Here is a 57,671-nt window from a genome sequence, read left to right as displayed (position 1 = left end):
TCCCACACCCTTCGCAAGCCGAACCCTGTCGGCGGAGGCGTGTATCCGTGAGACAGGGGCGGAGGACCCACCAAGCGGCAGGTTGTTCGCTGCCTTGGGGTGAAGCCGCAGCGGGCAAAGCCTCGGTGAATCGTTCCACCGGCGCTCTGTGCGGTGTGGCCGAGTTTTCTCTTGACTCGAATCCGACAGCTAACTTCGCAGGCGCTTTGGGAGAGGTAACAGAATTTTGGCAGGACACAAAGCCTCGGGACGGCGCCGTTCAACCGCCCCGGCCGAACACTCACGCCCTCGTGCCGCAACGCCCGGCCGACGCCGCGCCCAGCCGGCGCCGTCTCCGGTAGCAGCAGCCGCGCGCGACGTCGGGCATAAGACAGCGATCGTTGCAGCCGCCTCCGGGATGGCACTGACCGTGATGCTGCCGACGACGGCCGGCGCCACCGCCGACGCCCCGCAGGATGCCCCGGCCGCCAGCAGCATCTCCGCCGCCACCGAAGCCCGGCTGACGTTCGAGCGTGCCGGCCTGACCAGCAAATTCGACCCGGACACGAAGCTGAAGCAGGTCATGGTCGCCTCGGGCAGCAATGCCAAGGTCGTCAGCAGCGAAGGCTCCCTCTCGCAGCCGATGGACGAGCTGACCATGACGTCGCCGTTCGGCTACCGCGTCAGCCCCATCACCGGCTACGCCGGGGAGCTGCACACCGGCCAGGACTATGGAGCAGCCTGCGGCACCCCGGTCCACGCAGCGGCCGGCGGAACCGTCATCGAGGCGGGCTTCCAGGTCGGCGGCGGCGGTAACCGGATCGTGGTGGACCACGGCAACGGCCTGAAGACCACCTACAACCACCTGAGCACCATTGACACGTCCGTCGGTGCCACCGTGCAGCGCGGGGAGACGGTGGGCCAGAGCGGCACCACCGGCGCCTCAACCGGCTGCCACCTCCACTTCGAAGTGATGGTCAACGACAAGCTGGTGGACCCCACCGGCTGGCTGTGATGAACACGCCGTAATCGGAACGTGACACATCCCGCAAACTGTTATAAGGTTTCACCCGTGCCAGTCGTCAACAGGCTGGCACCTTCGGGCGGAATGCCGAACTCTGCCGTCGCCCGAAGTTCGTTCGCACCGAATCGCATGGCAGAGGCGGGGGAACCACTTCCCGGACATCGCACGGTGTCCTTGGGGTAAAGCCGATCAGGCCTGGGCCACCAGCCCGCAGCCGACCGGCCGGATGAACTCCCATCCGAACCCGACAGCTCACTTCGCAGGCATTTGGGAGAGGTACAGACCGTGTCCAAGAGCATTACTGCGGGCCGCCATCGTGCGACCCCCGTCCGCACGAGCCCGCTTGAGACGATTTCCAAGGCTGTGTCCGCGAATGCGGGAACCATGGGACGTCAGGGTGCGGTGATCGCCGCCGCTACCGGCTTGGTTCTGACCGGTACCATCCCGGCCCAGGCTGTCAGCGCTGACCGAGGGGTCGAGGCCCCGGCCCGCGTGCAGGTGGAGGCCGTGCAGGCCTCCGCAGCCGTGAAGCTGACCTTCGAACGCGCGGGGATCACCTCAACCCCCGCACCGGAGCCGGTTGTCCAGGCCGTCTCCAACGAGATCAACCCCACGACCGGCAACGACGCCGGGTCGAACGAAACCAAGACCGTCAAGAAGGCCGGCGAGGCTGCCGCCAGCGGAGCCGCCGGCGCCATCGTCGCGGCCGCCTACGGACAGATCGGGGTCGCCCAGGACTGCACGGCCCTGGTCGAGAACGCCCTGCGCGCGGCAGGCTTCGCGGTGGGCGACCTCGCCCCGGCGCAGTTCTTTGCCTACGGCACACAGGTGGCCACCCCGCAGCCCGGCGACATCATCTACTACGCCAACGGCGGTGCCGGCGTGGCCCACGTGGCCATCTACGTCGGCAACGGCCAGGCGGTCCACGGCGGGTGGGCGGGCTACAGCACTGTCTTGGGCAGCGCCTACATCGGCTCCGGCCCGGTCTTCATCCGTCCGGCGGGCTAAGCACTTCCTGTCACGGCCTTCTCGCGGCGCGTCCTTCGGGGCGCGCTGCGGGCGTTAAAAACGGCGTGCGGAGGACCTGGGTGGAAACGGGGCGCGGGTGCGGCGCGCGAAGACGGCACGGAACCGGCGCGCGAAGACGGGTCCGGAGCGGCGCGCGGACACAGCGCGCGGCAGACCTGCCCAGGAGTGGCGCGAAGAAGGGGTCCGGTCGGCGCGCGGAAGACCCGTGCGCGAAGTCGGGTCCGGAGCCGCGCGGAACCTCTGCTCGGAAACGGGCGCGGATGACCCGTTCGGAAGACCCGCGCGACAACGGCGCTTGGAACGTGTGCGCAGCCCCGAAACGCACGGTGCACCCTTCGTACCAGCCCCGTCCCGGAACCGTCAGGAAGCAGGGCTCCGAGGGCTGTCGTAATCAAAACATCACCACGCCGTGATCAGAATGTGACAATGCGTGATTGATCGTATACGCTCTAACGCGTGCCAGTTGCCAAACGGCTGGGACCTCCGGGTGGATTGCCGAGCTCTGCCACCGTCCGGAGTCCGTTCGCAAAAAACTTCGCGGGCAGAGGCGGGGGAACCAAATTCGGGTTCCGTACAGGAACCCTTGGGGTTAAGTCGCCAGCACTCTCAGGCATTGCCGGGGAGGGCTGCGGCCGGATGCACTCCCATCCGAATCCGACAGCTCACCTCGCAGGCATTGGGAGAGGCCTTTAACGTGTTCAATGACACCGCTACGGGGCGCCACCGCGCCGTTTCCGTCCGCACCAACCCGCTGGAGACGATTTCCAAAGCCGTCTCGTCCAATGCCGGATCCATGGGTCGCTCGGCAGCCGTGATCGCTGCCGCGTCCGGACTGGCCCTGACCGCCGCGGTTCCCGCGCAGTCAACCTCCATCGAACGCACCGCATCCACCGTGTCCGTACCCAGCCGCGTGCAGGTGGACACCGTCCAGGCTTCGAGTGCCGTGGAGCTGACTTTCTCGCGTCCCGCCATCAAGTCCACTCCGGCCCCGGAGCCCGAGCCTGTCGTCGAAGCCGTGGCCGAGGAAGTGGCCCCGGTCGTCGAGGAGGCCGCAGACACCGCACAGGGCGCCGTCCAGGCCGCCGCTCCCGCGGTCGAGGTCAAGGCAGCCGCCGCCGTTCCCGCAGCCAAGGCAGCCCCGGCGAAGGCCGAAGCTTCCGCCAGCGGCGTGGCCTCCACGCTGGTGTCCTCCGCGTACGGCCAGATCGGCATCTCGCAGGACTGCACCGCCATGGTGGAGAAGGCCCTGCGCGCCGCCGGTTTCTCGGTGGGGGACCTCGCACCCGCACAGTTCTTCAGCTACGGCACCCAGGTTTCCACCCCGCAGCCGGGCGATCTGCTCTACTACTCCGACGGCGGAGCAGGTGTTGCGCACATCGCCATCTACGTGGGCAACGGCCAGGCCATCCACGGCGGCTGGACCGGTTACACCACGGCACTGGCCAGCGCGGACGTCGGATCCGGCTACGTAGCCATCCGCGTCAACTAGGCAACAGCCTTCCCGGTCCACAGCGACCGTCCCGCCGGCCCCGGTGCACGCCCAGCGCGCGCACCGGGGCCGGCGGCGTTGTCAGGAGGTTAGGCGCCTGCGCGGACCGGTCTCGCCACGGCCCAAGGTGGGCCCCGCGGGTGTCCGTCGCCGCGCCACCGGACCGCCCGCGGCATCATTCCTATGGCCCACGGGCGGTGAAAAAGTTAGCGCGGAACGCACTCGCCGTCATACTCTTTGACTGTCAGTGCAGAAAATCCAGTCCCGGACCGGGATCTGAAGCACCGGTCGGGTTGGCCAGACCTAGAGGAATGTGCATGCGCACACTCGTTCTGAATGCTGGTTACGAACCCCTGGCGGTTGTCACCTTCCGCCGGGCGCTGCTTCTTGTGCTCACCGGCAAAGCCAGCGTGATCGCCGAAGACGGGGACCCCGTCGTCGGCCCCAACGACATACTGGGCCGCCCCTCGGTCATCCTGCTCAACCGCTACATTAAGATGCCGTACAACAAGGACACCGCGGTGACCCGCCGCGGCGTCCTGCGCCGCGACAACCACCTCTGCGCCTACTGCGGGAAGACAGCCACCACGGTGGACCACGTCAAGCCCCGGTCCCGCGGGGGAGAAGACAGTTGGGAGAATCTGGTGGCTTGCTGCCTGCGCTGCAACAACGCCAAGGGCGACCGCACGCTGGCCCAGATGGGCTGGAGCCTGCGCTTCACGCCCCGGCCGCCCAGCGGCGCCCGCTGGCGGATTCGCGACCTGGACCGTCCCGCCCCGGCCTGGAGCCAGTTCCTCGACACCCATACCGCCGCGTGACGGCTCCGGTTTTCGACGCCGTCGTGCTGGCCGGCGGCCGATCCTCACGCCTGGGCGGCAGCCCCAAGGCATTGTTGCGGCTCGAGGGGGCCACCCTGTTGCGCCGCACGCTGGAGGCCGTTTGCGGGGCCCGGCGGATCTCCGTCGTCGGCCCGGATGACCTGTCCGAGGAAGTGGAAGCTTTCCGCCGCACGCTGGTCCCGCAGCCGCTGCGGCTGACGCTCACCCGGGAGGACCCGCCGTTCTCCGGCCCGGCAGCGGGCATCGCGGCGGGGATCGAGGCGCTGTTACGGGACGACGACGGCGGTGCCTCCCGACGGGCGCGGGACGACGACGGCGGGGGCTCCGCGCGGGCGCGGGACGACGACGGCGGTGCTTCCGTGCGGGCCCCGTTCACGCTGCTCTTCGCCTGCGACATGCCGATGCTGGCCGGGCTGCCGGAATTGCTGCTGCGCCACGCCGTCAGCCGGCCGGAGGCCAGGCTCTGGATCCCGGTGGACGCCGACGGCAAGCAGCAGCCGCTGGCTTGCTGCGCGGACAGCGCGGCGCTGGAGGCCGCGGTGCGGAACGCCGGGGGTGCGGCCGGGTTGGCCGGCCAGCCGGTCCGGCGGCTGCTCGGCGGGCTGCCCGCCGCCGAGATCACGCTCGAGGGCCCGTCAGGGGGCCACACCTCCGACGTCGATACGTGGCAGGACGCGGGCCGCTTTGGCATTGTTCGGCCCGCGCCGTAGCCTGAAACAAACGTTGTACTTGCCCGCACCGGGCGGATCGGAGGCCATTGTGTCCGGAGCGGCCGAAAAGCTCTCCCCCTTCGTCAGCGAACTGCTCCAGGCGCTGGAAATCGAAGACACGCCCGTTGACATCGACGCCGTGCTGGGGCTCGCCGGCGTCGCGGCGCACAGCGTGATCCGCCCGGCGGCGCCGCTGACCACCTTCGTGGTGGGCTACGCGGCCGGCCTGGCGGCCGCCACCGGACAGGCAACACCCGAGGTGGCCATGCGCGCCGCCTCCCGCGTGGCCGACGAAGTGGCGCGCCGGCACGGCGCAGTGCAGGAGTGAGCGCCGCGGGCCTGCGCTGGGACGACGCCCGCAGAGCCGCCTATGCCGCGGGCCGGGAGGCGGGACGGCCCGATCCCGCGAACGTGGAGCTGGCCGCCTGTGCCGGCCGCACGCTGGCCCGCGACGTAACGGCGCTGGTGCCGGTCCCGCACTATGCTTCCTCCGCCATGGACGGCTGGGCCGTCGCCGGCCCGGGGCCGTGGCAGTTGGTGCCGGCCGGCAGCGACCTGCGGCCGGGGCTGGCCGCCCCGGTCGTCACCGGCGGCCTGATCCCCGACGGCACGGACAGCGTGCTGCGCAGCGAATGCGGCACCCCGGCGACTGGCCGGCTTCAGCTGTGCCCGGGGACCGCGGAGCGGGAACTGGCCCCCGGGCGGCACATCCGCCCGGCCGGCGAGGAGACCGCCGCCGGCGCCGTCGTGGTCTCCGCCGGCACCGTGCTGACCCCGGCGCACCTGGCCGTCGCCGCGGTGTGCGGCCACGACGCGCTCCCCGTCGCCCCCGTGCCGCAGGTGGCCCTGCTGCTCACCGGCGACGAAGTGGTCACCTCCGGCATTCCCGCTCCCGGGCGGGTCCGGGACACGTTCGGGCCCACGCTGCCGGCCATCATCGCCCGGCTCGGCGGCCAGGTGATGGACAGCCGGCGGCTGCCCGACGACTTCGCGGCCACCGCGGAAGCCATCGCCGGCTGCGGCGGCGACGTCGTGGTCACCACCGGCGGAACGGGCCACTCCTCGGCCGATCATCTGCGCCGGGTGCTGGACGCGGACGCGGCCACGATCCTGATTCCGTCCGTCCGGATGCGTCCGGGGCATCCGGCGCTGCTGGCCCGGCTGGCCGACGGGCGGCTGCTGGTGGGCCTGCCGGGCAATCCGCTGGCCGCCATGATGGCGCTGCTGACCCTGGCGGCTCCGCTGCTGGCCGGGATGACCGGCCGGCCGCTGGCCCCGCTGCGCACCGTGCCCGCCGGAACAGCCATGCCACCGCTGCACGACCAGGACCGGCTGGTGCCCTACGGTCGGTCGCCGGATGGCGGTGCCGTCCCCGCGGACCGCATCGGCTCGGCGATGATGAGGGGACTGGCGGCCGCCGACGGGGTGATGGTGGTGCCGGCCGCCGGCGCCGAACCCGGCGAGCAGTTGCCGGCCCTCGAGCTGCCCTGGTAAACGGCGCTCCCAGCCCGCAGCCGGCCCCGCCGCTGCGCCCGCCGCGCGCAGCCGCGTGGCTGCCTTACCCTTGTTACAGGCAGTAGAGGAGAACTTCATGGGCCGCTTAACGCAGCGCCGCAAGGTGCTCAAACTCAGTCTCGATGCGCCGCCGCGCCGCCGCGAGGACGTGATGGCGGTGGAAGAGCCGCTGGAGATCCGGCTGGCCGGCCGCGCGTTCTCCATCACCATGCGCACCCCGGGCGACGACTTCGACCTGGTGGCCGGCTTCCTGGTCTCCGAGGGCGTCATCTGGTCGCCCGAACATCTCGTCTCGATGCGCTTCTGTGCCGGCGAGGACGAGGACGGGCGGCAGACCTTCAACGTGGTGGAGGCCCAGTTGGCGCCGGGGGTGGCGCTGCCGGATCCGCGGCTTGACCGGCAGGTGGTCACCAGCAGCGCGTGCGGCATCTGCGGCACCGCCTCGATCGACGCCGTGACGAAGCGCTCCCGCTTCCCGCTGCACCATGACGACGGCGGAGCCTCCCCGGGCGCGGACGGCACCGGTGCCGGCGGCGACGTGCCGCTGGAGATCCTGCTGCAGTTGCCGGACCGGCTGCGCGAACGGCAGCAGGTGTTCGAGCGCACCGGCGGCGTCCACGCCGCCGGGCTGTTCAGCGTCGCGGGCGAACTGCTCTGCCTGCGCGAAGACGTGGGCCGGCACAACGCGGTGGACAAGGTGGTGGGTTGGGCGCTGCGCGAGGGGCGGCTGCCGCTGCGCCACACGGTGCTGCAGGTCTCCGGGCGCGCCTCGTTCGAATTGGTCCAGAAGGCCTATCTCGCGGGGATCCCCGTCCTGTCGGCCGTGAGCGCGCCGTCCTCGCTCGCCGTCGAGCTGGCGGAAAAGGTGGGACTGACACTGGCCGGCTTCAGCCGCGGCCGCAGCATTAACGTGTACGCCCACCCGGGGCGGGTGGGCGCCGCCGTCGGGAATTTCGTGTGAGACGCGCCGGGTGAGTCGGGGAACCGGTGTGAGCCGGGATACATTAGGGGCATGACTCGTCCGGCACCCGTGAATGACATTGATGAAAGCACCCTGAAGGTCAAGGAACCGAAGAAGGTCGCCGCCGGTATTCCGGCGGTGAAGGTTGCGTTGGAGCGCGGCATCGAACAGGCCGGCGTCTCCCGCACCGCCCGGTCGCTGCTGCGGATCAACCAGCGCGGCGGTTTCGACTGCCCGGGGTGCGCCTGGCCCGAATCCATCACCGGTCCGCGCAAGCCGGCCGAGTTCTGCGAAAACGGCGCCAAGGCCGTGGCGGAGGAGAACACGAAGCGCACCGTCACGCCCGAGTTCTGGGCGCGCCACTCCATCGAAGAGCTCTCCACGAAGACCGAATACTGGCTGGGCCAGCAAGGCCGGATCACCGAGCCGGTCATCATCCGCGAGGGGGAGACGCACTATTCGCCGATCTCGTGGGCGGACGCGTTCAGCCTGATTGGCGAACGCATCAGGGCCACGACGCCGGACCGCTGCGTGTTCTACACCTCGGGCCGGACCGCCAACGAGACCGCGTTCATGTACCAGCTGTTCGCACGCTCGCTGGGCACCAACAACCTGCCGGACTGCTCCAACATGTGCCACGAGTCCTCCGGCAGCGCCCTGAACCCGACCATCGGCATCGGCAAGGGCACCGTGTCGCTGGAGGACATCCACCACTCCGAGCTGATCTTCGTGGTGGGCCAGAACCCCGGGACCAACCACCCGCGCATGCTCTCCGCGCTCAAGGAGTGCAAGGACAACGGCGGCACCATCGTGGCGGTGAACCCGCTGCCCGAAACCGGGCTGATGGCGTTCAAGGACCCGCAGTCGGTGGACGGGCTGCTGCGCGGCGGCACCGCGCTGGCCGACGAATTCCTGCAGATCAAGGTGGGCGGGGACCTCGCCCTCTTCCAGGCGCTGGGACACCTGCTGCTCGAAGAGGAAGGCCGCGCCCCGGGCACCGTCGTGGACAAGGCGTTCATCGACGCGAACACCGAAGGCTTCGAGGAGTACGTCGAAGCCCGCCGGCACGTCGACTGGACCGAAACCGAGAAGGCCACCGGGCTGTCGCGGCTGGAGATCGCCAAGGTCGCCGGGCTGCTGGCCAAGTCCAAGGCCACCATCATCTGCTGGGCGCTGGGTTTGACCCAGCAGCCGCACTCGGTCGATACCCTGCGCGAAATCGTGAACCTGCTGCTGCTCCAGGGCAACTTCGGCAAGCCCGGCGCCGGTGCCTGCCCGGTCCGCGGCCACTCCAACGTCCAGGGCGACCGCACCATGGGCATCTGGGAGAAGCCCAAGGAGTGGCTGCTGGCGGCGCTGGACAAGGAGTTCGGCATCACCTCGCCGCGCGAGCACGGCGTCGATTCCACCGAGGCGATCGACCGCTTCCACGAGGACAAGGTCGACGTCTTCGTCTCCATGGGCGGCAACTTCGCGCTGGCGAACTCGGAGACCGAGCTGCTCGAGAGCGGGATGAAGAAGGCCGGCCTGACCGTACATGTCTCCACCAAACCCAACCGCTCCCACGTGGTGCACGGGAAGACGTCGCTGATCCTGCCGACGCTGGGCCGTACCGACCGGGACGACAAGCACCCGAAGGGCGCGCAGTTCCTCTCGGTGGAAGACTCCATGTCCGTCGTCCGGTCCACGCAGGGCCGGCTGGAGCCGGTCAGCGAGCACCTGCTGGCCGAACCGGTGATCATCGCGCGGATGGCCCAGGCCACCTTCGGCGACGACCACCCAGTGGACTGGCGGGCGATGGCCGAGGACTACGACGTGATCCGGGACCACATCTCCCGCGTGCTGCCGGGGTTCGAGGACTTCAACACGCGGATCCGGAACAAGAGCGGCTTTGTGCTGCCGAACCCGCCGCGCGACACCCGCTCCTTCGCCACCGACATCGGCAAGGCGCGGTTCACGGTCAGCCCGCTGGAGTACCTGGAGGCGCCCGAGGGACACCTGATCCTGCAGACCATCCGCAGCCACGACCAGTACAACACCACGTTCTACGGCCTGGACGACCGCTACCGGGGCATCTCCAACGGGCGGCGGGTCATCCTGGTGCACCCCGACGACCTGGCCGAACTGGGCTTCGCCGACCGCGACCTGGTGGACGTGATCAGCACGTTCAAGGGCACCGAGCGCCGCGCGGACGAGTTCCGCCTGGTGTCCTACCCGACGGCGCGGGGTTGTGCGGCCGCCTACTTCCCGGAGGCCAACGCGCTGGTGCACCGGGACCTGGTGGCACGGGAGTCCAACACGCCGGGCTTCAAGGCGATGACGGTGCGCTTCGTCCCGCACGAGGAGAAGCAGCTCAGCTGACGCCGGGCGGCGCCGGGTGGCGCCGGGCGGGCGGGGGCGGCGCCGGTGGGTCCGGCGGCTTTGCCTGCCCGCCCGCAATTCCGGACAGCTTCCGGCCGCATGGCCGCGGGCAGGAACACCAGGGCGTTCGGAATGGTTCTAGGGTGGCAGTAGCACCATCAGCCGTTAGGAGCCATCATGTCCATGGAAGGGGCAGCCTGGAGTTCGCTGTACCGGCTTTCGCACTCGAAGGAGCAGAAGTCCTTCTCGCGGGAGACTGTCCGCCGGACCTTTGCGTTCGCCGCGCCCTACAAGGGCAAGATTGCTGTCTTTGTGCTGCTCTCGGTGGTGACCGCCACGCTGGCCGTCGCCACGCCGGTTCTCGCCGGCCGGGTGGTGGACGCGATCGTGGCCAAAACCGGCGTCGAGGTAGTGATCTGGCTCGCCGTCGTCATCGCCCTGGTGGCCATCGCCGACGCCGGGCTCAGCATGGTGACCCGGTGGATTTCCTCCGGGCTGGGCGAGGACATCATCCTGGACCTGCGCACCGCCGTATTCGACCACGTCCAGAAGATGCCGATCGCCTTCTTCATGCGCACCCGCACCGGCGCGCTGGTCAGCCGGCTGAACAACGACGTCATCGGGGCGCAGCGTGCCTTTGCCGGAACGCTCTCCGGGGTGGTGAGCAACCTCGTGGCGCTGATCCTCACGCTGATCGTCATGCTGAACACCTCCTGGCAGGTCACCCTGCTGGCGCTGCTGTTGCTGCCGGTGTTCCTGCTGCCGGCCCGCCGGATGGGCAGCCGGCTCGCCGAACTGCGCCGGGAGACCGCCGACCACAACGCCGCCATGAGCACGCAGATGACCGAACGGTTCTCCGCGCCCGGGGCCACGCTGGTCAAGCTGTTCGGCCGGCCCGCCGACGAATCCCGCGAGTTCAAGCTCCGGGCCCAGCGGGTGCGCGACATCGGCATCAAGACCGCGGTGATGCAGTGGGTGTTCGTCACGGCGCTCACCCTGGTGTCCGCGCTGGCCCTGGCCCTGGTCTACGGGCTCGGCGGTTTCTACGCCATCATCGGCCAGTTGGATCCCGGCGAGGTGGTGACGCTGGCGCTCCTGCTCACCCGCCTGTACGCGCCGCTGACGGCCCTGGCGAACGCCCGGGTGGAGATTTCCAGTGCGCTGGTCAGCTTCGAGCGCGTCTTCGAGGTGCTGGACCTGAAGCCCCTGATTACCGAAAAGGACGACGCCGCTGCCGTGCCGCCGGGCCCGGTCTCCGTCGAGTTCAAGGACGTGCGGTTCGCCTACCCCTCCGCCGAGAAGGTGTCGCTGGCCTCCCTGGAGGAGGTCGCGACCCTCGACGCCCGCGGCGGCGAGGAGGTGCTGCACGGGATCAGCTTCCGGGTGGAGCCGGGCCAGACGGTGGCGCTGGTGGGCTCTTCGGGGGCTGGAAAATCCACCATGGCCCAGCTGTTGGCCCGCCTGTACGACGTGGACTCCGGTTCCGTCGAGCTATCGGGCACCGATGTCCGTGACCTGAGCTTCGAGGCGCTGCGCGGAACCATCGGCATGGTGACCCAGGACGGACACCTGTTCCACGAGACCATCCGCTCCAACCTGCTGCTGGCCCGGCCGGAGGCCAGCGACGACGAGATATGGGACGTGCTGCGCCGCGCCCGGCTGCAGGACCTGATCCGTTCCCTGCCGGACGGCCTGGACACCATGGTGGGGGAGCGCGGCTACCGCCTCTCCGGCGGCGAACGGCAGCGGATGACCATCGCCCGGCTGCTGCTGGGCCATCCCCGGGTGGTGATCCTGGACGAGGCGACGGCGGCCTTGGACTCCACCAATGAAGTCGCCGTGCAGGCCGCGCTCAGCGAGGCACTCGAGGGTCGCACCGCCGTCGTCATTGCCCACCGGCTGTCCACCGTGCGCTCCGCCGACCGGATCCTGGTCATTGAGGGCGGCCGGATTGCCGAGCAGGGCACGCACGCTGAGCTGCTGGCCCTGGAGGGCCGCTACGCCGAGCTGTACCGGACCCAGTTCCTCAGCGATACCCGGGTGGCCGGTTTGGCCTGAGTGCGGCGGTCCGGCCCGCGCCAGGGGGCTGGCCGCGTGGCGGGTGTGGTCCGCCCGCTCAATGACTAGAGTTGCTCTGGGTCCCACACGTCGAAGAAGTGGAAAGCGGGTGCAATGCAGCGCGGAACCAACCTGGGCCGCCTGGGCGGCTACAACCAGGCCGTGATCCTCAACGCCATCCGACGTGCCCGCGGGGGAATCGCCCGGGTGGAACTGGTGGAGAGCACCGGGCTGTCCCCGCAGACCATCTCCAACGTAGTGCGCCGGCTGGTGGACGAGGGCCTGGTGCGCGAGGACCGCAAGACGGTCAGCGGGCCCGGCAAACCGCGCACCGTCCTGCAGCTGGAACTTTCCAGCCGGCTCGCGATCGGCATCCACCTCGACCCCGTGGTCATGACCCTGGTGATGCTGAACCTCGACGGCGAGGTGGTGGCGCGTGCCCGGCACGACGTCCCCGCCGCAGGCCAGCCGGACGGGATGGCTGCCGCCATGGCCGCCGCGACGGAGGCGCTCATCACCGCTTCCGGGATCGAGCGCCACCGCATCCTGGGCATCGGGCTGGCCGCGCCCGGGCCGATCGACGCGGCCGAAGGGATGGTGGTGGATCCGCCGATGATGCGCGAGTGGACCTCGGTGCCGCTGCGCGAACCCCTGCGCGACCTGACGGGCCTGCCGGTGCTGATGGACAAGGACACGACGGCCGCGGCGGTGGCGGAACTGTGGGCCAGCGGACGGCGGGAGCCCGAGAACTTCGTGTTCGTTTACCTGGGCACGGGCTTGGGCGCCGGCATCGTGCTCGACGGACAGGTGCTGCGCGGCGCCTCCAGCAATATCGGGGAGATCGGCCATTTTCCGGTGGAGGCAGAGGTCCCGCTGTGCGACTGCGGGAAACGCACCTGCGTGGGCATGGCGCTGAACTTCGGCACGCTGTTCCGGCAGGCCGTGGAGGCCGGCATCTTCCCGGCCGGCGCCGAGCTGGGGGACCGCCATCAGGCCACCGAATGGATCGTCACGCTCTGCCGCATGGCCAGCGAGGGGGAGCCGGCGGCCGCGGCGATCATCGGCCGGGCCGCCGGGTTGCTGGGCGGAACCGTGGGGCAGGTGGCCAACATCCTGGACGTGGACCGGGTCATCTTTGGCGGCCCGCTGTGGGACGGCTTGGACGAGCTTGCGCTGCCCATCCTGCGGGAGGAAATTAACAAACGGTTTGTGTCGCGGGCGATCCACGAGGTTGACGTGGTGTCGTCCCCGCTGGGCTTCGAGGTGGGGGCCATCGGCGGCGCCTGCCTGGTGCTGGATGACGCGCTGTCGCCCAAGGCCAGCGGGTTGATCCTAGGGGGCTAGCCGGACGCGGGCAGGGGTGCGCTTCACCACGACCGTTTGCGTCAATTACCCTGGCCCGCCGCCACGAAGCGTCCCGGAGTTGCTTTATTAAATCCAATCGATTTAGATATATGGTGACGGCAGTGCCTGGAGTGCTCACGCTGCGGGAAAATGAACGGTCCCTTCAGCGGCTCACGTGCTTCAGGGGAACGGCTCGGCCGTCGGCCAACAGGCGGCGGGAAGATACTGCTGGCTCCGGCGAACGGGAAGAACCGGAACCAGCGGTCCCAGCTGACGGGAATTCCTGGCCGCTTTGGTGGAAGGCACTACAGCCGGCTACCGTCTGTGCTTCCGTGGGGGGTTGCACAGGCGGCGGTCGGCTGCCCTGGTTAACGGGCCGGGCGCGGCCGCCGCATTTCGCCGACAAGGCCGGCGGTGAAGTGCCCCCGGGCAGATTCGAACTGCCGACACCCGCTTTAGGAGAGCGGTGCTCTATCCCCTGAGCTACGGGGGCAACGCCAAAAGCTTAGCTTAAACGGCGCCGCCCGCCGGTGCGGCGGCCGGGCCTCCGGCAGGCCGGGGTTTACGCGTGAAGACCGCGACGACGGCGGCGACCAGGCTCAGCCCGAACAGGACGGACTTGGCGACAGTGAGGAAGCTCGCCAGTGACGCGTCGCCGACCGGGTCCGAGGCCAGCATGGCGTCGACGGCGAGGTTTTCCCCCAGATCCGCTGCCACGTAAAGCACGACGACGGACCAGGCGAGCCAGCGCCAGCCGGGGCGGCGGATTTGCTGCCCCAGCAGGATCAGCCACGTGAAGCCGAACATCAGCGGGAAGATGGTGTCGGCTGTCTTGTGCCAGTAGTTGTATTGCCCGGCACCGTCTTCGCCGAACGCGGTGCGCACCTGCTGGACGTACTCGGTGGAGTATCCGCCGATGAGCGTGTCCGGCATGGCCAGCCCCCCGGTCAGCTGGGAGAACTGCGGCATCACCAGCAGGAACGAGTAGCCGAACAGGAAGGCCGAGGCCGCGGCCCCGGCGATGACGATCAGGTTCGCGTTGCCGGCAGCGCGCTGGGGCGACCGGGTGTTGCCGGGAACGGCAGGCCTCGCGGCGGCGCTGCTGCCGGGGGCTGGGGCCGCCGCCGCACCGTGTTTCTTCGCGCGCTGTGCTGGGGTTTTGGACATACAACCATTATGCCGGGGCGCTCTGCGTCGGCCGTTGGCGGAAGTCGCCGCCGGCGTCCCGCAGTGTCGGTGGTGGCTAATAGACTTAGGGGACCATGGATTTCCTCACCGACCCGGCGTTCGACCCGCATGTTGCCTCTCCGCCCGCTCCGCATCTGCCCGGCGCCGAAGAGCTGCTCTCGGGGCTGAACCCGCAGCAGGAAGAGGCGGTCAAGCATGCCGGCTCCCCGCTGCTGATCGTCGCCGGTGCCGGATCCGGCAAGACCCGGGTGCTCAGCCACCGCATCGCGTACCTGCTCGCCACCCGCCGCGCACGGCCGGGAGAGATCCTCGCCATCACCTTCACGAACAAGGCCGCCGCGGAGATGCGGGAGAGGATCGAGTCGCTGGTGGGGGACTCGGCCAAGCGGATGTGGATTTCCACGTTCCACTCATCCTGCGTGAAGATCCTGCGCCGCGAGGCCAAGCACGTGGGGTTGAACTCCAACTTTTCCATCTACGACTCGGCGGACACGCTGCGGATGGTCAGCCAGGTGGCCAAGGGGCTGGACCTGGACCCGAAGCGCTTCCCGCCCAAGTCCATCCAGCACAAGATCTCGGCGCTGAAGAATGAACTGATCGACGACGAGTCCTTCGCCTCCACCGCCAACTATTCGGACCCGTTCGAGCAGGCGGTGGCCTCCGTCTACACCGGGTACACCCAGCGTATGCGCCAGGCCAACGCCATGGACTTCGACGACCTGATCGCGCAGGTTGTCTTCATTTTCCAGGCGTTCCCGGCGATTGCGGACTCGTACCGCCGGCGGTTCCGCCACGTGCTGGTGGACGAATACCAGGACACCAACCATGCCCAGTACCGGCTGGTGCGCGAGCTGACCCGGGAGTCCGAGGACGGGTCGGTGCCGGCCGGCGAACTGACGGTGGTGGGCGACTCGGACCAGTCCATCTACGCCTTCCGCGGGGCCGACGTGCGCAACATCGTCGATTTCGAGAAGGACTACGCCAGCGCGCGCACCATCCTGCTGGAACAGAACTACCGGTCGACCCAGACCATCCTCACCGCGGCCAACTCGGTGATCTCCCGGAACCCCGACCGCCCGGCCAAGCGGCTCTGGACCGCCGAGGGCGACGGCGAGAAGATCATCGGCTACGTGGGCGAGAACGAGCACGACGAGGCCCGCTTCATCACCGGGGAGATCGACCGGCTGCAGGACTCCGAGGGGATCCGCCCGGGCGACATCGCCATTTTCTACCGGACCAACGCCCAGTCCCGGTCCATCGAAGACTTGTTGGTCCGGGTGGGGCTGCCCTACAAGGTAGTCGGCGGCACCCGCTTCTACGAACGCAAGGAGATCAAGGACGCGCTGGCCTACCTGCGGGTCCTGGCCAACCCGGACGACGTCGTCAACCTGCGCCGCATCCTCAACGAACCGAAGCGCGGGATCGGCGACCGGGCCGAGTACGCCGTCGCGGCGCTCGCGGAACGGGACCGGATCTCGTTCATGGACGCGCTGCGCCGGGCGGAGGAGGCGCCCGGCATGGCCACCCGGTCGGTGAACGCGGTCGCCGGCTTTGTGAAGCTCATCGACGACCTGGCCGAGGTGGCCGCCGGGTCCGGTGCGGCGGCCGCGCTGGAGGCCGTGCTGGAGCAGACCGGCTACCTGGCGATGCTGCGCCAGAGCAGCGACCCGCAGGATGAATCCCGCGTGGAAAACCTGGCCGAACTCGTGGCCGTGGTGCGCGAATACGAACGGGACAGCCCGGAAGGGTCGCTGTCCGAATTCCTGGAACAGGTGGCGCTGGTGGCCGACGCGGACCAGGTGCCCGACGCCCCGGATAGCGAGGCGGCACGGCTGGCCCAGGACCAGGGCGTGGTGACGCTGATGACGCTGCATACCGCCAAGGGACTGGAGTTTCCGGTGGTCTTCCTCACCGGCATGGAACACGGAATCTTCCCGCACCAGCGCTCCATGACCGACCCGACGGAGCTGGCCGAAGAGCGCCGGCTGGCCTACGTGGGCCTGACCCGCGCCCGCCAGCGGCTGTACCTGACCCGGTCCGAGTCCCGCAGCATGTGGGGCCAGAGCCAGTTCAATCCGGCCAGCCAGTTCATCGAAGAGGTGCCGGCCGAACTCATCGACTGGAAACGCGAAGGCACGGCCCGCCCGACCTTTGCCTCCGCAGGCAGCTTCGGGTCCAGCCGCTACTCGGGATCGCACTGGGGTGCCGGGACCTCGGGCAGCCAGGACATCAGCAACATGCGCGGATCGGCGCCGTCGATCACGAGCGCCAAGACCCGGGCTGGACGGGTGCAGCCGCAGAAGGAAGTCATCGCGCTGTCCATCGGCGACAAGGTCAACCACGCGAGCTTCGGCAACGGGACCGTCCTGGGCCTCGAAGGAGCCGGCGACAAGACGGTGGCCAAGGTCAAATTCGACGCCGGCGAGAAGCGGCTGCTGCTGCGCTATGCGCCGCTGACCAAGATGGGCTGACCCCGCTGGGAGATGCGCCACGTTTGCGACGGCGCATTTGGCAGCGGCATGACGGGGCGCTTACCGTTCTTATCCATGGACCACGTGGACATCAGGACTTTGGAACGGCTGGCAACCCCCGATTTCTGGCTTGACAAGCCGCTGCGCGTTTCGCTGATCCTGCTGGGTGGATTCCTGCTGAACATTGTGCTGCGGATGGTGATCAAACGCGTCACCGGAAAGATCGCCGACGGCGAGACCGCCAAGCTGGACAAATTCGACCCGGCAGCGCCCAAGAACACGAAGGACCCGCGCTACTGGCTGATTCAGGACTCGCCGATCGCCGCGGTTCGCCGGGCCCAGCGCTCGAAGACAATCGGATCGGTGCTGCGTTCGATCACCACCATCGTGCTGGCCAGCGTCACCGCGTTGATGGTGCTCACGGAGCTGGAATTCAATCTTGGCCCGGTACTGGCCAGTGCCGGTATTGCCGGCGTCGCCATTGGTTTTGGCGCCCAGACCCTGGTCAAGGACTACCTGTCCGGGCTGTTCATGGTGGCCGAAGACCAGTACGGCATCGGTGACGTGGTCGACTTGGGCGAGGCATCCGGCACCGTGGAGTCGGTCGGTCTGCGGGTCACGCAGGTGCGCGCCGTGGACGGCACGCTGTGGCACGTTCGCAACGGGGAGATCCTGCGGGTGGGTAACTCCTCGCAGGGCTGGGCGCGGGCAGTGCTGGACATCCCGGTGCCGTACGACTCCGATGTGGAGAAGGTCTCCGAGTTGATCCTCAAGACCGCCATGGAGCTGCGCATGGACGAGGACAACCGCAGGCTGATTTTGGACGATCCGGAGGTCTGGGGTGTGGAGGCACTGACCGGCGAATCCGTGGTGATCCGTTTGGCCATCCGCACGAAGCCGTTGGAACAGTGGGCAATCGCGCGCAAGATGCGGGCCCGCCTTAAGGAAGCGTTGGCCGAGGAAGGCCTGCGCATTCCGCTGCTGAACCAGACCGTGATCAGGGGCAGTGCACCGGCAGCAGCCGCAGCGCAGGGCGGGGGAACCACCGCGCAGGACGGGGACGCTGCCGCGCAGGGTGGGGAGGCCGACCAAGGCGGGAACACCGCCGTCGTGGATCAGACGGGAGCCGGCGGCAAGAATTAGGTTCACGGCGCCGATACCTCAAACCCGGACACTTCTACAAGTCGTAGAAGTGTGCCCTTGGCCACTAAAGCGGTACTCTGGGACCGGCGCCCGAGGCCAAAGGGGCTAGAGTTCCCCATGGAGCACTGCAGGCATCCGCTCACCGTCCGTGGTCACCGCCACGGCCAACCGCGGACGCCGCTCCGAGTCAGAAACGACTTCGACGTAGAAGGACACAACCCGTGGACCTGTATGAATACCAGGCGCGCGATCTCTTCGAGGCACACGGAGTACCCGTGCTGGCTGGAATCGTTGCGTACACCCCAGAAGAAGCCAAGGCAGCTGCTGAGAAAATTGGCGGCGTAGTTGTCGTCAAGGCTCAGGTGAAGGTCGGAGGCCGCGGCAAGGCCGGTGGCGTCAAGGTCGCCAAGACCCCGGACGAGGCATACGAATACGCCTCCAACATCCTCGGCATGGACATCAAGGGCCACACGGTCAAGAAGGTCATGATCGCGCAGGGCGCCGACATCGCCGAGGAGTACTACTTCTCCGTGCTGCTGGACCGCGCCAACCGCAACTACCTGGCCATGTGCTCGGTGGAGGGCGGCATGGAGATCGAGCAGCTGGCCGTGGAGCGCCCGGACGCCCTGGCCAAGGTTGCCATCGACCCGGCGGTGGGCATCGACCAGGCCAAGGCCGACGAAATCGTTGCCGAGGCCGGCTTCGCCGAAGACCTTCGCCCCAAGGTCGCCGAGGTCATCGTCAAGCTCTGGGACGTGTTCATCAAGGAAGACGCCACCCTGGTGGAGGTCAACCCGCTGGTCAAGACCGGCGCCGGCGACATCGTCGCCCTGGACGGCAAGGTCTCGCTGGACGAGAACGCCTCCTTCCGTCAGCCCGGCCACGAGGAGCTCGAGGACAAGGACGCCGCGGATCCGCTCGAGGCCAAGGCCAAGGAACTGGACCTGAACTACGTCAAGCTCGACGGACAGGTCGGCATCATCGGCAACGGCGCGGGCCTGGTCATGTCCACCCTGGATGTCGTCGCCTACGCCGGCGAGAAGCACGGCAACGTCAAGCCCGCCAACTTCCTGGACATCGGCGGCGGCGCCTCGGCCGAGGTCATGGCCGCCGGCCTGGACGTCATCCTCAACGACGAGCAGGTCAAGAGCGTGTTCGTGAACGTCTTCGGCGGCATCACCGCCTGCGATGCCGTGGCAAACGGCATCGTCAAGGCCCTGGAAATCCTGGGCGAGAAGGCCAGCAAGCCGCTGGTTGTCCGCCTCGACGGCAACAATGTCGACGAAGGCCGGCAGATCCTGCTCAACGCCAACCACCCGCTGGTCACCCTGGCCCTGACCATGGACCAGGGCGCCGACAAGGCCGCCGAGCTGGCCAACGCCTAAGGACCGAGGAACTAAAACATGTCTATCTTCATCAACAAGGACTCGAAGGTCATCGTCCAGGGCATCACCGGTGGCGAAGGCTCCAAGCACACGGCGCGCATGCTGCACGCCGGCACCAACATCGTTGGCGGCGTGAACGCGCGCAAGGCCGGCACCACCGTCACCCACGGCGAGAAGACCCTGCCGGTCTTCGGCACCGTCAAGGAAGCCGTCACCGAGACCGGCGCCGACGTCTCCATCGTCTTCGTCCCGCCGGCCTTCACCAAGGACGCCGTGGTCGAGGCCATCGAGGCCGAAATCGGCCTCGTCGTGGTGATCACCGAGGGCGTGCCGGTGCAGGACTCCGCCGAGTTCTGGGCGCTGGCACAGTCCAAGAAGGACTCCGACGGCAACCAGATCACCCGCATCATCGGCCCGAACTGCCCGGGCATCATCACGCCCGGCGAGTCGCTGGTGGGCATCACCCCGGCGAACATCACCGGCAAGGGCGGCGTGGGCCTGGTCTCCAAGTCCGGCACGCTGACCTACCAGATGATGTACGAACTGCGCGACCTCGGCTTCTCCACCGCCATTGGCATCGGCGGCGACCCGGTCATCGGCACCACCCACATCGACGCCCTGGCCGCGTTCGAGGCCGATCCGGAAACCAAGGCGATCGTGATGATCGGCGAAATCGGCGGCGACGCCGAGGAGCGCGCCGCCGAGTACATCAAGGCCAACGTCACCAAGCCGGTCGTCGGCTACGTGGCCGGCTTCACCGCGCCCGAGGGCAAGACCATGGGCCACGCCGGCGCCATCGTCTCCGGCTCCTCCGGCACGGCCCAGGCCAAGAAGGAGGCCCTCGAGGCCGCGGGCGTGAAGGTCGGCAAGACCCCGTCCGAGACCGCGCACCTGCTGCGCGAGGTCTACCCGGACCACGAGGCACCGTCCAGCCTCTAGGCCCTCCGCCTACGGCATCGAGGCCCGCCACCTGCACAAGGTGGCGGGCTTCGCCCGTTCCCGGCCGCCGCGGCGACGCGGTTAGGCTGGAAAGCACCACCACTGCACAGGAGGCTTAATGCGCGCTGCCATCATCCACGGACCGGGCGACATCCGGGTCGAGGAACGACCCGACCCGGAAATCCTTGCCCCCACCGACGCGATCGTGCGCGTGAGCGCCACCTGCGTCTGCGGCTCCGATCTGTGGCCCTACCGCGGCATCCGCGAGCCGGGCAGGCCGCATCCCATCGGCCACGAACTCATCGGCGTGGTCGAGGCCACCGGCGACGCGGTGCAGGCGCTGTCCGCCGGCGACTTCGTCATTGCCCCGTGGGCCATCAGCTGCGGCGAGTGCGCGCCCTGCCGCAACGGCGTGCAAACCTCCTGCGAACGCCGGGCCAGCTGGGGAGGCCGCGACGAACACGGCCTGCCGGTCGACGGCGGGCAGGGCGAAGCGGTGCGGGTGCCCCACGCCGACGCCACTCTGGTTGCGGTGCCCGGCGTAACCGAACCGGGAGAGGAACTGGCGAAGAGCCTGCTCACGCTCTCCGACGTGATGGGGACCGGACACCACGCGGCCATCAGCGCCAAGGTCGGCCCGGGGCGCACCGTCGTCGTCGTGGGGGACGGCGCCGTCGGGCTGTGCGGAGTGCTGGCAGCCCGGCGGCTGGGCGCCGAGCGGATCATTGCGATGTCCCGCTACGACGACCGGGCGGCACTGGCGCGCGAATTCGGGGCAACCGATGTGGTGGCGGAACGCGGGAAGGCGGCCGCCGAAAAGGTCAAGGGGCTGCTCGGCGGCGTGCTGGCCGACTCCGTGCTCGAGTGCGTGGGCACGGCGGAGTCCATGGACCAGGCGTTGCGCTGCACCAGGCCCGGCGGTTCCGTCGGGTTCGTCGGCGTTCCCGCCGGCGGCGCCGAACTGCCCATCGGCGTGCTGTTCTCGAAAAACATTGCCGTCGCCGGCGGCGCCGCGCCCACCCGCGAATACCTTCCGGAACTCCTCGAGGACGTCTTGGCCGGGAAGATCAACCCCGGCAAGGTCTTCGACGCGGTCATGCCCCTCGGCGACGCCGCGGAAGCCTACCGGGCCATGGACGAGCGCCGCGCGATCAAGGTGATGCTGCGGCCCTAACCGCGGCCGGGCTTCCCGCCAGCGCGGGCCTAGCCGCGCAGGCGTTCCATGCCGGGGTCGACCAGCGGCTCGGCGGCGACGGTGGCCGGGATGCGGCGGCCGAAGTATTCGATCTCGACGCCGTCTCCCTCCCCGATGTCCGCAGGGAGCCACGCGTACGCCACCGGCCGTCCCACCGTGTAGCCGAAGGCCGCGCTGGTCACGTAGCCGGACGGGACGTCGTCCACATACACGGGCTCCTTGCCCAGCACGACCGAGCGGCCGTCGTCGATGGTCAGGCAGCGCAGCCGGCGGGCCGGCGCGCCCGCGGCGGCCAGTGCGGCATCGCCGACGAATTCGCCCTTGTCCGCCTTGACCGCGAACCCGAGGCCCGCCTCCTCCGGCGTGTGCTCGGCGGTCATGTCGGTGCCCCAGAGCCGGTAGCCCTTTTCCAGCCGCAGGCTGTTGAACGCGGCCCGGCCGGCGGCGACGATCCCGTACTCCTGCCCGGCGTCGAACAGCGCGTCCCAGAGCCTGAGCCCCTGGTCGGCCGTGGTGTACAGCTCCCAGCCCAGCTCGCCCACATAGGAGAGCCGCATCGCGGTGACGGAGAGGCCGGCAATGCGCACCCGGGCCGTGCGGAAGTACTTGAGCGAGTCGTTGCTGAAGTCGTCGCTGCTGGCCTTGGCCATCACGCCGCGCGCCAGGGGGCCCCAGAGCCCGATGCAGCAGGTGCCGGCGGTGATGTCCTCGACCCGGACCCACTGGGCCGGGTCGGCCTGCGATTGCGCGGCCGCCTCGCCGCGCAGGTACTCGTAGTCGGCGTTGTTGTTGATTCCGGCCTGGAACCGCTCCGGCGCCAGCCGCGCCACCGTGATGTCGCTGCGGATGCCGCCGCCGGAATCCAGCAACAGGCAGTAAGTCACCGCCCCGGGTTTCTTGTTGAGCTGCCCGGTGCCCAGCCGCTGCAGCAGGGCCAGGGCGCCCGGCCCGGACACCTCCACCCGCTTCAGCGGCGTCATGTCGTACATGGCGACGGCGGTGCGCGTCTTCCACGCTTCGGCCGCGGCGATGGGGGAGTGGTAGCGGGCGGCCCAGGCGTCGCGCTCCGGTTCCCGCCAGTCCTGCGGCAGCGCCGCCAGCAGCGGCGCGTTGGCCTCGTACCAGTGCGGGCGCTCCCAGCCGCCGGACTCCAGGAAGACCGCGCCGAGCTCTTGCTGGCGGCCGAAGAAGGGGCTGGTGCGCAGGTTCCGCGGGGATTCTCGCGGTTGCAGCGGATGCAGCACGTCGTAGATCTCCACGAAGTTCTGCTGCGACGTCTCGCTGATGTATTCCGGGGCCAGCTGCACGTCTTCGAACCGGCGCACATCGCATTCGTGCAGGTCCGTCCGCGACCGCCCGTCCACCAGCAGCTCTGCCACCGCCTTGGCCACACCGGCCGAATGGGTGACCCACACGGCTTCGGCCAGGTAGAAGCCGGCGACGTCCGGGGATTCCCCGATCACCGGGGCGCCGTCGGGGGTGAAGGAAAAAACGCCGTTGAAGCCGTCGGTGATGCCCGCGCCGCGGAGTGCCGGCAGCAGCCGCTGGCTTTCCCGCCAGGACGGTTCGAAGTCCGCCGGCGTGAAGCCCAGCCGCGAGGGCATGCGGTCGTCGGAGACGTCCGCCGGCGCGACAGCCGGCAGCCCGTCCAGGTCCACCGGCATGGGCCGGTGCGCGTAGGAACCGATGCCCAGCCGGTCGCCGTGCTCGCGGAAGTACAGGTCCGCGTCCTGGTGGCGCAGGATCGGCAGCCGGGCGCCGTTGGGCAGTTCGTTCCGGCCGGCCAGCGCCGGCAGCGCCGAGGTCTTGACGTACTGGTGCGCCAGCGGAAGCAGCGGCACCGTCATGCCGACCATTGCGCCGATCTTCGGCCCCCAGAACCCGGCACAGCAGACCACGACGTCGGCGGGCACCCTCCCGGTGTCGGTCTCCACCGCGGTGACCCGCCCGCCGTCGTGCTCAATGCCCGTCACGGTGGTGGAACCGCGGAACTCGACGCCGGCGGCGGAGGCGCGGGCGATCAGCAGCCGGACGGCGCGGGCCGCGAGGGCCAGCCCGTCGGAGGGGATGTGCAGGCCGCCGAGCACGTTGCCGGCCGGCAGCAGCGGATGGTGCTTTTCGCATTCATCCGGATCGAGCAGCCGGGCCTCCACGCCCCAGGAGGCGGCGAAGCCGGCCCTGCGCTTGAGCTCCTCGAACCGGGCGGGCGTGGTGGCGACCTCCAGCCCGCCCACCTGGTTGAAGCAGGAGATGCCGTCTGCCGTGAGCGAGCGCATTTTGCCCACGGTGTAGCGGGCGAATTCGGTCATGGTCTTGGACGGATTGGTTTGGAAGACCAGCCCGGGTGCGTGCGAACTCGACCCGCCGGCCAGGTGCAGCGGGCCCTGCTCCAGGACGGTCACGTTCGTGCGGCCGCGGGCGGCCAGTTCGTCCGCGAGATTGGCGCCGACGATCCCTGCTCCGATGATGACGATGCGCGGGGAAGTGCTCATGCGGTAATGCTCCTTCAGGTAGCAGGGCGGGGCAAGAGATGCCGGGCCATGCGTTTAGAATGTGGGGCCATGCGTTGTGGGGCGGCGAGTTTGGGGTGCGGCGGGTGGCCCGGTTGCCCGGGCCGCCCGCCGCAGGGCGGCCTAGGCGGGCGGTGGAGCAGCTGCCGGGCACTTCCCTTCGGGACAGGTGTCGTCGCATTCGTGTTTGGTGACCAGGTCGAACCTGCTGCCGCCGTGCTGGCCCACCCCGGATCGGATGGCGCGTTCCACGACGGAGTCGGCCAACCGGCGGCGCAGCGCCAGCGGATCACGGCGCAGGTCCTTGGCCAGCGCAATGCACATCAGCAGCATCACCAGGACGAACGGCAGCGCGACCACGATGGTGATGTTCTTGAGCCCGTTCAGGGCCTCGGCCGGCTGGTCCCCGCCGGCCAGCAACATCACCGCAGCGACTCCGCCGGTCAGCGCGCCCCAGAAGATCACGACGCCGCGGGAGGGCTCTTCGGCCCCGTTGGAACTGAGGGAAGCCATCACCAGCGAGGCCGAATCGGCGCCCGTGACGAAGAAGATCCCTACCAGAACCATCGCCAGGATCGCCACCGCGCCGGCCAGGATGTTCGGCAACGGCAGGTTTTGCAGCAGATCGAAGAGGGCGCCGTCGAAGGAGATGGTCGGTTCGCCGTCGACCATGTCGACCAGCCCGTCGCCGGTATCCGGTGTGGCGTCTGCCGCGGCCTGCACTCCAAAGCTGGCGCCGCCGAAGATCGCGAACCAGGCGACGCTCACAACGCTTGGCACCAGCAGCACGCCGGTGACGAACTGGCGGATGGTGCGGCCGCGGCTGATCCGGGCAATGAACATGCCGACGAACGGTGTCCAGGACACCCACCAGGCCCAGTAGAAGACCGTCCAGCCGGACATCCAGCTGCGCAGCGCCTCGTCGCCCACCGCTTCGGTGCGGGAGGCCATCTCGGCCAGGTCGCGGGCGTAATCCCCGACGGCGGCCGGCACCAGGTTCAGGATGAACAGCGTGGGGCCGGCAAGGAACACGATCAGCGCCAGAAGAACGGCCAGCACCATGTTGATGTTGGCCAGCCACTGAATGCCGCGGCGGATTCCGGAGACGGCCGAGGCGATGAAGCAGGCCGTGAGCACGGCGATGATGACCACGAGCACGCCGGTGGCCAGCTCGCCCACCCACCCGTTGAACGCCAAGCCGCTGCCGATTTGCAGGGCGCCGAGGCCGAGCGACGCGGCCGTGCCGAAGAGGGTGGCGAAGATGGCCAGGATGTTGATGAACTTCCCGGCCGGTCCCTCCACCGTCTTGCTGCCGAACAGGGAGGTGAAGATTGCCGAGATCAGCTGTTTGCGGCCCAGCCGGTAGGTGCCGTAGGCCATGGCGATGCCGACGACGGCGTACATCGCCCACGGGTGCAGCGTCCAGTGGAACAGCGAGGTTGCCATCGCCGTCTGGATTGCCTCCGGCGTCTGCCCGTCCACGGTGCCGGGCGGCGGGGCGATGTAGTGGTACATCGGTTCTGCCACGCCGTAGAACATCAGGCCGATGCCCATGCCGGCGGCGAACATCATGGAGATCCAGGAGATGGTGCGGAACTCCGGCTTTTCGCCGTCCTTGGACAGCGGGATGTTGCCGAACCGGCCGATCGCCAGCCACAGCACGAAAACCACGAAGAGCGAGGCCAGCAGGATGAAGAGCCAACCGGTATTCTCCATCACCCAGTTCAGTACGGTGACCGAGGTGGTGCCGAGATGCTCGGTGGCCAGGAAACCCCAGGCCACGAAAGCGACGGCGAGGGCGCCGGCCACGGCGAAGACTGTCTTGTCCAAGCCTCCGCTCGTCCGCTGGCGGCCCGCCAGCGCCTGCTCGTTCTCGCTCTCCCGAAGCTCGGCCAGGATCCGGGCGTCCTCCTCGGTGCCCGCTTGATCCGGCGGCGCATTGGCCGGTCTGTCGGAGGGCTCCTGGGCCAGCACCCGCTGCACCTCGTGGTCGGGTGGGCCATCATCAACTGCAAGATCGTTGTTCACTGACATCTGGTTCCTTTGGTGGATGACGAAGGCCCGGCTACACGAACCCGTCGACCTGCAGGCCGGGCGGGAGATTCGGGGCCTCTTCTGATTCCTGGACCATGATGATGCCGTCCACGACGGAGACACCGTGGACGCGGACCGGGAGTTTTGCCGGCGGCGCGTCAACGACGCCGGTACGCAGATTGAACTTCGACGCGTGCAGCGGGCACTCGACTTCGCAGCCCTCTACCCAGCCGTCCGCCAGCGAGGCGTCCTGGTGGGTGCACGTGTCGTCAATGGCAAAGAGCTCGCCCTCTTCCGTGTGGAAGACGGCGATGGGAGGCGAAGTGTCAAGCCGGATGGCGTCGCCGGGGGTTAGCTGGCTTAAGGGGCAGGCCTGATGCATGGGGGCGCCTTCTTTCGCAACGACACAGCGTGCCAAGTTCCGTCGTGAACAACGGCGTTCACGATAGGCAACAGTGTGCCGGGTCACATTCCGTTGTCAAGGGTTTGGAGAAATTCTTTTCTGCGGGTCCTTACCCCTTGACACACGCGGAATCCGTCTTCACGCTGTTTCACATAGTGCGTCGTGTTGCGTCAGGCGCTGCTTGTTCGGAAAACGTGGACCCTCATGCTGTGAAAGGCCCTATCCATGCAGACCCTTGTTGTCATCGGAGCTTCGCTGTCCGGGCTTTCTGCGGCCCGGGCGGCACGAAACCAAGGTTTTGCCGGCCGCCTGATCGTCGTTGGAGCGGAAGTGCATCCGCCCTACGACCGTCCGCCGCTGTCCAAGGACTTCCTGGCGGGCCGGGTCTCGGAGGCGGACCTGGCATTAGTCGACGGGGACGACGAGTTGGCCGCGGAATGGATTTTGGGTGTCACGGCCATAGGCCTCGACCCGGAGTCGATGACCGTGTCGCTCAGCGACGGACGGAGCCTCGCCGCGGACGGACTGGTCCTGGCCACCGGGTCCTCCGCCCGGGTACTCCCCGAAGTCGATGGCTGCGCGAACGTTTTCACCCTCCGCACGTTGGACGATGCCCGTGCGCTCCGCGGTCATCTGCTTCCCGGCCGGAAAATGGTGGTGATCGGGGCAGGCTTCATCGGCGCCGAGACCGCTTCGACCGCCCGTGACGCGGGCCTCGACGTCACCGTGGTGGAGCGGTCTCCTGCCCCACTGTCCGGCGCCCTGGGCGTCGAGATGGGTGCGGCCGTCGCCGGGCTGCACTCGGCCGGCGGGGTGGAGATGCTGTGCGGCACATCTGTCCGGTCCTTCCGCACCAGCGGCGGAAACGTCAGTCACGTGGTGCTCGACGACGGGCGGGAACTTCCCGCCGACATCGTCTTGGTGGGCATCGGCGGGCAACCAAACACCGACTGGCTGCTCGGCTCCGGAATAGAGTTGGGCAACGGCGTGCTCTGCGACTCGGCGGGCCGCACCAGCGTCTCCTCGGTGGTGGCCGTCGGGGACTGCGCGGCCTGGTGGAACCCGCGGGCAGGGGCGCACCAGCGGGTTGAGCACTGGACCGGGGCCTTGGAGCAACCTGCCGTTGCAGTGGCAGCGCTGTTGCAGGACACCGCGACCCTGCCGCCGGTCAATCCGCCCTATTTCTGGTCCGACCAATACGGCTCGCGCATTCAGTTTGCCGGCCACGTGCACGGCCACGACCGGGTTGAAATTGAACACGGCTGCCTCGAAGACAACAGCTTCCTCGCCGTCTACTACGCCGGAGCCGACCCCGTTGCCGTGCTGGGTGTCAACCAGGTCCGCCAGTTCACCAGGTGGCGCAAATTCCTCAACCGGGAAGCCGAACGGCACCTGGGCGTACTTTCAGCCGAATTCGCCGCCGCATCCTGAGCAACGCACCCATTCTCCCGCTGCCAGTTCTGTTCAAAGGAGTTCGCATGACCGCCGAAATGGTTTCGGATAGCCTGATCGCCACCCTGCCCGGCCATACCTATGTTGACGACGACGTCTTTCGGGCCGAGCAGGAACGCATCTTTGAGCAGATGTGGTTCTGTGCGGTCAGGTCCGCCGACCTTGACAAAGCCGGCGCCTATCGGACCGTGCAGGTTGGCCGCGAATCGGTCATCGTGACCCGCAACCGCAAAGGCACCGTCCGTGCGTACTACAACATCTGCCGGCACCGCGGCGTCAAACTTTGCATGGAAGAGAGCGGTGAGGCGGGACGTTCGTTCCAATGTCCCTACCACGCCTGGACGTACGACTTCGATGGCAAGCTCATCGCGGCGCCCAATCTCACGAAGATGCCGGACATCGACCGGCAAAAGTACGGGTTGGTGGATGTCCCGGTGCGCGAATACCTGGGTTACGTGTGGTTGTGCCTCGCGGAGGAACCGCCGTCATTCGACGACGACGTGGTGGGGGCAATCGAAGAGCGCCTGGGCGACGCCGGCGCGATCGACGGCTACGACATCGCCAACCTCAGCCTGGGCCGGCGGATCACGTACGACGTGAAGGCCAACTGGAAGCTGATTATCGAGAACTTCATGGAGTGCTATCACTGCGCGACCATCCATCCGGAGTTGACGGAAGTGCTGCCGGAGTTCGCCGATGGACTGGCCGCGCAGTATTTTGTGGGCCACGGCGCCGAATTCGGCGAGGACGTCAAGGGCTTCACGGTGGACGGGTCGGAAGGCCTGGAACGGATTCCGGGCATCGCCGACGACCAAGACCGGCGCTATTACGCCGTCACGATCAGACCCACGGTCTTCCTGAACCTGGTGCCGGACCACGTGATCATCCACCGGATGTTTCCGTTGGCCGCGGACCGGACAGTGGTGGAGTGCGACTGGCTGTACATGCCCGGCGTGGTGGAAGCCGGAAAGGACCTCACGGCCTCCGTCGAGCTCTTTCACCGGGTGAACCAGCAGGACTTCGACGCGTGCGAACGCTGCCAGCCGGCGATGGGCTCCAAGATCTACGCCAACGGCGGCGTGCTGGTTCCCAGCGAACACCACATCAGCGCGTTCCACGAGTGGGTCACGGCCCGACTGGCCGGAGAGCCCGCCGCCGCCGTCGTCAAATGACAGCCGGGCGCCGGCGTCGTCATTGGGTAGCCGGCGGCGGTCAGCTGTCCCGGGAGTAGCCCATCCGGGCGCTGATGTCCTGCCCGGCCTGCTTGATGTCCTCGACCAGCCCGTCAATCTGCTCGGGCTTGAACCGGAAGGCCGGGCCCGAAATGCTGACGGATCCGATAACGGTTCCCAGGTGGTCCCATACCGGAACAGCAATGGAATTCAGGCCGATCTCGAATTCTTCCTTGACGACGGCGTAGCCCTGGGCGGAGACCTGGAGCAGCTCCTTTTCCAGTTTCTGCCGGGAGGTGATCGTGTTCGCGGTCTGCGCCGGCAACCGGGTTTGCTTCACGATCTTGAGCCGGTCTTCGGAGGTGAGCCCCGCCAGCAGGACCTTACCGCTGGACGTGGCGTGGAGGGGCGTCAGACTGCCGATCCAGTCGGACATCGCCAGAGTGGAGGTGCCCCGCGCCTGGTCCACGTTGACGGCATAGTTGGAACGCAGGACTGCCAGGTTCACGGTTTCCTTGTACTGTTCCGCCAGTCGTTCCAGCACGGGCCGTGCCTCGCGCACCAGGCTCAGGTTCCCCGGGATCGAGTTCGCGAGCCGCAGGATGCTAAAGCCGAGCTGGTATTTGCCGCGCTCGCTGTTCTGCTGCACCATGCCGCGCTGGTCCAGGGATGCCAGCAGCCGCGACGCGGTGGACTTGTGCACGCCCATTTCCTCGGCGATGTCGCTGACGCCGGCGGCGCCACGGCGGGCCAGGATCTCGAGCACGGTGATGGCGCGGTCCACAGACTGCACGCCGCGGTTCAGGTTCTCCGGCGACGCCTCGTCGTCGAGCTCTTCAGGATCGGCCATAGGACCATAATCTCATTGCGGCAGGGCGGGGTGGACCCGCACGGCGAAGCTGGTCCTACAGTGCCGCGACGGCTTCAGGGTCGGCGGCGAGTGCCTGCGCCACGGCAGGGGTGAATTCGCGGGACAGGGCTGCCGCCATGCCGGCCGATGCCCGTTCGAGCAGGATTCTGCCCTTGCCGGCGGTCGCCTCGGCCGCGGAGGAAAGGCAGCCGGAGGCCGGTGTCAGTTCGGGGTTGACGGGCAGGACATCGTAGTTCGGCAGGACGGCGGGGGGAGCGTCGACGACCTTGTCCATGCGGACGCGCTCCGGGTAGAGGTGCAGCATGAGCGAGGTTTCCAGCACGCCGCCGTGCTCCAGGTCCCAGCCGGTGAAGCCGTCCGGGTACAGCTCGGTGATGGTCCGCTCGTCAACGAAGTCCCAGTAGGAGAGCAGCACTACCTTGACGTCCTGGACGCCGCTTTGGTGCAGTTCGCGGAGCGCCAGGTCGACGCCTTCGTACAGGAACTGGTAGTTCTCGAAATGGCCGTTGATGAAGGCGATGTTCCGCGCGCCATGCCGGGCGAATTCCAAGGTCAGCGTTTTAGCGATGGAAATGACCGTCGCCGCGTCGAGGCTGGTGGTGCCGGGGAGGTGGTTGCCGCCCCCGGAACGTTGCTGGGACTTGTACCCGTAGACGACGGGAGCGGCGACAACACCGCCGATGGATGACGCCGTCGCACCGGCCAACGCCGTAGACAGGAGAACATCCACGTTGAGCGGCATATGCGGTCCGTGCTGCTCAATGGAGCCGACCGGGATCAGCACGACGGCGTTGTCTTCGGCGATGCGTTCCCGATAGGTAAAGGCGTCGAGTTCTTCCATGTACACGCTGGCAGTCATGCTTGCTCCAAACGATCGTTGTGCGGCCCATTGGCGATGGGCGGTGGATTGCAGATGGTGCTGCCGGGGCGGGACCGGACGGCCCCGCCCCGGCAGGTCTGTCAGGCCTGGATGATGTTGTTCTCGGGACCGAAACCGAACTTGGTGATGTTTTCCACGCTGTCTTCGCCGATGACGAGGATGTCGTGTTCGCGGTAGCCGCCGGCACCGGGTTCGCCGTCGGCGACGGTGATCATCGGCTCCATGGAAACGACCATGCCCGGTTCCAGGACGGTGTCGATGTCCTCGCGCAGTTCCAGGCCGGCCTCGCGTCCGTAGTAATGCGAGAGGACGCCGAACGAGTGGCCGTACCCGAACGTGCGGTTCGCCAGCAGCCCGTGGCCGATGTAGATCTCGTTCAGCTCGGCGGCGATGTCCTTGCAGACGGCGCCGGGCTTGATCAGTTCCAGCCCGCGGCGGTGCACCTCTACGTTGATGTTCCACAGCTCGAGCGAGCGTTCGTCCGGCTCGCCCAGGAACAGGGTCCGTTCCAGCGCGGTGTAGTAACCGGAGGTCATCGGGAAGCAGTTCAGGGACAGGATGTCCCCACGCTGCAGCTTTCGGGTGGTGGCCCAGTTGTGCGCACCGTCGGTGTTGATGCCGGACTGGAACCAGACCCAGGTGTCACGGACTTCGCGGTGCGGGAAGGTGCGGGCAATCTCGTGAACCATGGCCTCGGTGCCGATCAGTGCCACTTCGTACTCGCTGATGCCTTCCCGGATGGCCGCCTTGATGGCCTCGCCGCCCAGGTCGCCGATCCGTGCACCGTGCTTGATGACCTCGACTTCCTCGGCCGACTTAATCATCCGCTGACGCATCGCGTCCTGCGAGACGTCGAGCAGTTCGGCGCCGTCGAAGGCGGCCTGGATGCGCTGGCGGGTCATCAACGGCAGGGCATCGTCCTCGACACCGAGGCGGCGTGCGCTGACGCCGCGCTGGCGCAGGGCTTCCTGGAGGCCGAAGTAGAAGTTGTCTCGCTTCCAGTCCGTGTAGACGATGTTCTCGCCGTAGCTGGTGCGCCACGGCATTCCGGCGTCGATGTTGGCGGTGACCGTGACCGAGTCGTCTGCGGTGACGACCAGGGCGTAGTTGCGGCCAAACGTCGTGTAGAGGAAGTCCGAGTAGTACTTGATGCCGTGGTAGCTGGTCAGGATGACCGCGTCGAGCTCCTTGGCGGCCATAATCTGCCGCAGCCCGGCCAGGCGGCGTTCGAATTCCGCATCGGAGAAGGTCAGCTGCTGCTTCTCACCGTTGTGCAGGACCTTCAGGCGCTCGAGCTCGGACACGCTGTTGGCGGAGGGGGAGGCGGGGGCGATGGTCATTGGATCTCCTTCGTGGTGTTTCTGTGTGCGGGAAAGGTGGCTTTGAGGTTGGTGCGGCCACGCATGTTAATGCGTCGGTCCGCCGGCTAGGCCGTGGGTGCGGGGGTGCGGTCCTCCGGGGCATCCGGGGCCTCCGGTGCCAGCGCGGCAACGGAGCCTGCGGGATGGTCGGCCTCGACCAACGCTGTTTCGCAGTCGCCGTGGTCCTTCAGGAATTCCTCGTCGGAGCTGTCCTGCTTCAGGCCGAGCGGAATGCCGGCGGCAATCCGAGAGCGGAACCGGGAGTATCCGAGCAGGAAGTACACCGTGGCCGAGGTGATGGTCCCGCCCAGCCAGGAGAAATCGATGCCTCCGACAGCGGTCGCGATGGGTCCCTGGAGGACCGGAACCGAGCCGTACATGCACATCCAGGTCATGAAAATGCCGGCGAAGAAGGCGATGAAAGCCGCCGGGTTGAAGGCCTTGAGCTGGGTGTCGGACGGCGAGCGGAAGAGGTAGCTGAAGTTCTTATGGTGGCGCTCAAAGACGAAGTAATGAACGGCCATGATCCCGCCCCAGGTCGCGACCCACGCTGCGATCGCGATGATCCAGTTGTGCAGCATGTGGGCAAAGTCAGTCGCGAACATGAAACCGATGACCGCCGCCATTGCCAGGCCGCCGACGACGATGGACAGCTTCTTGCGGGAGATTTGGATGTCCAGGGCCTGCGTGGCGACACCGAACGTGTACATATTGATGATGTTGGTTGCGATGGGTCCGTGGATGACCAGCAGGATCACCGGAATGGCGAACGCTCCGTAGCTTTCCACGATCAGCTGGCCGGGATCGGCCGTGCCGTTCTTTGTCGCCAGGCTGGCGCCCAGGACGCCGAGCCAGACCACCGGGAGGAACTGCCCGAGGACGCTGACCACATAGAGCTTTGCGGGCCGGATCTTCTTGCTCACGAAGCGGGAGTAGTCGGGAGCGTAGGTGAACCAGCCGATGCCCCAGCCAATGCCGATGGCGGTCATGATCGAGGACATGGCAGCTATCCGCGGCATGCCAGTGAGAACCTCGCCCACGGGTCCCTGGTAGCTCCAGTCGATGTCCAGCTGCGTCCAGGCCACGATCGACATGGCAATGAGGACCAGGACGGTGGGCGGCATGGTGATCCGCTCGAAGCGGGAAATGGCGCGGTAGCCGCGGTAGCAAATGGCCACCTGAATCGACATGATGACGGCAGCCGTGCCGATGCGCCACCCCAAGTTGGTGGCCGCAGGATCAACCCAGCCGATCATTCCGAACAGCGCCATGATCAGGTCCAGGATGACCCACGTGTTGACGGCGGACCATCCGATGGCGATCACGGCCTGGATGGCTGCGGGTAGGTAGGCGCCCCTGCGGCCGAACGCTCCGCGGGCCAGCAACATGCCGGTAGCTCCGGTGCGCTGCCCGAGGATTACGAAGAAGCCGAAGCCAAGCATGCCGATGACGTTGCCGGCAATGAGCACGGTGAGGGTATCGGCAAGGCTCAATCCGAGGTGGATGCCCAGGGCACCCAGGATCCAGTTGATCGGGGCGACGTTGGCGCCTGCCCAGATCCAGAACTGGCCGGACAGCTTTGTGGTACGGGCCGATTCGGGAACCGGCTGCAGGATGTCTTCTACGTGTTGGGTGGCCTGTTCGGATTTCGTGGCGGATCTCTGGCTCATGGCGGGTCTCCTGACGATTTGCAACGCGAGGCGGAGCAGGACTTCACCCAGACTAGGAGGTGATGCAGCTCACAGCGTATAGTCGGACCGTAACCACTTAGGTGCACGGAGGGTGACGGACTGTCCCCCCTACGCCGGTCGGGCTGCTCAGAGGCGGGATTATCCATGGTCGTGATGTTGTCGGATGTGCTTGGGCTTGAACTGATGCAGCGCGCCAGTCCGTTGGTCCGGGCCGGCAAAAGCCAGATTCCCGGCGGCAAGGTCAGATGGGTGCATTCGAGCGAAGTTTTGGAAATAGCGCCGCTGCTGCGCGGCCAGGAGCTGCTGCTGAGCGGCGGGGACGCCTTGTTGAACCTCCGGCCCGCCGCACAACACGAGTACATCCGCAGCCTGGCGGCCCGGCACGTGACGGCCTTGGCGATCCAGACCGCAGGCTCCGGCCGCTCCCTCTCGGCCGAGCTTGTGGAGGCAGCCGAAGAGGTGGGGCTGCCGCTCATCGAGCTGCGGCGCGTGGTCCCGTTCGTGGAGATTGCGGAAGAAGTCAATCGGAAAGTCGTGTCTGAACATGTCACGGCCCTGCAAACCGCCGATTCCATCTCGCAGCGCTTGGCGGAACACCTGGCTTCTTCCGGTCCGGCACTGAGCCCCCTGATCGAGATTGTCTCGCAGTCGCTGCGGATCGAGGCGGCGCTGCTGGACCCCAGCGGGACCGTCTTGGAGTTCGCCGGCGGCTTCCCGCCCGACCCCACCTCCGTGAATGTGGAATCGGACATTTTCGTTGGCAGCCTGGTGTCGGCGCGCCTGCGGCTGCAAAGCCGCCGGGATGTTGCCCCGGAGCTGCTGAAGACGGTGGGGGAGCGGATCGGCGGCATTCTGGCGCTCGCCGTGTCGCAGCAGCACAGGCCGACGGCACAGCAGATTGCCCACACCGCCCTGATGCGGGCCGTCATCAGCGGCGCCGGCGCCTCCCACATCCACGAGTTGTGCACCGCCGCGGGCCTCTCGACAGTGCAACCGGCCTTCGTCATGGTGTTTCGCCGGATTGGGCTGACCAGCGTACGCGGAGTGGCCGAAAGGATCCTCAAAAACCGGTGTCCCGACGCCCGGACCTATCTGGACGGCGAGAGCCTGTGCGCCCTGGTCCAGCTCAGCATCAGCGGCACGCGCCAGGAGCGGCGGGCAATCCTGGCCGGATTGCGTGAGGACTTCCGCGGCCTGGCGGTGGCGGGTGCGATCGGGCCGACGGTTGCCACGCCGTTGCACGCCCACTCGTCCCTGGTCGAGGCCAGGCTGACCCAAGCGGTGGGGCCCCCGGACGACCTGGAAAGCAACATCCGCGACTGCGAGGACTTTGTCCTGGAGCGGCTGGCGGCCCGCGAGCTCTCCGGACCGGTCGCCGGACGAATCACCCAGGAACTGCTCGGCGAGCTGTTGGACTACGACCGGAAGCGGGGGACGCGGCTGCTGGACACCCTCGACGCCTGGCTCATGAGCGGCTGCAATTCCGCAGAGACTGCGCGGATCCTGTTCGTGGAACGCCAAACGCTGCATAAGCGGCTGCGCAAGATTTTCGATCTCATCGGCGAAGACCCCCGGGGCACGCCCAAGATGTCCGGGCTCAACCTGGCGGTCCGCCTGGCCAAGAACCCCTCGCCTGCCGAAATCGGCGGCTGAACGTTCCCTTCCCCGCGCTACAACACCGCGCGGATGGCCTTTTCGAAGCCGGTGATGTGCTCGAGGGCCAGGCCGGCAGCGTGGTCCGCGTCGCCGTCGACAATCGAGTCCAGCAGTTCCACGTGCTCGGTGATGTGGCCGGCGACGGACGGCACCTTATCCAGCACGAGGCACCAGATGCGGGTGGCCAGGTTGTCCAGCCTGATCAGGGTGTCCTCGAGGTAGGGATTGCCCGCGGCGCGATAGATGGCGCGGTGCACGCTGAGGTCGTAACGCATCAGGTCGTGTTTGGCGGGCCGGGCGTCGTCGAGCTTTCCGATGTCCCGCGCCAGCTGCGACAGTTCTGCGCGCATGGCCTCCCCGGCCGACTCCGCTGCCTTGCGGGCCGCCAGGGGTTCCAGCACGCGGCGCAGTTCCGACACGGCGGCCAGCTCGGTGATGTCCACGATGGTCGCGAAGGTCCCGCGGCGCGGATAGGAGATGACCAGGTGGTCGATCTCCAGTTTCTTCAGGGCCTCGCGCACCGGGGTGCGGCCGAAGCCGAGTTCCGCCGCCAGCTGCCCGTCATTGATGGGCGCGCCGGGGCGGATATCCAACATGATCAGCTTGTCCCGCAGCGCCCGGTAGGCCTGCTCGGCCAGCGACAGGTGCTCGGTCCCGGCATCGGTTTCCGCGGTGATGCTCATGATGCTCCTAATGGTCCGCTGACCTGGTCGGGGTCCTGCCGGCCGAAATTTAGATGCCGGAAGGAACCTCTTGACGGGGTGTGATCTCCCCCATACTATTGCAATCAGTTCTGATATATCAGTCACACATTAGTTGTGATTGATCACGTTCTTCGAAGGAGAAGTCGGATGGTGAACACGCTGACAACCGGATTGGCTGCGGCCGATCCCGAGGTGGCCGGTGCCATTGCGCGGGAGCTGGAACGCCAGCAGTCCACGCTGGAGATGATCGCGTCGGAAAACTTCGCCCCCACCGCGGTGATGGAGGCCCAGGGGTCGGTGCTGACGAACAAGTACGCCGAGGGCTACCCGGGCCGGCGCTACTACGGCGGCTGCGAGCACGTGGACGCGATCGAGCAGCTGGCCATCGACCGGGTCAAGGCACTGTTCGGCGCGGAAGCCGCCAACGTCCAGCCCCACTCGGGTGCCCAGGCCAACGCCGCGACCATGTTCGCGCTGCTGACCCCGGGTGACACCATCCTGGGCCTGAACCTGGCACACGGCGGGCACCTGACCCACGGCATGAAGATCAACTTTTCCGGCAAGCTCTACAACGTCGTGCCCTACGGGGTCTCGGAGTCCGACCACCGGATCGACATGGCAGAGGTGGAGCGCCTCGCCGTCGAGCACAAGCCCAAGCTGATCGTGGCCGGCTGGTCCGCCTACACCCGCCAGCTGGACTTCGCGGAGTTCCGCCGCATCGCCGACAAGGTCGGCGCATACCTGATGGTGGACATGGCGCACTTCGCCGGCCTGGTGGCCGCCGGACTGCACCCGAACCCGGTGCCGTACGCCGACGTCGTCACGACCACCACGCACAAGACGCTCGGCGGCCCGCGCGGCGGCGTGATCCTGTCCAAGCAGGAGCTGGCCAAGAAAATCAACTCCGCGGTGTTCCCCGGCCAGCAGGGCGGCCCGCTGGAACACGTGGTGGCCGCCAAAGCCGTGGCCTTTAAGTTTGCCGCCTCCGACGAGTTCGCGGACCGCCAGCAGCGGACTCTCGAGGGCTCGCGGCTGCTGGCCCAGCGGCTGCTGGCCGACGACGTGGCGGCCGCCGGCATCAGCCTGGTCAGCGGCGGCACCGACGTGCACCTGGTCCTGGTGGACCTGCGCAACTCGGAACTGGACGGCCAGCAGGCCGAGGACCGGCTGCACTCCATCGGCATCACCGTCAACCGCAACGCGGTCCCGTTCGATCCGCGCCCGCCGATGGTTTCCTCCGGCCTGCGGATCGGCACCCCTGCCTTGGCCACCCGCGGCTTCGGCGCCGCCGAATTCGCCGAGGTGGCAGACATCATTGCCGCCGCGCTGACCCGTGCACCGGACGAGGAGCTGCTCACCGAGCTCCGCGGCCGCGTGGCCCTGCTGGCGGAGAAGTTCCCGCTGTACCCCAACCTGAACGCCGAGCCGAACGGAGCCGAATAATGGCCGATCTGCTGCCCGAGCACCCGGACTTCCTCTGGCGGAATCCGGAGCCGAAATCCTCGTACGACGCCGTGATCGTCGGCGGCGGCGGCCACGGCCTGGCCACCGCCTACTACCTGGCCAAAAACCACGGCATGACCAACATCGCGGTGCTGGAGCGCGGCTGGCTGGCCGGCGGCAACATGGCCCGCAACACCACGATCATCCGCTCCAACTACCTCTGGGACGAGAGCGCGGGAATCTACGAGCACTCGCTCAAACTCTGGGAGCAGCTGCCGGAGGAACTCGAATACGATTTCCTCTTCTCCCAGCGCGGCGTGATGAACCTGGCCCACACCCTGCAGGACGTGCGCGAGAGCATCCGCCGGGTGAACGCCAACCAGCTCAACGGCGTGGACGCCGAGTGGATCACCCCGGACCAGATCAAGGAACTGTGCCCCATCATCAACACCGGGGACGACATTCGCTACCCGGTGATGGGGGCGACCTACCAGCCCCGCGCCGGCATCGCCAAGCACGACCACGTGGCCTGGGCCTTCGCCCGCAAGTGCGACGAGATGGGCGTGGACATCATCCAAAACTGCGAGGTCACCGGATTTATCAAGGACGGCGACCGTGTGGTCGGCGTCGACACCAGCCGCGGCCGGATCAACGCCGGCAAGGTCGGCCTGGCCGGCGCGGGACACAGCTCGGTGCTCGCCGAACTGGCCGGCTTCGAGCTGCCCATCCAGTCGCACCCGCTGCAGGCGCTGGTCTCCGAGCTGCACGAGCCGGTCCACCCCACGGTGGTCATGTCCAACCACGTCCACGTCTACGTCTCCCAGGCACACAAGGGCGAACTGGTCATGGGCGCGGGCATCGACACCTACAACGGCTACGGCCAGCGCGGCGCCTTCCACGTCATCGAGGAACAGATGGCGGCCGCCGTCGAGCTCTTCCCGATCTTCGCCCGCGCCCACGTGTTGCGGACCTGGGGCGGCATCGTCGACACCACGATGGACGCCTCGCCGATCGTGTCCAAGACGCCGATCGACCAGCTCTACGTGAACTGCGGCTGGGGCACCGGCGGGTTCAAGGGAACGCCGGGCGCCGGCTACACCTTCGCCCACACCATCGCCACGGACGAACCGCACCCGCTGAACGCGCCATTTGCCCTGGACCGGTTTGAGACCGGACACCTCATCGACGAACACGGCGCCGCCGCCGTGGCCCACTAGGAAGGAAGACCGAGATGCTTCTGATCGAATGCCCCTGGTGCGGGCCGCGCGACGAGACCGAATACCACTACGGCGGCCAGGCCCACGTCGCCTACCCGGCGGACCCGAACCAGTTGAGCGACGCGGAATGGGCGAAGTTCCTCTTCTACCGCGCCAACCCCAAGGGCCTGTTCGCCGAACGCTGGGTGCACAGCACCGGCTGCAGGCGCTGGTTCAACGCGGTGCGCGACACCGTCAGCTACGAATTCAAAGCCGTGTACAAGCCCGGCGAGAAACCACCGATCGAACTCGGCAGCCTCGCGGGTGCCAAGGCCCAGCCGGCCGAAGGAGGAGCGAAATGACCGCCACCGGCAACATCGCCAACCAGTCCCAGCGGCTTGCCGCCCCCGCCGGCGCCGCTGCCCGGATCGACCGGAACAAGCCGCTGAACTTCACGCTCGACGGCGACACCTACACCGGCTACGCCGGGGACACGCTGGCCTCCGCACTGCTCGCGGCCGGGAAGGTCACGGTGGGCGACTCGCTCTATCTCGGCCGCCCGCGCGGCATCATGTCGGCCGGCGTGGAAGAGCCCAACGCCCTGGTCAAGGTCAGTGCCCGCTACACCGGGCACGTTGACGAGTCCATGCTGCCGGCGACGGCCCTGGAGCTGACGGACGGCATGGACGCCAGGCTGCTGAGCGGCCTGGGCCAGCTGGATCCCCGCACGGACGAGGCCGTCTACGACCGCAAGTACGTGCATACCGACGTGCTGGTGGTCGGTGCCGGCCCGGCCGGCCTGGCCGCGGCACGCGAGGCAGCCAAGAGCGGTGCGCGCGTGATCCTGATGGACGAGCAGCCGGAGGCCGGCGGCTCCCTGCTGTCGGGCCGCGGCGAGACCATCGACGGCCTGCCCGCGCAGGAGTGGGTGGACCGGACCGCCGCCGAGTTGTCCGCCGCCGAAGAGCTCACCTACCTGGCCCGCACCACGGCATTCGGCAGCTACGACAGCAACTTCATCGTCGCCGTCCAGCGCCGCACCGACCATTTGGCCGGCGAGCTGGGAGCCGGTGTCTCCCGCGAGCGCATCTGGCACGTCCGCGCCAAGCAGGTGGTGCTCGCCACCGGTGCGCACGAACGTCCCATCGTCTTCGCGAACAACGACCGCCCCGGCATCATGCTGGCCTCCGCCGTCCGCAGCTACCTTAACCGGTACGCGGTGGCCGCCGGCAACCAAGTGGTCGTCGCCACCAACAACGACTCGGCGTACCAGCTGGTCGCCGACCTGTCCGCGGCCGGCATCACCGTCGCCGCCGTGGTGGAGGCTCGCACCGAGATCGGCGGCGACGCGGCCGAGACGGTCCGCGCTGCCGGCACCCGCCTGATCACGGGCAGTGCCGTGGTGGACACCGAAGGCCGGAACGACGGCGGACGGATCAGCGCCGTCGTCGTCAGCGGTCTGGATGACGAGGGGCAGCTGACCGGGGAACCGGAGACCATCGAGACGGACCTGCTGGCCGTCTCCGGCGGCTGGAGCCCGGTGGTGCACCTGCACAGTCAGCGCGAACGCCGCCTGTCCTGGAACGACGAGCTGGCGGCCTTCGTGCCCGGCCACGCGGTCAAGGACCAGCAGACCGCCGGCGCCTGCAACGGAACCCTGGATCTGGCCGGCAGCCTGCGGGAAGGCGCCGCCGCCGGCGCTGAAGCGGCCACCCGTGCCGACTTCGGCGTGGATCCGCAGGTCCCCGCGGCCGCCGCCGAAACCGTCTCCCCGATCCGGCCGCTGTGGCTGGTTCCCGCCCTCGACGGCGAGGCCGCCGGCTGGAAGAACCACTTCGTCGACTTCCAACGCGACCAGACGGTCGCCGACGTGCTGCGTTCGACCGGCGCCGGAATGCGCAGCGTGGAACATGTGAAGCGCTACACGTCGATCAGCACCGCTAACGACCAGGGCAAGACCTCCGGCGTCAACGCCATCGGCGTCATCGCCGCGGCGCTGAACAACCCGGACGTCGGCAGCATCGGCACCACCGCCTACCGCGCCCCCTACACGCCGGTGGCATTCGCCGCACTGGCGGGCCGGCAGCGCGGGGAGCTCTTCGACCCGGCGCGGCTGACCTCGATCCACCCCTGGCACGTCGCCCACGGCGCGCTGTTCGAGGACGTCGGGCAGTGGAAGCGGCCCTGGTACTTCCCGCAGCCGGGCGAGGACATGGACGCCGCGGTGCTGCGCGAATGCGCCGCCGTCCGCGAATCCGTCGGCTTCATGGACGCGACCACCCTGGGCAAGATCGAGATCCGCGGCAAGGACGCCGGCGAATTCCTGAACCGGATGTACACCAACGCGTTCAAGAAACTGAAGCCCGGCCTGGGCCGCTACGGGCTGATGTGCACCCCGGACGGCATGATCTTCGACGACGGCGTGACGCTGCGCCTGGACGAGGACCGCTACTTCATGACGACCACCACCGGCGGTGCCGCCAAGGTGCTGGACTGGCTGGAGGAGTGGCTGCAGACCGAATGGCCGGAGCTGGACGTCGTGTGCAACTCGGTCACCGAGCAGTACACCACCGTCGCCGTCGTGGGCCCGAAGTCACGCGCGGTCATCGCCAAGCTGGCGCCCGAGCTGGACCTGGACAACGACGCCTTCCCCTTCATGGCGTTCCGGGAGACCACGCTGGCCTCCGGCATCCCGGCCCGCATTTGCCGGATCTCGTTCTCCGGCGAGCTGGCGTTCGAGATCAACGTGTCCTCCTGGTACGGCCTGAAGGTCTGGGAAGACGTGGCCGAGGCCGGCGCGGAGTTCAACATCACCCCGTACGGCACCGAGACCATGCACGTGCTGCGCGCCGAGAAGGGCTTCATCATCGTCGGCCAGGACACGGACGGCACGGTCACCCCGCAGGACGCCGGGATGGACTGGGTGGTCTCCAAGGCCAAGGACTTCGTGGGCAAGCGCTCCTACACCCGCGCCGACAACCTGCGCGAGGACCGCAAGCAGCTGGTCGGGGTCCTGCCGGCGGACAAGTCATTCCGCCTCCCCGAGGGCGCGCAGCTGGTCAACCAGGGCACCCGCATCGCGCCGGCCGAGGCCCCGGTGCCGATGGAGGGGCATGTGACCTCCAGCTACCACAGCGCCGCGCTGGGCCGCAGCTTCGGCCTGGCCCTGATCAAAAACGGCCGCAACCGCATCGGCGAGACGCTGCAGGCACCCGTCAACGGGCAGCTGGTGGACGTCGTCATCGCAGAACCCGTACTCTACGACCCCGAAGGGAGCCGTCGTGATGGCTGAACAGGTCTTGACCAACATCGAAGCACTGCGCCGCAGCCCGCTGGCGCACCTGACCGAGGCAATCAGCCAGGGCGCCGTGGCCGGCGAACGCGGCGTCAGCCTGCGTGAAATCCCGTTCCTGAACATGGTCGCCCTGCGGGCCGAGCCCGGATCGGCCGGCGCCAAGGCGCTGGAGGCCGCCGCCGGGCTGCCGTTGCCGGCCGGCCACGGCCAGGTTTCCGGAAGCGCGGACTCGACCGCCATCCTGTGGCTGGGGCCGGACGAGTTCCTGCTGGTCGGGCCCGAAGGCACGGACGCCACGGCGGACCTGACCGCCGCGCTCGGCGGTGAGCCGGGCGCCGTCGTCGATCTGTCCGCCAACCGCACCACGCTGGAACTTTCCGGACCCTCGGCCCGGCTGGTGCTGGAGAAGGGCTGCCACGCGGACCTGCACCCGCGGGCGTTCGGCCCCGGCACGGCGATCACCACCCAACTGGGCCCGGTGCCCGTGCTGCTGTGGCAAACCGCGGAGCAGGACGGCGGCCAGGTCTACCGGATCATGCCGCGGGCCTCGTTCGCGGACTACACCGCCCGCTGGCTGCTGGACGCCATGACGGAGTTCGCCGCGCCCGAGGTGGACTGAGAGATGGCACTGAGCGCGCTGGACCTGTTCTCGATCGGCATCGGGCCGTCGTCGTCTCACACGGTGGGCCCCATGCGGGCCGCCCGGCAGTTTGCCGCGTCGCTGGCCGCGGACGGGCTGCTGGAGTCGGTGGCCCGGGTGAAGTCGGAGCTGTTCGGCTCGCTCGGTGCCACCGGGGCCGGCCACGGGTCGGACAAGGCCGTGATCCTGGGTCTGCAGGGCGAGGACCCGGAAACCGTTGATCCGGATGCCGCGGACGCGCAGGTGCAGGAGGCGGCGGCCGCGCGGAAGCTGAGCCTCGCCGGCACGCACCCGGTGAAGTTCGACCTGGCGTCGGACGTGGTGCTGCACCGCCGCCGCTCGCTGCCGGCGCATCCCAACGGGATGACCTTCACCGCGTACGACGCCGGCGGCTCACCGCTGCGTGCGTCCTCCTATTACTCGGTGGGCGGCGGGTTCGTCGTCACCGCCGAGGAGGCCGAACGTGCGGCGGAAGAGGCTGCGCGCGACGCCGGGGCGGGGGAGCGCGACGGCGGCGCCACCGCGCGCGACGCCGGGGCGGGGGAGCGCGACGGCGGCGCCACCGCGCGCGACGCCGGTGCGGCGAGCTCTGCCGGGGAGGGGGAACGGCTCCCGTACCCGTTCTCCAGTGCCGCGGAACTGCTCGCCCGTTGCCGCGAGGCCGGAACGTCGATAGCCGGCGTGATGCTGGCCAACGAACTCACCTGGCGCAGCGAAGCCGAACTGCGGGCGGACCTCCTGCGCATCTGGGCGGTGATGCAGGAGTGTGTGGAAAACGGCTGTACCCGCACCGAGGAGACCCTGCCCGGGTCGCTGCTGGTCCGCCGGCGTGCCCCGGGGCTGCGGCGAAGGCTGCGTGCCGCCGAGGAGGCACGGGCAGCGGACGGCACGCCCAACGCCGACCCGCTCTGGGCGATGGAATGGGTCAACCTGTATGCGCTGGCGGTCAACGAGGAAAACGCCTCCGGCGGGCGGATCGTCACGGCCCCCACAAACGGGGCGGCCGGGATCCTGCCCGCCGTGCTGCACTACTACACGAGGTTCGTGCCCGGCGCGGACGACGACGCGGTGGTGGATTTTCTGCTCACCGCGGCGGCCATCGGCATCCTGTTCAAGACCAACGCCTCGATTTCCGGGGCCGAGGTCGGCTGCCAGGGCGAGGTCGGGTCAGCCTGCTCGATGGCGGCCGGTGCACTGTGCGCGGTGCTAGGCGGGACACCGGAGCAGGTGGAAAACGCCGCCGAGGTCGGAATCGAGCACAATTTGGGCCTGACCTGTGATCCGGTGGGCGGCCTGGTGCAGATTCCCTGCATCGAACGCAACGCCATTGCCAGCGTCAAGGCGATCAACGCCGCCCGGCTGGCATTGGCCGGCGACGGCGACCACCGGGTGTCCCTGGACATGGCCATCAAGACCATGCGGGAGACCGGCGCGGACATGATGTCCAAGTACAAGGAGACGTCGCGCGGCGGCCTGGCCGTCAACGTCGTCGAATGCTGAACAGCCAGCGCTGAACAGCCAGCGCTGAACCGTCAGTCGCACGGCAGTCCCGACGAGACCGCCGCACGAAAAGCCAGACCGAAACGGGGTAGCAACCATGCCGATCCACCACGAGCACATCCTGACCCTCGACTGCCCGGAGCGGTTGGGGATCGTCCACGCGGTCTCCGGTTTCCTGGTCGAGCACCGCCAGAGCATCCAGGAGCTCAAGCAGTTCGACGACCGGCGGGCCGGGCATTTCTTCATGCGCACCGACTTCGCCGGGGAGAACGGCGGAACCAACTCCACGGAGCGGCTGCGCGAGGCGTTTGCGCCGTTGGCCGAGCAGTACGGCATGGCGTGGCAGCTGGAACCCAAGGGCCGCAGGCGGCGGGTGCTGGTGATGGTGTCAAAGTTCGGGCACTGCCTGAACGACCTGCTCTTCCGCTCCCGGATGGGGGAGCTGCCGGTGGAGATTGTCGCCGTCGTGTCCAACCATCTGGACCACAAGGGGCTGGTGGAATGGCATGAGGTCCCGTATTACCACGTGCCGGTCACGCCGGACACGAAACCGGCCGCCGAGGCCGAGCTGCTGCAACTGATCGATGCCTACAACGTGGAGCTGGTAGTGCTGGCCCGCTACATGCAGGTCCTCAGCGACCACCTGAGCCGCGAGCTGACCGGGCGCACCATCAACATCCATCACTCCTTCCTGCCCAGCTTCAAGGGGGCCAAGCCCTATCACCAGGCCTACGAAAAGGGAGTGAAAACCGTGGGGGCCACCGCGCACTACGTCAACGCCGAACTCGACGAAGGCCCGATCATCGCCCAGCAGACGGTGGAAGTCGACCACACCTTCGGGCCGGAGGACCTGGTCGCCGCCGGCCGCGACACCGAGTGCAAGGCCCTGACCAACGCGGTCAAGTGGCACTGCGAGGGCCGGGTCATCCTGCACGGCAACCGCACCGTGGTGCTGCGGTAGGAGCGCGCGGTTGGTTGGTTTCTTACCGCTGAGCTGCCACGGATGCCACCGATCCTCTCCTTCGTTTGCCGGTGTGACGTTGCTCAAATTCTTGCAGGAATGAATGTTTGCACTTGTGCAAAGAGCGGGAGCGCTGGCACACTGGTTCGGTGAGTCAACTAAATTCCCTGCGTGAGCGCAAGCGGGCCGAGTGCTGGGCCGCCCTGCATGACGCCGCGGCGGAAGCGGCTCTGGAAGACGGAATCGAGGCCGTCACCGTGGATGCGGTGGCGGTATCCGCCGGAGTTTCCCCGCGCACCTTCTTCAACTACTTCACGTGCAAAGAAGACGCGGTGCTGGGCCTCCGCGAGCCGGTGCTTGACGATGCCATGCTGGCCGAATTCGACGTCCACGCCAATCTGCTGGACGAAGTCGGCAAGTTGATGCTGGCGGTCACCCGCTCTATCCACGGCGGAGACGATGCCACCCGCCACCTGATCCTGCGCAAGCACCCGCACCTGCTGCACCGCCGAGTCCAGTACATCGTCAAGGTGGAGCAATTGGTCACCACCGCAGTCTCCGAACTGCTCGCCGGCTCCGACCGGCTTGCGGACGCTGAACGAATCCTGGCCGCCCATCCCGTCGGCGGGCAGTACACCGCCGAAGACGCCGCCCGCATGCTGGTCATGACGGCAGGCGCAGCAATCCGCTTTGCCATGCAAAAAACCATGTCCCAACCCACCCTGGAATCGCAGACCGAGGCCCTGGAACACAGCCTGGCCTTGCTGCGCGCAGTTCTGAAGGAATCCGAATGAACAACGAAAGCCGACAGGCGCTACAGCGCCCACCGGCATCCGCGACGTCCCGGCCGGAGCACCATGGCCACAGCCATGGCAACCTGCTGCTGGTATTCGTTGCGCTGATGATGGCCATGTTGCTGGCCGCCCTGAACCAGACCATCCTCGCCACCGCACTGCCCACCATCGTGGGCGAGCTCAACGGCGCCAACCTGATGCTCTGGGTGATCACCGCCTACATCCTGGCCGCCACGGTCATGATGCCCATCTACGGCAAGCTGGGCGACCAGATCGGCCGCAAATACCTGCTGGTCGCGGCGATCATTATGTTCCTGATCGGCTCGGTCATCGGCGCCCTGGCTCCGGACATGGGCTGGCTCATTGTTTCCCGTGTGGTGCAGGGGCTGGGCGGCGGCGGACTGATGATCCTGTCGCAGGCCATCATTGCCGATGTGGTTCCCGCCCGCGAACGCGGCAAGTACATGGGCGCCATGGGCGGAGTCTTTGCGTTCTCCTCCGTGGTCGGACCGCTGCTGGGCGGCTGGTTCACCGAGGGACCGGGCTGGCGCTGGGCCTTCTGGTTCAACCTTCCCGTGGGCGTCTTGGCCTTGATTGGCGCGCTGTTCTTCCTGAAGTCCCGTCCCGTCAAGGTGCGGCCGAAGCTCGACCTCTGGGGCATGCTGCTGATGGCGGCCGCGACCACCGGCCTGGTCCTGGTGAGCAGTTGGGGCGGCAGCACCTTCGCCTGGTCCGACCCGGTGCTCATCGCCCTCATTGCAGGCACCGTGCTGGCCGCCGTCGGGTTCGTGCTGGTGGAGCGCAAGACCGCCGAACCCATCATTCCCATGTCCATGTTCCGTGACCGCAACTTCATTATGACCACCATCGCGGGCCTGCTGATCTCCGTGGCCATGTTCGGGGCCCTCGGCTACATGCCCACCTACTTCCAGATGGCTGCCGGCGTGTCGGCGACGGCGGCCGGGATGCTGATGATTCCCATGATGGCCGCGCTGCTCGCGTCGTCCATGACCTCCGGAATCCTGGTCTCAAGGACCGGCCGTTACAAGTGGATGCCGGTGGCCGGTTCGGCGGTGATGGCTGTGGCCCTGCTGCTGATGTACTTCGTGCGCGCGGACACGCCCGTCTGGGTGCTCTGCGTTTATCTGGGCCTGCTGGGCCTTGGCCTGGGCCTGAACATGCAGATCCTGGTGCTGATCGTGCAGAACTCCTTCCCGCTGCGGCAGGTGGGCACGGCGACGGCGGCCAACAACTTCTTCCGCCAGATCGGCGCCACGCTCGGCTCGGCCGTCGTGGGAAGCCTGTTCGCCCACCGCCTGGTCGACCTCCTCAATGACCGCCTGCCGGCAGCCGCCGTCGCGGCCACCGGAGGCGGGAACTCGCTGACGCCGGACATGGTCGCCGGCCTGCCCGCACCGGTACACGACGTTATTGTCGAGTCCTACAACGAAGCCCTGATGCCGCTGTTCCTGTTCATGGTGCCGATGGCCATTGCCGCCACCGTGCTGTGCATGTTCGTGGTGGAAAAGCCGTTGGCCACCTCGCTGGAGCCGGACGTCCTGGCCGAGGCGGCCTCGGAGGGGAATCTCGCGATCACCTCCGCGACCGAGGGCAACCCGCCGGCGAACACGGACCTGCGCCAAACCGAAGCCAGCAACAGGTAGCGCCCGGACCACCGCGGGCAGCTTCGAGTCGACGGTTATGCTGGCTGCATGGGAGCGTCAGCGGCACTGCACAAGGAACCGCGCGTCGTCGAGATTGAGTCGCTCGAGCACTTCGACCGGCTCGTCGCCCAGGCTCCTCGAGCCGGGGCAGCGGGCGACGGCGGACGCCGGCCCGCCAGCCATGCGAGGCCATCCGGCGAACCACAGCCGGGCGGGGGACCGGACGGCCTGAGGCCAGACCGCGGGCCGCGGCCCGACCGGCATTCGGCGACGGACGGGGGACCGCCGTCGATGAACGGCTGGCACTTCCAATCGGTGGATCTCAGCGGCCGCACGGAGGCCCTGCTCAGCATGGACCCGGCTGGCTCGGTGTTCCTTGGGTGCACGTTGGAGGCCGCCACCGAGGACTGGCTTCACCGCAACGGCGCGCTGATCTTCCCCACGCTGCCCGGCGTCCCGTTCGACCCGTACCGCGGCCAGGTTTACACCGCCGCCGAGCTCTACAGCGGGCTGGACACCGGACCCTACGAAGGGACGCTGGACGCGCAGGTCTACGCCTGGTCGTCGCGGTCCGCCACCCGCCATGACCTGGACTCCACGCTCGCGGCGAGCCTGCACGACCATGCCATCGGCGATGCCATGGAGGCGCTGTTCTCCACCGTGTTCGCCGGCCGGAGGATGGTGGGGGTGATGGGCGGGCACGCTGCCGAGCGGGGCAGCACCATTTACGACGGCGCCGCCCGGCTGGGCAGGCTGCTCGCCAGGGAGGGGTATGCCGTGGCGACCGGCGGCGGCCCGGGCGCGATGGAGGCCGCCAACCTGGGAGCGCGACTCTCCGCGTCCGGCGATGACGAGTTTGCCGACGCGCTGGACCGGCTGGCCGGGGTCCCCGGCTTCCGGCCGTCCGTCACCGACTGGGCCCGCGCGGCGGCCGACGTGCTCGCCAAAGCCGGACCCGGCGTCGCGAATCTGGGCATCCCCACCTGGCACTACGGGCACGAGCCGCCGAACCTGTTTGCCACCCACATCGCCAAGTACTTCGGCAACGCCCTGCGAGAGGCCGTGCTGCTGCAGCGCTGCGACGGCGGAATCGTGTTCCTGCCCGGCGCCGGCGGCACGGTGCAGGAAATTTTCCAGGACGCCTGCGAAAACTACTACGCCACCCCGGAAGCGCTCGCGCCGATGGTGCTGGTCGGGCGCACGTACTGGACCGAGGAAATGCCTGCCTGGCCGTTGCTGCAGGCGCTGGCGCGCGGGCGGTCCATGGAGGGATCCGTGCACCTCGTGGACACCGTGGAGCAGGCCCTCGAGGTTCTATAGCTCGGGCACGCACTCGCCCTGGCCCAGCAACGCCAGGCCGGTGAGGTCGCCGTCGGCAAAGGTGAGGATGTCGTGCGAGGCCTGCGCGTACATCAGCTGGCTGGGATCCTCAACGTGGTCCAGGCCGATCAGGTGGCCCAGCTCGTGCATGATGATCGCCCGGGCGGCGCCTTTGCCATCGGGGGCACCCAGCAGTTGGCGGAACTGCGGGGTGTCCAGTTCGATCTGACCCGATACGTAAGCGGAAACCCCGCCCCGCGATGCCCAGCCGCTGCCGCCCAAGCCGATGGTCGGACCGGCCAAGGAGGGGCTCTGCTCCGGGTCCGACCAGGCGATCAGCACCGGCGCCCAGCGCTCGCCGTAGCGTTCTGGCTGGTAGGACCGGCGCCGCTCGGCGGGCCGTTCGGTCGTGGTTCCTTCGTAAATGAACTGCAGGCCGGTGGCATCCGAGACGTGGTCCACCGCCTCATGGACCAGCTCGATGTTGCCCGCGGGGGAGTCGGCAGTGCGGACCACATACCGGATCGGGCGGCACGGGTCGTAGGCGAGGTAGTCCTGCTTGGACGGCGAGGGCAGGAATCGGTAGGAACTGCTCTCCTCATTGAGGGGTGCGGGCACTCCCAGCGGTTCGTCCGCGGCGTCGACTCCCGACGGCGGAAAGCCGCCATGGCCCGGACCCTTGAGAGTGGAGCCGGCATCGAACGGTACCCCATTCAGGGCGGCGGCCCCGCCGGGTTGCACAGCCGGGGCGGGCCCCGGTTGGGCCATCCAGATGAAGGCCCACGCCGCCAGCGACGCAGCGGCGGCCAGCAGAATGAATTTGCCGAACGGTGACGGGTCCCGGTGGTCCGGTTCTCTCCGGGCGGCCGGGGCCTGCGGGACCCGTGTCAGTGTGGGCATCTGCACGGGAGCGCGCGCCGGCCGCGCCGTCGGGTTGATCCAGACCTGCCCCTGGTCGGGCTGCGGCTTCCGAGGCTCGGCGGCGTCGGTGGCGACCCGCTGGGGGTCCTGCCCCGTCCCGGCTTCCGGCACAGGCCGGGCCCCGCCCGGCGCATGGCCCGGGCCCTCGGTCGGCGGCCAATTCATGGTCCCCCTCGGCATGGCGGACGGCGGTGCATCGTTGCCCCGCTTGCCTCAGGGTAACCAAGCCGTGAGACAAACGGTAGGGGTCTGTCCGGTGGCCCGCGGGTGAACAGGACGGGCGGCCGGCGGGGTCAGAGCGCTGTGGTGCCGAACAAGGAACCCAGCAGGTAGGTGGCCAGCGCCGCACCGAAGCCGATCGCCAGCTGCCGCAGGGCCCGCTTGAGCGGCGAGGCCCCGGACAGCAGCCCCACGATTCCGCCGGTGACAAGCAGTGCCACGCCGACCAGCACGAGCGCGACTACCACGGCCGCGGTACCCTGCATGCCGAAGATGTAGGGCAGGATCGGAATCAGCGCCCCGCTCGAGAAGAACAGGAAACTGGACAGGGCGGCATTCCAGCCGGTGCCGATCTCCTGATAATCGTTAATGTACGTTTCCGGCGGCTGCAGGGAGAGGCTCGGATCGCAGTCGCAGTCCAGGTAGCCCATCCGTTCGGCGGCACGGTGTTCGGCTGCTTCTTGGGTCATGCCCCGCGCACGGTACACGAGCACGAGTTCATTCGCGTTCAGGTCCAGGTCCGGCGCTGCCTGCAGGGTGATCTGGGTGGGGCGGGTGGCGGAGAGCAACTCGCGCTGGGAGCGCACGGACACGTACTCACCGGCGCCCATGGACAGTGCGCCGGCGAGGAGGCCGGCGAAGCCGCTGAACAGGATGAATCCACTGGAGACCCCGGTGGCACCGATGCCCATGATCAGGGCAAGGTTCGAGACCAGTCCGTCGTTCGCGCCGAAGACCGCCGCACGGAAGTTGCCGGAGAGCCGGGCTCGGCCGCGGGTGGCCAGGCCGCGGATGACCTCTTCGTGAATCAGTTCGTCGGCGGCCATGGCCTCGGTCGCCGCAGGCTCACTTCCGTAGGGGGAACGGCTCTCGGCCCGTTGCGCCAGGGCCAGCACGAACACCGAGCCGAAGCTGCGGGCCAGGAACCGCAGCACGGTCCGGCGCAACGAGGGTCGCAGCCTTTGTCCGGCATGCTTGCCCAGCAGATCGCGCCAGTGTTTTTCGTGCCGGCCCTCGGCGTCGGCCAGGGCCAGGAGGATCTCGCGTTCCTCGCCCTCGCGGCGCCTTGCCAGGTCGCGGTAGATGGCGGCTTCGGCGCGTTCGTCGGCAAGATAGCGGCGCCACAGCCGGATGTCGGATTTTGACGGCGATGCCTTGCCGTCGGTGTGGGCGTCCATAGGGTCGGGGCCGGCTGGATCGGGGCTCGTTGTCACGCTGCTCCTGAGTCGGACCGGAGACGGTTCGACGATCTCCGGTCAGTTAACCATCAACTGACCGAAGGTCTCGCTCGCCCGGGCGCAGCGGAACAGGCGGTACCTGCCCTGCGCTCAGGTGGACTGCCGGGCCGCTAACGCTGGCCAGTGTGTCGACAGGCCTCCACGCCCAGTGCGCGTGAACCGCGCGGCGGTGGAGCTACTCCCCTTCGCAACCTCCATTGTAGCCGGTCGGGGCGGTCCCTTGAGGACCGCCCCGCCGTCACCGTCTCCTGGCCGGACCCAGGCACCAGCGTCAGCAGCCGTTCGGGCAAGGCGCCAGCCTCAGCTGCCGTTCGGGGCAGAGCCCACGCCAGCAGAAGTATGTGGCAGCGCACCGCGTCAGCGCGTGGCGACCTCGTCGGGGCCCTCGACCGGGACTTCCTCCGTTGCCTGCCCCGCCACCCGGCGGTCCCACGCCTGGCGCACGGCGGCATCGGTGGGCTTCGTGAGCAGCGACACTCCCACGTAGACCAGCGCGGAGGCGATCAGGCCGTAGTAGATCGGCTCGTTGGCGTAAACGCCGGCATATTGTTCCTCGGCGTTGATCTCCAGCACGATCATGGTGGTCAGCGTGACGATGGTGCCAGCCGCCATGGACCACGCGGCGCCCAGGCCGGTGCCGCGCTTCCAGACCAGGCCGCCCAGGATCGCGACCAGCAGCCCGCCCACCAGGATGTCGTACGCAATGGTCAGCGCGGCGACCACGTCCTGCACCACGATGGCCAGCAGGATGGAGACGGCACCCAGGCCGAAGACCCACCACCGGTTGCCGGCCACATCGTGTTCGGTGTTCTCGTGGTCGTAATGGACGTGCTTGCCGAACCAGGAGGCCACGAACGGCACCACGTCGGCGCGGGCCACCGTCGCCGCGGCGATCAGGCAGCCGGACGCCGTCGACATCATCGCGGCCACGGCCGCGGCCAGCACAATGCCGCCGATGCCGATGGGCAGCAGGTTCATGGCCACGTCCGCGTAGACGTCGTCCTCGACTTCGATGGCCGGCAGCGCCACGGAGGCCGCCATGCCGATCAGGGCGCCGGCTGCTCCGTAGAGGATGCAGTAGATGCCGGCCGTCGCGCCGCCCCAGCGGGCGACCCCTGGGTTGCGGGCGGTGAAGACGCGCTGCCAGATGTCCTGGCCGATCAGCAGGCCCAGCGTGTAGACCACGAAGTAGGTGATGATGGTCTGGACGCCGATGCCGGTCAGCGAGAAGAACTCCGCATCGACGCGCGAGCGGATGCCGTCCAGGCCGCCGGCGGCCGACCAGGTGAACGGCAGCATCAGCAGGAAGACGCCGACGGTCTTGATGATGAACTGTGCCATGTCGGCCAGCGTGATGGACCACATGCCGCCGACCGTGGAGTAAATCAGCACAATTGCGCCGCCGACGGCGATGGACAGCCAGCGCTCCCAGCCGAAGAGCACCACCATGATGGTGGCGTACGCCCCGGTGGACGTGGCGCAGAGCATGAGCGTGTACGCCAGCATGACGATGCCCGACACCTTGGTGGCATGCACGCCGTACCGCAGCGTGAGCATTTGTGCCACGGTGTAGATCTTCAACTTCTGCAGGGTTGGGGCGAAGAGCAGGCTCAGCAACAGCACGCCCGAGCCGATCGCGACGACCAGCCACATCCCGGAGATGCCCCACTTGTAGCCCAGGCCCACCCCGCCGACGGTGGAGGCTCCGCCCAGAACGACGGCGGCCATCGTGCCGGTGTAGAGGACGGGGCCGAGACGGCGGCCGGCCACCAGATAGTCGCTGGTGTTCTTAGTGCGGCTTTTGCCCCACCATCCGAAGAGCAGCATGGCGGCCAGATAGGCCACCACGATCACGACGTTGACGATTTGATTGTCCAAGGGAGACTCCAGGGGAGAATAGCGCGGAACACATGCCGAAAATTGCCTGTGGGGCAACAAGTGTTGAGTGTTAAGCTAAATGTGGCACGCGGCACAGGTCAACTCGGCCACGCTGCCGCTGGTTCCGCAGGGGTGGTTCGGCCACCCCTGCATGCCACCTCCGTCAACTCTGCACCGAGAAGGATGATTAGTGAAGGCACTGCCAGTCGAGCCCAGCAATGACCCGGTGGCCATAGGTTCGCGGATCCGCGCCGCACGCCAGGGTCAGCGCATGACCATCGAACAGGTTGCGGATTCGACGGGGCTGACCAAGGGATTCCTCAGCCGGGTGGAGCGTGACCTGACCTCGCCGTCGGTGGCATCGCTGGTCACCCTGTGCCAGGTGCTGTCCATCTCCATCGGGGACCTCTTCTCCATGCCGGAAACGCACGTCTCGCGCGCGGGGGAAGGGCCGCGGATCAATCTGGGCGGCGAAGGCATCAAGGAGGAGCTGCTGACCGCCCGGCACGAGCGCCGGTTGCAGATCATCCGTGCCGTGATCGAACCGCGGGGCCGGGGGGAGGCTGACCTCTACTCCGTGGACTGCGACGTGGATGTCCTGCACGTGATCGCCGGAAGCATCACGCTGGTCTTTACCTCCGAGCGCTACGAACTCGACGCCGGCGACACCATCTCCTTCTCCGGGCGGGAGCCGCACACGTGGATCAACGAGACCGACGAAGAGGCCATCGTCACCTGGACGTTGGTCCCGGCGGCCGCGCGCTAGTGCCCGTGTCGCGGTCTTGACTGTTACCCCCACCACAAATAACATCACAGGCAACAGATGTTGCACATGAGGCAACCGTCAGTCGGTCGTTCCAGCACGGCACGCAGCCATCCGCGGCTCCGAATGACCGACCCCCAGCCCGCCGCCCGCACCCCTCAGAGGAGAACCATGGAAGAGCTACGTGTGGAAGCCAACGGCCATCTTGGCCCGATCGATTCGTCCCGCATCCCGCGGTACGCCGGAGCCGCCACCTTCGCCCGGCTGCCCCGCCTGGACCAGGTGCAGCAGGCGGACATCGCCGTCGTCGGCGTACCCTTCGATTCCGGCGTGTCCTACCGCCCCGGCGCCCGCTTCGGCGCCAACCACGTCCGCGAGGCTTCGCGGCTGCTGCGGCCGTACAATCCCGCGTGGGACCTGAGCCCGTTCGAAGAGGTCCAGGTGGCCGACGCCGGCGACATGGCCGTGAACCCGTTCAACATCAACGAAGCCATCGAGACCATTCAGCAGAACGCCCTCGACCTGACCGCCGCCGGCACCAAGCTGGTCACTCTCGGCGGTGACCACACCATCGCCCTGCCGCTGCTCCGCGCGGCCGCCGAGCGGGCCGGCGGTCCGGTCGCCATGCTGCATTTCGACGCGCACCTCGATACTTGGGACACCTACTTCGGTGCCGAGTACACGCATGGCACTCCGTTCCGCCGGGCTGTGGAGGAAGGCATCCTGGACACCGAGGCCATTTGCCACGTGGGCACCCGCGGCCCCCTCTACGGCAAGAAGGACCTCGACGACGACCATCGTTTCGGTTTCGGCATCGTCACCAGTTCGGACGTCTACTACGAAGGCGTCCGCGACGTGGTGGCCAAGCTGCGCGACCGGATCGGCGACACCCCGCTCTACATTTCGGTCGACATCGACGTGCTGGATCCGGCCCACGCACCCGGCACCGGCACCCCGGAGGCCGGCGGCATCACCAGCCGCGAGCTGCTGGAAATCATCCGCGGGTTCCGCGGCATGAACCTCGTCGGCGCCGACGTGGTGGAAGTGGCCCCCGCCTATGATCACGCGGAGATGACAGGGGTTGCCGGCAGCCACGTGGCGTACGAACTTGTCTCGCTGATGGCCGACGCCGCGGCAGGCGGGTCCGGCAACGGCTACAGCGCCCAGGCGCTGAAGCGCGCGGGCGCCACCGTCGGCAGCGCCAAGGGATCGGATCAGGAGTCCTTCGAATGACAGCAGCAGGGAAAGCCGACTCCACGGCCCCGGCCGAACCCACCGTCCGCAACGGCGGGGACCTCGTCGTCGAAACCCTCAGTGCCTTGGGCGCGACGACGGTGTTCGGGATCCCGGGGCAGCATGCCCTGGGATTGTTCGACGCGTTGTCCCGTTCGCCGTTGCGCTTCGTCTCATCCCGGGTGGAGAACAACTCCGCCTTCGCGGCGGACGGGTTCTCACGTGCCACCGGAGAGGTCGGCGTGCTGTTCCTCTCCACCGGCCCCGGCGCCCTGACCTCGTTGGCCGGTCTGCAGGAGGCCTATGCCACCGGCGTGCCGATGGTGGTCATTGCCAGCCAGATTCCACTGGAAGGCCTGGGCGCGCGCCGCAAGGGCATGCTGCACCAGCTCGATGACCAGAAGGCATCGGCGGCCAACGTCACCAAGAGCCAGCGGTTGATCCAGCACGCGTCCGGCATCCCGTCGGCCATTCAGGATGCGTGGACAGAGGCGATCTCGTCGCCGCAGGGACCGGTCTGGGTGGAGGTGCCGCAGAACGTCCTGCTGGACCCGATCATGGTGCCGCCGGTGGAGGACGCGCTGGCCGAGGCGTTCGACAACCCGCCGCGGACCGAGCTGGTCAAGGAAGCCGTGCACTGGCTCTCCGAGGCCAAGCGGCCGGCGATCATCGCCGGCGGCGGCGCCCGCCGGGGCAAGGCAGAACCGTGGCTGCGCTCCATCGCGGAAAAGCTGCGTGCCCCGGTGGTCTGTTCGCCGGGCGGCAACGGCGCGTTCCCGTGGAACCACGAGCTCTCGCTGCAGTCCTGGGTCGAGGACCGGTACGTCACCGACCTCCTCGAAGATGCGGACGTCCTGTTGGTCGTGGGCTCGTCGCTCGGTGAAGTGACGAGCAACTATTTCACCATGGAACCGCGGGGCCGGATCATCCAGATCGACGCCGAGCCCCGCGTCCTGGAGTCCAACGGCCCGGCCCTGGGCATTCGCGCCGACGCCGGCCAGGCACTGCAGGCGCTGGACGCTGCGCTGTCCGGCGATCCGGTTAACGGACCCGACTGGCACGGCCAAACGCCCGAGCAGCTGGTCAAAGACACCCTGACCAAGGTCCAGGCCCGCCTAAACAGCCAGGACCTGGCCAAGGAGCGGACCTTCATGGCGGACATCCGCGAGGCCGTGCCGGACGACATGCAAACCTTCTGGGACATGACCATCTCCGCGTACTGGGCCTGGAGCTGCTGGGACTCGCGCGACGGTGAATTCCACTCGGCGCAGGGCGCCGGCGGCCTGGGCTACGGTTTTCCCGGCGCCATCGGCGGCAGCGTCGGCCTGGCCAGCCAGGGAAAGCCCGCGCGCGTGCTGGCCGTCTCCGGCGACGGCTCGGCCATGTATTCGATCAGCGAGCTGGCAACCGTCCGACAGCATGACCTTCCGGTCACCTGGCTGATTGTGGACGACGGCGGCTACGGCATCCTGCGCGAATACATGGAAGGCGCGTTCGGACGGGCGACGGCAACGGAACTGGCGCGGCCGGACTTCGTGGCGCTGGCACAGGCCTTTGGTGTGCCGGCACGCCGGGTAGCGCCGGAGGATGTCGGCCCCGCACTCCGGGAGAGCTTTGCCGCCGAGGGACCGAACGTCGTCGTCGTCGAGACACTGCTGAAGATGTTCGCCCCCACGCACCTCTGACCCAACCCCGACGGGGGTCCACCCATTGCCGCGTTCCCCTGGCCAACAGCCCCTCCACCCCGGGATTTTCCCCGCGGGCGGAGGGGCTGTTGGGCCGGTAATCCGGCTCAGGCGAGGAAAGCGACCAGCTTGTCCTCGAGCGCGGCCAGATCGCCGGTTCTCTTGAACTCGCACTCCCAGACGGTGAGGACCTGCCAGCCGGCCGCCTGCAGCGCCGACCGTTGGGCTTCGTCGCGGGCAGCCGTACGCGTCCGTTTGGCTTCCCAGAAGCCGGCGTTGGACTTCGGCGCATGCCGGCCGACCCTGCAGTCATGGGCATGCCAAAAGCAGCCGTTGACGAAGATCACTTTCCGCCGTCCGGCGAAAACCAGATCCGGTTTGCCCGGCAGCTTCCCGCCGCCTGCGCTGCCATGCAGGCGGTAGCGGTATCCCTTGGCATGCAGCAGTTTCCGGACCAACAGCTCGGGTTTGGTGTTCTTGCCGCGGATTTTGGCCATGTTGGCGCTGCGCTGCTGCGGGGTCAGCGAGTCGGCCATAGCTAAAGTCTAGGGGAGCAC

At 68.1% G+C, this 57,671-nt stretch carries 45 protein-coding genes, 1 tRNA gene and 3 riboswitches; of the genes, 32 read left to right on the top strand and 14 right to left on the bottom strand.

The features are described 5' to 3' along the window. Positions 1-6: 6 nt before the first annotated feature. Positions 7-220, top strand: a riboswitch (cyclic di-AMP (ydaO/yuaA leader). 177 nt (positions 221-397) lie between these two features. From AC5RWG_RS16320 to AC5RWG_RS16270, 11 genes are all read left to right on the top strand, one after another. After that, complete coding sequence (locus AC5RWG_RS16320) at positions 398-994, top strand: M23 family metallopeptidase (RefSeq protein ID WP_494167386.1); 597 nt, start codon at positions 398-400, stop codon at positions 992-994. Between the two features lie 117 nt (positions 995-1,111). Then, positions 1,112-1,284: riboswitch (cyclic di-AMP (ydaO/yuaA leader) on the top strand. Between the two features lie 103 nt (positions 1,285-1,387). Continuing rightward, on the top strand, positions 1,388-2,011 hold the full coding sequence (locus tag AC5RWG_RS16315) for an NlpC/P60 family protein (RefSeq protein WP_494026290.1): 624 nt from the start codon (positions 1,388-1,390) through the stop codon (positions 2,009-2,011). 542 nt (positions 2,012-2,553) lie between these two features. Beyond that, a riboswitch (cyclic di-AMP (ydaO/yuaA leader) is annotated at positions 2,554-2,722 on the top strand. A 4-nt stretch (positions 2,723-2,726) separates the two neighbouring features. Further along, positions 2,727-3,521, top strand: a complete 795-nt coding sequence (locus AC5RWG_RS16310; RefSeq protein ID WP_494128091.1) for an NlpC/P60 family protein — start codon at positions 2,727-2,729, stop codon at positions 3,519-3,521. Positions 3,522-3,838: 317 nt separating this feature from the next. Next, complete coding sequence (locus tag AC5RWG_RS16305) at positions 3,839-4,339, top strand: HNH endonuclease (protein WP_493979388.1); 501 nt, start codon at positions 3,839-3,841, stop codon at positions 4,337-4,339. Further along, positions 4,336-5,070 carry a molybdenum cofactor guanylyltransferase gene (mobA, locus tag AC5RWG_RS16300; RefSeq protein WP_494167385.1) on the top strand — a complete coding sequence of 245 codons (735 nt, stop codon included), beginning with the start codon at positions 4,336-4,338 and terminating at the stop codon, positions 5,068-5,070. The genes AC5RWG_RS16305 and mobA overlap by 4 nt, the downstream gene beginning before the upstream one ends. Positions 5,071-5,119: 49 nt before the next feature. Continuing rightward, positions 5,120-5,398 (top strand): DUF6457 domain-containing protein, encoded by a 279-nt coding sequence (locus tag AC5RWG_RS16295; protein ID WP_494014674.1) that lies wholly within the window; start codon positions 5,120-5,122, stop codon positions 5,396-5,398. Continuing rightward, complete coding sequence (locus tag AC5RWG_RS16290) at positions 5,395-6,564, top strand: molybdopterin molybdotransferase MoeA (protein WP_494167384.1); 1,170 nt, start codon at positions 5,395-5,397, stop codon at positions 6,562-6,564. Before AC5RWG_RS16295 ends, AC5RWG_RS16290 begins: the two co-directional genes overlap by 4 nt. A gap of 97 nt (positions 6,565-6,661) precedes the next feature. Then, the gene (gene fdhD, locus AC5RWG_RS16285; protein WP_494167383.1) at positions 6,662-7,546 is read left to right on the top strand and encodes a formate dehydrogenase accessory sulfurtransferase FdhD; all 885 of its coding nucleotides are present in this window, start codon (positions 6,662-6,664) and stop codon (positions 7,544-7,546) included. Between the two features lie 51 nt (positions 7,547-7,597). Beyond that, a complete protein-coding gene (locus AC5RWG_RS16280) occupies positions 7,598-9,907 on the top strand; it encodes an FdhF/YdeP family oxidoreductase (protein WP_494023410.1) in 2,310 nt (769 codons plus the stop codon). 177 nt (positions 9,908-10,084) lie between these two features. Further along, entirely contained in the window at positions 10,085-11,965 is a 1,881-nt protein-coding gene (locus AC5RWG_RS16275) for an ABC transporter ATP-binding protein (protein ID WP_494167382.1), read from the top strand. A 114-nt stretch (positions 11,966-12,079) separates the two neighbouring features. Next, on the top strand, positions 12,080-13,309 hold the full coding sequence (locus AC5RWG_RS16270) for an ROK family transcriptional regulator (protein WP_494167381.1): 1,230 nt from the start codon (positions 12,080-12,082) through the stop codon (positions 13,307-13,309). Between the two features lie 420 nt (positions 13,310-13,729). Here AC5RWG_RS16270 and AC5RWG_RS16265 read toward each other — a convergent pair. Beyond that, positions 13,730-13,802 (bottom strand) — tRNA-Arg (locus AC5RWG_RS16265). 17 nt (positions 13,803-13,819) lie between these two features. Continuing rightward, a complete protein-coding gene (locus tag AC5RWG_RS16260) occupies positions 13,820-14,476 on the bottom strand; it encodes a hypothetical protein (RefSeq protein WP_494167380.1) in 657 nt (218 codons plus the stop codon). 95 nt (positions 14,477-14,571) lie between these two features. Between AC5RWG_RS16260 and pcrA the strand changes: the two genes are divergently transcribed. The 5 genes from pcrA (at position 14,572) to AC5RWG_RS16235 (ending at position 21,609) form a co-directional block, all read left to right on the top strand. Beyond that, on the top strand, positions 14,572-16,968 hold the full coding sequence (pcrA, locus tag AC5RWG_RS16255) for a DNA helicase PcrA (protein ID WP_494167379.1): 2,397 nt from the start codon (positions 14,572-14,574) through the stop codon (positions 16,966-16,968). 75 nt (positions 16,969-17,043) lie between these two features. Beyond that, on the top strand, positions 17,044-18,111 hold the full coding sequence (locus tag AC5RWG_RS16250) for a mechanosensitive ion channel family protein (RefSeq protein ID WP_494167378.1): 1,068 nt from the start codon (positions 17,044-17,046) through the stop codon (positions 18,109-18,111). Between the two features lie 221 nt (positions 18,112-18,332). Next, positions 18,333-19,496, top strand: a complete 1,164-nt coding sequence (gene sucC / locus AC5RWG_RS16245; protein ID WP_494001753.1) for an ADP-forming succinate--CoA ligase subunit beta — start codon at positions 18,333-18,335, stop codon at positions 19,494-19,496. 18 nt (positions 19,497-19,514) lie between these two features. After that, positions 19,515-20,435, top strand: a complete 921-nt coding sequence (gene sucD / locus AC5RWG_RS16240) for a succinate--CoA ligase subunit alpha (protein WP_494001752.1) — start codon at positions 19,515-19,517, stop codon at positions 20,433-20,435. A gap of 118 nt (positions 20,436-20,553) precedes the next feature. Then, entirely contained in the window at positions 20,554-21,609 is a 1,056-nt protein-coding gene (locus AC5RWG_RS16235) for a zinc-dependent alcohol dehydrogenase family protein (RefSeq protein ID WP_494167377.1), read from the top strand. 29 nt (positions 21,610-21,638) lie between these two features. On the opposite strand, the gene AC5RWG_RS16230 is transcribed toward AC5RWG_RS16235, so the two are convergent. The 3 genes from AC5RWG_RS16230 to AC5RWG_RS16220 form a co-directional block, all read right to left on the bottom strand. Continuing rightward, positions 21,639-24,122, bottom strand: a complete 2,484-nt coding sequence (locus tag AC5RWG_RS16230; protein ID WP_494167376.1) for a GcvT family protein — start codon at positions 24,120-24,122, stop codon at positions 21,639-21,641. Positions 24,123-24,263: 141 nt separating this feature from the next. Further along, positions 24,264-26,174, bottom strand: a complete 1,911-nt coding sequence (locus tag AC5RWG_RS16225; protein WP_494014662.1) for a BCCT family transporter — start codon at positions 26,172-26,174, stop codon at positions 24,264-24,266. A 31-nt stretch (positions 26,175-26,205) separates the two neighbouring features. After that, a complete protein-coding gene (locus AC5RWG_RS16220; protein WP_494001748.1) occupies positions 26,206-26,556 on the bottom strand; it encodes a bifunctional 3-phenylpropionate/cinnamic acid dioxygenase ferredoxin subunit in 351 nt (116 codons plus the stop codon). A gap of 246 nt (positions 26,557-26,802) precedes the next feature. Between AC5RWG_RS16220 and AC5RWG_RS16215 the strand changes: the two genes are divergently transcribed. Both AC5RWG_RS16215 and AC5RWG_RS16210 read left to right on the top strand, forming a co-directional pair. Next, entirely contained in the window at positions 26,803-28,008 is a 1,206-nt protein-coding gene (locus AC5RWG_RS16215) for an NAD(P)/FAD-dependent oxidoreductase (RefSeq protein ID WP_494050303.1), read from the top strand. Positions 28,009-28,055: 47 nt separating this feature from the next. Next, positions 28,056-29,201, top strand: coding sequence for an aromatic ring-hydroxylating oxygenase subunit alpha (locus tag AC5RWG_RS16210; RefSeq protein ID WP_494167375.1), 1,146 nt, complete (start codon positions 28,056-28,058; stop codon positions 29,199-29,201). A gap of 40 nt (positions 29,202-29,241) precedes the next feature. Here AC5RWG_RS16210 and AC5RWG_RS16205 read toward each other — a convergent pair whose 3' ends face one another. The 4 genes from AC5RWG_RS16205 to AC5RWG_RS16190 all read right to left on the bottom strand — a co-directional run bounded on the left by AC5RWG_RS16205 (position 29,242) and on the right by AC5RWG_RS16190 (position 33,983). After that, on the bottom strand, positions 29,242-30,051 hold the full coding sequence (locus AC5RWG_RS16205; RefSeq protein ID WP_494001745.1) for an IclR family transcriptional regulator: 810 nt from the start codon (positions 30,049-30,051) through the stop codon (positions 29,242-29,244). A gap of 55 nt (positions 30,052-30,106) precedes the next feature. Continuing rightward, entirely contained in the window at positions 30,107-30,931 is an 825-nt protein-coding gene (locus AC5RWG_RS16200; protein ID WP_494100868.1) for a creatininase, read from the bottom strand. A gap of 101 nt (positions 30,932-31,032) precedes the next feature. Then, a complete protein-coding gene (locus AC5RWG_RS16195; protein ID WP_494167374.1) occupies positions 31,033-32,292 on the bottom strand; it encodes a M24 family metallopeptidase in 1,260 nt (419 codons plus the stop codon). A gap of 86 nt (positions 32,293-32,378) precedes the next feature. Further along, entirely contained in the window at positions 32,379-33,983 is a 1,605-nt protein-coding gene (locus tag AC5RWG_RS16190) for a purine-cytosine permease family protein (protein ID WP_494001742.1), read from the bottom strand. A gap of 165 nt (positions 33,984-34,148) precedes the next feature. Here AC5RWG_RS16190 and AC5RWG_RS16185 point away from each other — a divergent pair, with 165 nt between their 5' ends. Then, the gene (locus AC5RWG_RS16185; RefSeq protein ID WP_494167373.1) at positions 34,149-35,657 is read left to right on the top strand and encodes a PucR family transcriptional regulator; all 1,509 of its coding nucleotides are present in this window, start codon (positions 34,149-34,151) and stop codon (positions 35,655-35,657) included. Between the two features lie 17 nt (positions 35,658-35,674). Here AC5RWG_RS16185 and AC5RWG_RS16180 read toward each other — a convergent pair whose 3' ends face one another. Then, on the bottom strand, positions 35,675-36,343 hold the full coding sequence (locus AC5RWG_RS16180) for a GntR family transcriptional regulator (RefSeq protein WP_494001740.1): 669 nt from the start codon (positions 36,341-36,343) through the stop codon (positions 35,675-35,677). A gap of 171 nt (positions 36,344-36,514) precedes the next feature. Here AC5RWG_RS16180 and glyA point away from each other — a divergent pair, with 171 nt between their 5' ends. From glyA to AC5RWG_RS16130, 10 genes are all read left to right on the top strand, one after another. Then, a complete protein-coding gene (glyA, locus tag AC5RWG_RS16175; protein ID WP_494167372.1) occupies positions 36,515-37,807 on the top strand; it encodes a serine hydroxymethyltransferase in 1,293 nt (430 codons plus the stop codon). Beyond that, positions 37,807-39,024 (top strand): sarcosine oxidase subunit beta family protein, encoded by a 1,218-nt coding sequence (locus AC5RWG_RS16170; RefSeq protein WP_494014654.1) that lies wholly within the window; start codon positions 37,807-37,809, stop codon positions 39,022-39,024. The genes glyA and AC5RWG_RS16170 overlap by 1 nt, the downstream gene beginning before the upstream one ends. A 14-nt stretch (positions 39,025-39,038) precedes the next feature. Further along, on the top strand, positions 39,039-39,365 hold the full coding sequence (locus tag AC5RWG_RS16165) for a sarcosine oxidase subunit delta (protein WP_494001737.1): 327 nt from the start codon (positions 39,039-39,041) through the stop codon (positions 39,363-39,365). 14 nt (positions 39,366-39,379) lie between these two features. Then, positions 39,380-42,295 (top strand): sarcosine oxidase subunit alpha family protein, encoded by a 2,916-nt coding sequence (locus AC5RWG_RS16160; protein WP_494167417.1) that lies wholly within the window; start codon positions 39,380-39,382, stop codon positions 42,293-42,295. Next, positions 42,288-42,917, top strand: a complete 630-nt coding sequence (locus AC5RWG_RS16155; RefSeq protein ID WP_494167371.1) for a sarcosine oxidase subunit gamma — start codon at positions 42,288-42,290, stop codon at positions 42,915-42,917. The genes AC5RWG_RS16160 and AC5RWG_RS16155 overlap by 8 nt, the downstream gene beginning before the upstream one ends. A gap of 3 nt (positions 42,918-42,920) precedes the next feature. Next, positions 42,921-44,438 (top strand): L-serine ammonia-lyase, encoded by a 1,518-nt coding sequence (locus AC5RWG_RS16150; protein ID WP_494167370.1) that lies wholly within the window; start codon positions 42,921-42,923, stop codon positions 44,436-44,438. A gap of 97 nt (positions 44,439-44,535) precedes the next feature. Further along, complete coding sequence (purU, locus tag AC5RWG_RS16145) at positions 44,536-45,399, top strand: formyltetrahydrofolate deformylase (protein ID WP_494167369.1); 864 nt, start codon at positions 44,536-44,538, stop codon at positions 45,397-45,399. Between the two features lie 149 nt (positions 45,400-45,548). Next, positions 45,549-46,193, top strand: coding sequence for a TetR/AcrR family transcriptional regulator (locus AC5RWG_RS16140; protein ID WP_494001733.1), 645 nt, complete (start codon positions 45,549-45,551; stop codon positions 46,191-46,193). After that, positions 46,190-47,857: an MDR family MFS transporter gene (locus AC5RWG_RS16135; protein ID WP_494167368.1), complete on the top strand. Its 1,668-nt coding sequence runs from the start codon at positions 46,190-46,192 to the stop codon at positions 47,855-47,857. The genes AC5RWG_RS16140 and AC5RWG_RS16135 overlap by 4 nt, the downstream gene beginning before the upstream one ends. Before the next feature lie 48 nt (positions 47,858-47,905). Next, complete coding sequence (locus tag AC5RWG_RS16130) at positions 47,906-49,177, top strand: LOG family protein (protein ID WP_494167367.1); 1,272 nt, start codon at positions 47,906-47,908, stop codon at positions 49,175-49,177. Here the strand turns inward: AC5RWG_RS16130 and AC5RWG_RS16125 are convergent. From AC5RWG_RS16125 to AC5RWG_RS16115, 3 genes are all read right to left on the bottom strand, one after another. Then, entirely contained in the window at positions 49,172-50,263 is a 1,092-nt protein-coding gene (locus tag AC5RWG_RS16125; RefSeq protein WP_494167366.1) for a matrixin family metalloprotease, read from the bottom strand. The genes AC5RWG_RS16130 and AC5RWG_RS16125 overlap by 6 nt on opposite strands. Before the next feature lie 128 nt (positions 50,264-50,391). Continuing rightward, positions 50,392-51,495 carry a VIT1/CCC1 transporter family protein gene (locus tag AC5RWG_RS16120; protein WP_494128099.1) on the bottom strand — a complete coding sequence of 368 codons (1,104 nt, stop codon included), beginning with the start codon at positions 51,493-51,495 and terminating at the stop codon, positions 50,392-50,394. A 417-nt stretch (positions 51,496-51,912) separates the two neighbouring features. Next, positions 51,913-53,382, bottom strand: a complete 1,470-nt coding sequence (locus tag AC5RWG_RS16115) for a sodium:solute symporter family protein (RefSeq protein ID WP_494001882.1) — start codon at positions 53,380-53,382, stop codon at positions 51,913-51,915. 241 nt (positions 53,383-53,623) lie between these two features. Here AC5RWG_RS16115 and AC5RWG_RS16110 point away from each other — a divergent pair, with 241 nt between their 5' ends. From AC5RWG_RS16110 to AC5RWG_RS16100, 3 genes are all read left to right on the top strand, one after another. After that, positions 53,624-54,199, top strand: a complete 576-nt coding sequence (locus AC5RWG_RS16110) for a helix-turn-helix domain-containing protein (protein ID WP_494167365.1) — start codon at positions 53,624-53,626, stop codon at positions 54,197-54,199. Positions 54,200-54,367: 168 nt separating this feature from the next. Further along, entirely contained in the window at positions 54,368-55,429 is a 1,062-nt protein-coding gene (speB, locus tag AC5RWG_RS16105) for an agmatinase (RefSeq protein ID WP_494167364.1), read from the top strand. Then, entirely contained in the window at positions 55,426-57,114 is a 1,689-nt protein-coding gene (locus AC5RWG_RS16100) for a thiamine pyrophosphate-binding protein (protein ID WP_494167363.1), read from the top strand. Before speB ends, AC5RWG_RS16100 begins: the two co-directional genes overlap by 4 nt. Before the next feature lie 107 nt (positions 57,115-57,221). Here the strand turns inward: AC5RWG_RS16100 and AC5RWG_RS16095 are convergent, their stop codons facing one another. Then, a complete protein-coding gene (locus AC5RWG_RS16095) occupies positions 57,222-57,650 on the bottom strand; it encodes a very short patch repair endonuclease (RefSeq protein WP_494001726.1) in 429 nt (142 codons plus the stop codon). Positions 57,651-57,671 lie beyond the last annotated feature (21 nt).

Source organism: Arthrobacter sp. Y3221160 (assembly GCF_059092585.1).
The sequence above is the reverse complement of the archived record's forward strand: the minus strand, read 5'-3'. Positions and strand labels throughout refer to the sequence as shown.

Coding starts and splice junctions, on each gene's coding strand:
- AC5RWG_RS16320 (WP_494167386.1), top strand. CDS start 398: ATGGCACTGACCGTGATGCTGCCGACGACGGCCGGCGCCACCGCCGAC.
- AC5RWG_RS16315 (WP_494026290.1), top strand. CDS start 1,388: ATGGGACGTCAGGGTGCGGTGATCGCCGCCGCTACCGGCTTGGTTCTG.
- AC5RWG_RS16305 (WP_493979388.1), top strand. CDS start 3,839: ATGCGCACACTCGTTCTGAATGCTGGTTACGAACCCCTGGCGGTTGTC.
- fdhD (WP_494167383.1), top strand. CDS start 6,662: ATGGGCCGCTTAACGCAGCGCCGCAAGGTGCTCAAACTCAGTCTCGAT.
- AC5RWG_RS16280 (WP_494023410.1), top strand. CDS start 7,598: ATGACTCGTCCGGCACCCGTGAATGACATTGATGAAAGCACCCTGAAG.
- AC5RWG_RS16275 (WP_494167382.1), top strand. CDS start 10,085: ATGTCCATGGAAGGGGCAGCCTGGAGTTCGCTGTACCGGCTTTCGCAC.
- AC5RWG_RS16270 (WP_494167381.1), top strand. CDS start 12,080: ATGCAGCGCGGAACCAACCTGGGCCGCCTGGGCGGCTACAACCAGGCC.
- AC5RWG_RS16260 (WP_494167380.1), bottom strand. CDS start 14,476: ATGTCCAAAACCCCAGCACAGCGCGCGAAGAAACACGGTGCGGCGGCG.
- pcrA (WP_494167379.1), top strand. CDS start 14,572: ATGGATTTCCTCACCGACCCGGCGTTCGACCCGCATGTTGCCTCTCCG.
- AC5RWG_RS16250 (WP_494167378.1), top strand. CDS start 17,044: ATGGACCACGTGGACATCAGGACTTTGGAACGGCTGGCAACCCCCGAT.
- sucD (WP_494001752.1), top strand. CDS start 19,515: ATGTCTATCTTCATCAACAAGGACTCGAAGGTCATCGTCCAGGGCATC.
- AC5RWG_RS16235 (WP_494167377.1), top strand. CDS start 20,554: ATGCGCGCTGCCATCATCCACGGACCGGGCGACATCCGGGTCGAGGAA.
- AC5RWG_RS16230 (WP_494167376.1), bottom strand. CDS start 24,122: ATGAGCACTTCCCCGCGCATCGTCATCATCGGAGCAGGGATCGTCGGC.
- AC5RWG_RS16225 (WP_494014662.1), bottom strand. CDS start 26,174: ATGTCAGTGAACAACGATCTTGCAGTTGATGATGGCCCACCCGACCAC.
- AC5RWG_RS16220 (WP_494001748.1), bottom strand. CDS start 26,556: ATGCATCAGGCCTGCCCCTTAAGCCAGCTAACCCCCGGCGACGCCATC.
- AC5RWG_RS16215 (WP_494050303.1), top strand. CDS start 26,803: ATGCAGACCCTTGTTGTCATCGGAGCTTCGCTGTCCGGGCTTTCTGCG.
- AC5RWG_RS16210 (WP_494167375.1), top strand. CDS start 28,056: ATGACCGCCGAAATGGTTTCGGATAGCCTGATCGCCACCCTGCCCGGC.
- AC5RWG_RS16205 (WP_494001745.1), bottom strand. CDS start 30,051: ATGGCCGATCCTGAAGAGCTCGACGACGAGGCGTCGCCGGAGAACCTG.
- AC5RWG_RS16200 (WP_494100868.1), bottom strand. CDS start 30,931: ATGACTGCCAGCGTGTACATGGAAGAACTCGACGCCTTTACCTATCGG.
- AC5RWG_RS16195 (WP_494167374.1), bottom strand. CDS start 32,292: ATGACCATCGCCCCCGCCTCCCCCTCCGCCAACAGCGTGTCCGAGCTC.
- AC5RWG_RS16190 (WP_494001742.1), bottom strand. CDS start 33,983: ATGAGCCAGAGATCCGCCACGAAATCCGAACAGGCCACCCAACACGTA.
- AC5RWG_RS16185 (WP_494167373.1), top strand. CDS start 34,149: ATGGTCGTGATGTTGTCGGATGTGCTTGGGCTTGAACTGATGCAGCGC.
- AC5RWG_RS16180 (WP_494001740.1), bottom strand. CDS start 36,343: ATGAGCATCACCGCGGAAACCGATGCCGGGACCGAGCACCTGTCGCTG.
- AC5RWG_RS16170 (WP_494014654.1), top strand. CDS start 37,807: ATGGCCGATCTGCTGCCCGAGCACCCGGACTTCCTCTGGCGGAATCCG.
- AC5RWG_RS16165 (WP_494001737.1), top strand. CDS start 39,039: ATGCTTCTGATCGAATGCCCCTGGTGCGGGCCGCGCGACGAGACCGAA.
- AC5RWG_RS16155 (WP_494167371.1), top strand. CDS start 42,288: ATGGCTGAACAGGTCTTGACCAACATCGAAGCACTGCGCCGCAGCCCG.
- AC5RWG_RS16150 (WP_494167370.1), top strand. CDS start 42,921: ATGGCACTGAGCGCGCTGGACCTGTTCTCGATCGGCATCGGGCCGTCG.
- purU (WP_494167369.1), top strand. CDS start 44,536: ATGCCGATCCACCACGAGCACATCCTGACCCTCGACTGCCCGGAGCGG.
- AC5RWG_RS16135 (WP_494167368.1), top strand. CDS start 46,190: ATGAACAACGAAAGCCGACAGGCGCTACAGCGCCCACCGGCATCCGCG.
- AC5RWG_RS16130 (WP_494167367.1), top strand. CDS start 47,906: ATGGGAGCGTCAGCGGCACTGCACAAGGAACCGCGCGTCGTCGAGATT.
- AC5RWG_RS16125 (WP_494167366.1), bottom strand. CDS start 50,263: ATGAATTGGCCGCCGACCGAGGGCCCGGGCCATGCGCCGGGCGGGGCC.
- AC5RWG_RS16120 (WP_494128099.1), bottom strand. CDS start 51,495: ATGGACGCCCACACCGACGGCAAGGCATCGCCGTCAAAATCCGACATC.
- AC5RWG_RS16115 (WP_494001882.1), bottom strand. CDS start 53,382: ATGCTGCTCTTCGGATGGTGGGGCAAAAGCCGCACTAAGAACACCAGC.
- speB (WP_494167364.1), top strand. CDS start 54,368: ATGGAAGAGCTACGTGTGGAAGCCAACGGCCATCTTGGCCCGATCGAT.
- AC5RWG_RS16100 (WP_494167363.1), top strand. CDS start 55,426: ATGACAGCAGCAGGGAAAGCCGACTCCACGGCCCCGGCCGAACCCACC.
- AC5RWG_RS16095 (WP_494001726.1), bottom strand. CDS start 57,650: ATGGCCGACTCGCTGACCCCGCAGCAGCGCAGCGCCAACATGGCCAAA.